At 43.6% G+C, this 57,671-nt stretch carries 56 protein-coding genes (2 of these 56 running past the window's edge); 30 read left to right on the top strand and 26 right to left on the bottom strand.

Features of this window, described 5'->3' with window-relative positions; all coding sequences use genetic code 11:
* The 5 genes from PNC201_RS13235 to PNC201_RS13255 all read left to right on the top strand — a co-directional run.
* Nucleotides 1-613: the 3' portion of a polyamine aminopropyltransferase gene (locus tag PNC201_RS13235; protein ID WP_233525254.1), read on the top strand. It extends 1,040 nt beyond the left edge of the window; 613 of the gene's 1,653 nt are visible here — the last part of the coding sequence; the start codon falls outside the window, past its left edge; its stop codon occupies nucleotides 611-613.
* Nucleotides 614-694: 81 nt separating this feature from the next.
* Entirely contained in the window at nucleotides 695-1,108 is a 414-nt protein-coding gene (locus PNC201_RS13240) for a DUF2170 family protein (protein WP_010606165.1), read from the top strand.
* Between the two features lie 15 nt (nucleotides 1,109-1,123).
* Nucleotides 1,124-1,813 (top strand): PspA/IM30 family protein, encoded by a 690-nt coding sequence (locus tag PNC201_RS13245; RefSeq protein WP_102057325.1) that lies wholly within the window; start codon nucleotides 1,124-1,126, stop codon nucleotides 1,811-1,813.
* A 65-nt stretch (nucleotides 1,814-1,878) separates the two neighbouring features.
* A complete protein-coding gene (locus tag PNC201_RS13250) occupies nucleotides 1,879-2,517 on the top strand; it encodes a DUF4178 domain-containing protein (RefSeq protein WP_010606163.1) in 639 nt (212 codons plus the stop codon).
* Entirely contained in the window at nucleotides 2,514-2,840 is a 327-nt protein-coding gene (locus tag PNC201_RS13255) for a hypothetical protein (protein WP_069018990.1), read from the top strand. The genes PNC201_RS13250 and PNC201_RS13255 overlap by 4 nt, the downstream gene beginning before the upstream one ends.
* Nucleotides 2,841-2,938: 98 nt before the next feature.
* Here PNC201_RS13255 and PNC201_RS13260 read toward each other — a convergent pair whose 3' ends face one another.
* The 5 genes from PNC201_RS13260 to PNC201_RS13280 form a co-directional block, all read right to left on the bottom strand.
* Nucleotides 2,939-3,418: an FKBP-type peptidyl-prolyl cis-trans isomerase gene (locus PNC201_RS13260; protein ID WP_010606161.1), complete on the bottom strand. Its 480-nt coding sequence runs from the start codon at nucleotides 3,416-3,418 to the stop codon at nucleotides 2,939-2,941.
* Nucleotides 3,405-5,834 carry a Lon protease family protein gene (locus PNC201_RS13265; RefSeq protein WP_102057326.1) on the bottom strand — a complete coding sequence of 810 codons (2,430 nt, stop codon included), beginning with the start codon at nucleotides 5,832-5,834 and terminating at the stop codon, nucleotides 3,405-3,407. Before PNC201_RS13265 ends, PNC201_RS13260 begins: the two co-directional genes overlap by 14 nt.
* A 71-nt stretch (nucleotides 5,835-5,905) precedes the next feature.
* Nucleotides 5,906-6,364: a zinc ribbon-containing protein gene (locus PNC201_RS13270; RefSeq protein WP_017216346.1), complete on the bottom strand. Its 459-nt coding sequence runs from the start codon at nucleotides 6,362-6,364 to the stop codon at nucleotides 5,906-5,908.
* A 134-nt stretch (nucleotides 6,365-6,498) separates the two neighbouring features.
* Nucleotides 6,499-8,634: a TonB-dependent receptor gene (locus PNC201_RS13275; protein WP_102057881.1), complete on the bottom strand. Its 2,136-nt coding sequence runs from the start codon at nucleotides 8,632-8,634 to the stop codon at nucleotides 6,499-6,501.
* A gap of 180 nt (nucleotides 8,635-8,814) precedes the next feature.
* Nucleotides 8,815-9,858, bottom strand: a complete 1,044-nt coding sequence (locus PNC201_RS13280; protein WP_233525255.1) for a PepSY-associated TM helix domain-containing protein — start codon at nucleotides 9,856-9,858, stop codon at nucleotides 8,815-8,817.
* A 281-nt stretch (nucleotides 9,859-10,139) separates the two neighbouring features.
* On the opposite strand from PNC201_RS13280, the gene leuS reads away from it, so the two are divergent.
* From leuS to PNC201_RS13365, 17 genes are all read left to right on the top strand, one after another.
* On the top strand, nucleotides 10,140-12,728 hold the full coding sequence (gene leuS, locus PNC201_RS13285; protein WP_102057328.1) for a leucine--tRNA ligase: 2,589 nt from the start codon (nucleotides 10,140-10,142) through the stop codon (nucleotides 12,726-12,728).
* Nucleotides 12,712-13,224 carry an LPS-assembly lipoprotein LptE gene (locus tag PNC201_RS13290; protein ID WP_102057329.1) on the top strand — a complete coding sequence of 171 codons (513 nt, stop codon included), beginning with the start codon at nucleotides 12,712-12,714 and terminating at the stop codon, nucleotides 13,222-13,224. The genes leuS and PNC201_RS13290 overlap by 17 nt, the downstream gene beginning before the upstream one ends.
* A complete protein-coding gene (holA, locus tag PNC201_RS13295) occupies nucleotides 13,224-14,267 on the top strand; it encodes a DNA polymerase III subunit delta (RefSeq protein ID WP_102057330.1) in 1,044 nt (347 codons plus the stop codon). The genes PNC201_RS13290 and holA overlap by 1 nt, the downstream gene beginning before the upstream one ends.
* Entirely contained in the window at nucleotides 14,264-14,899 is a 636-nt protein-coding gene (nadD, locus tag PNC201_RS13300) for a nicotinate-nucleotide adenylyltransferase (RefSeq protein WP_102057331.1), read from the top strand. The genes holA and nadD overlap by 4 nt, the downstream gene beginning before the upstream one ends.
* Before the next feature lie 52 nt (nucleotides 14,900-14,951).
* On the top strand, nucleotides 14,952-15,269 hold the full coding sequence (gene rsfS / locus PNC201_RS13305; protein WP_088532235.1) for a ribosome silencing factor: 318 nt from the start codon (nucleotides 14,952-14,954) through the stop codon (nucleotides 15,267-15,269).
* 1 nt (nucleotide 15,270) lies between these two features.
* On the top strand, nucleotides 15,271-15,741 hold the full coding sequence (gene rlmH, locus PNC201_RS13310; RefSeq protein ID WP_010372039.1) for a 23S rRNA (pseudouridine(1915)-N(3))-methyltransferase RlmH: 471 nt from the start codon (nucleotides 15,271-15,273) through the stop codon (nucleotides 15,739-15,741).
* A gap of 2 nt (nucleotides 15,742-15,743) precedes the next feature.
* Nucleotides 15,744-17,612, top strand: coding sequence for a penicillin-binding protein 2 (gene mrdA / locus PNC201_RS13315; protein WP_102057332.1), 1,869 nt, complete (start codon nucleotides 15,744-15,746; stop codon nucleotides 17,610-17,612).
* Nucleotides 17,609-18,715, top strand: coding sequence for a rod shape-determining protein RodA (gene rodA / locus PNC201_RS13320; protein ID WP_102057333.1), 1,107 nt, complete (start codon nucleotides 17,609-17,611; stop codon nucleotides 18,713-18,715). Before mrdA ends, rodA begins: the two co-directional genes overlap by 4 nt.
* Nucleotides 18,715-19,488: a septal ring lytic transglycosylase RlpA family protein gene (locus PNC201_RS13325; protein WP_010606150.1), complete on the top strand. Its 774-nt coding sequence runs from the start codon at nucleotides 18,715-18,717 to the stop codon at nucleotides 19,486-19,488. Before rodA ends, PNC201_RS13325 begins: the two co-directional genes overlap by 1 nt.
* Before the next feature lie 41 nt (nucleotides 19,489-19,529).
* Nucleotides 19,530-20,693, top strand: a complete 1,164-nt coding sequence (locus PNC201_RS13330) for a serine hydrolase (protein WP_102057334.1) — start codon at nucleotides 19,530-19,532, stop codon at nucleotides 20,691-20,693.
* Between the two features lie 419 nt (nucleotides 20,694-21,112).
* Nucleotides 21,113-21,694 (top strand): hypothetical protein, encoded by a 582-nt coding sequence (locus tag PNC201_RS13335; protein ID WP_102057335.1) that lies wholly within the window; start codon nucleotides 21,113-21,115, stop codon nucleotides 21,692-21,694.
* A 158-nt stretch (nucleotides 21,695-21,852) separates the two neighbouring features.
* Nucleotides 21,853-22,401, top strand: coding sequence for a hypothetical protein (locus PNC201_RS13340; RefSeq protein WP_102057336.1), 549 nt, complete (start codon nucleotides 21,853-21,855; stop codon nucleotides 22,399-22,401).
* Nucleotides 22,402-22,567: 166 nt separating this feature from the next.
* Nucleotides 22,568-22,846: a DUF493 family protein YbeD gene (gene ybeD, locus PNC201_RS13345; protein WP_010606146.1), complete on the top strand. Its 279-nt coding sequence runs from the start codon at nucleotides 22,568-22,570 to the stop codon at nucleotides 22,844-22,846.
* 18 nt (nucleotides 22,847-22,864) lie between these two features.
* Entirely contained in the window at nucleotides 22,865-23,518 is a 654-nt protein-coding gene (gene lipB, locus PNC201_RS13350) for a lipoyl(octanoyl) transferase LipB (RefSeq protein ID WP_102057337.1), read from the top strand.
* Entirely contained in the window at nucleotides 23,515-24,480 is a 966-nt protein-coding gene (gene lipA / locus PNC201_RS13355) for a lipoyl synthase (protein WP_102057338.1), read from the top strand. The genes lipB and lipA overlap by 4 nt, the downstream gene beginning before the upstream one ends.
* A gap of 180 nt (nucleotides 24,481-24,660) precedes the next feature.
* Nucleotides 24,661-25,737 (top strand): tetratricopeptide repeat protein, encoded by a 1,077-nt coding sequence (locus tag PNC201_RS13360; RefSeq protein WP_102057339.1) that lies wholly within the window; start codon nucleotides 24,661-24,663, stop codon nucleotides 25,735-25,737.
* Nucleotides 25,738-25,990: 253 nt separating this feature from the next.
* Nucleotides 25,991-27,193, top strand: coding sequence for an aromatic amino acid transport family protein (locus tag PNC201_RS13365; RefSeq protein ID WP_199539660.1), 1,203 nt, complete (start codon nucleotides 25,991-25,993; stop codon nucleotides 27,191-27,193).
* 60 nt (nucleotides 27,194-27,253) lie between these two features.
* Here the strand turns inward: PNC201_RS13365 and PNC201_RS13370 are convergent, their stop codons facing one another.
* The 3 genes from PNC201_RS13370 to pomA all read right to left on the bottom strand — a co-directional run bounded on the left by PNC201_RS13370 (nucleotide 27,254) and on the right by pomA (nucleotide 29,646).
* Entirely contained in the window at nucleotides 27,254-27,775 is a 522-nt protein-coding gene (locus PNC201_RS13370; protein WP_102057341.1) for a hypothetical protein, read from the bottom strand.
* A 171-nt stretch (nucleotides 27,776-27,946) separates the two neighbouring features.
* Entirely contained in the window at nucleotides 27,947-28,876 is a 930-nt protein-coding gene (locus PNC201_RS13380) for a flagellar motor protein MotB (RefSeq protein WP_010606141.1), read from the bottom strand.
* Between the two features lie 2 nt (nucleotides 28,877-28,878).
* The gene (gene pomA, locus PNC201_RS13385; RefSeq protein WP_010606140.1) at nucleotides 28,879-29,646 is read right to left on the bottom strand and encodes a flagellar motor protein PomA; all 768 of its coding nucleotides are present in this window, start codon (nucleotides 29,644-29,646) and stop codon (nucleotides 28,879-28,881) included.
* Nucleotides 29,647-29,880: 234 nt separating this feature from the next.
* Between pomA and xseB the strand changes: the two genes are divergently transcribed.
* The 3 genes from xseB (at nucleotide 29,881) to dxs (ending at nucleotide 33,046) form a co-directional block, all read left to right on the top strand.
* Complete coding sequence (xseB, locus tag PNC201_RS13390) at nucleotides 29,881-30,120, top strand: exodeoxyribonuclease VII small subunit (RefSeq protein WP_010606139.1); 240 nt, start codon at nucleotides 29,881-29,883, stop codon at nucleotides 30,118-30,120.
* Complete coding sequence (gene ispA, locus PNC201_RS13395; RefSeq protein WP_102057343.1) at nucleotides 30,120-31,019, top strand: (2E,6E)-farnesyl diphosphate synthase; 900 nt, start codon at nucleotides 30,120-30,122, stop codon at nucleotides 31,017-31,019. The genes xseB and ispA overlap by 1 nt, the downstream gene beginning before the upstream one ends.
* A gap of 164 nt (nucleotides 31,020-31,183) precedes the next feature.
* The gene (gene dxs, locus PNC201_RS13400; RefSeq protein WP_102057344.1) at nucleotides 31,184-33,046 is read left to right on the top strand and encodes a 1-deoxy-D-xylulose-5-phosphate synthase; all 1,863 of its coding nucleotides are present in this window, start codon (nucleotides 31,184-31,186) and stop codon (nucleotides 33,044-33,046) included.
* Between the two features lie 54 nt (nucleotides 33,047-33,100).
* Here dxs and PNC201_RS13405 read toward each other — a convergent pair whose 3' ends face one another.
* The 14 genes from PNC201_RS13405 to PNC201_RS13470 form a co-directional block, all read right to left on the bottom strand.
* Nucleotides 33,101-36,181 (bottom strand): ligand-binding sensor domain-containing diguanylate cyclase, encoded by a 3,081-nt coding sequence (locus PNC201_RS13405; RefSeq protein ID WP_010606136.1) that lies wholly within the window; start codon nucleotides 36,179-36,181, stop codon nucleotides 33,101-33,103.
* 24 nt (nucleotides 36,182-36,205) lie between these two features.
* Nucleotides 36,206-36,688 (bottom strand): phosphatidylglycerophosphatase A family protein, encoded by a 483-nt coding sequence (locus PNC201_RS13410; RefSeq protein WP_010606135.1) that lies wholly within the window; start codon nucleotides 36,686-36,688, stop codon nucleotides 36,206-36,208.
* An 8-nt stretch (nucleotides 36,689-36,696) separates the two neighbouring features.
* Nucleotides 36,697-37,659, bottom strand: coding sequence for a thiamine-phosphate kinase (gene thiL / locus PNC201_RS13415; protein WP_102057345.1), 963 nt, complete (start codon nucleotides 37,657-37,659; stop codon nucleotides 36,697-36,699).
* 43 nt (nucleotides 37,660-37,702) lie between these two features.
* Nucleotides 37,703-38,113 (bottom strand): transcription antitermination factor NusB, encoded by a 411-nt coding sequence (gene nusB, locus PNC201_RS13420; protein WP_010372094.1) that lies wholly within the window; start codon nucleotides 38,111-38,113, stop codon nucleotides 37,703-37,705.
* Nucleotides 38,114-38,124: 11 nt separating this feature from the next.
* Complete coding sequence (ribH, locus tag PNC201_RS13425; protein WP_010372096.1) at nucleotides 38,125-38,589, bottom strand: 6,7-dimethyl-8-ribityllumazine synthase; 465 nt, start codon at nucleotides 38,587-38,589, stop codon at nucleotides 38,125-38,127.
* Nucleotides 38,590-38,705: 116 nt separating this feature from the next.
* Nucleotides 38,706-39,818, bottom strand: coding sequence for a bifunctional 3,4-dihydroxy-2-butanone-4-phosphate synthase/GTP cyclohydrolase II (ribBA, locus tag PNC201_RS13430; protein WP_102057346.1), 1,113 nt, complete (start codon nucleotides 39,816-39,818; stop codon nucleotides 38,706-38,708).
* A gap of 28 nt (nucleotides 39,819-39,846) precedes the next feature.
* Nucleotides 39,847-40,503 (bottom strand): riboflavin synthase, encoded by a 657-nt coding sequence (locus PNC201_RS13435; RefSeq protein WP_010372102.1) that lies wholly within the window; start codon nucleotides 40,501-40,503, stop codon nucleotides 39,847-39,849.
* A gap of 1 nt (nucleotide 40,504) precedes the next feature.
* Nucleotides 40,505-41,617: a bifunctional diaminohydroxyphosphoribosylaminopyrimidine deaminase/5-amino-6-(5-phosphoribosylamino)uracil reductase RibD gene (ribD, locus tag PNC201_RS13440; RefSeq protein ID WP_102057347.1), complete on the bottom strand. Its 1,113-nt coding sequence runs from the start codon at nucleotides 41,615-41,617 to the stop codon at nucleotides 40,505-40,507.
* Nucleotides 41,614-42,063, bottom strand: coding sequence for a transcriptional regulator NrdR (gene nrdR, locus PNC201_RS13445; RefSeq protein ID WP_010372109.1), 450 nt, complete (start codon nucleotides 42,061-42,063; stop codon nucleotides 41,614-41,616). The genes ribD and nrdR overlap by 4 nt, the downstream gene beginning before the upstream one ends.
* A gap of 85 nt (nucleotides 42,064-42,148) precedes the next feature.
* On the bottom strand, nucleotides 42,149-43,405 hold the full coding sequence (gene glyA, locus PNC201_RS13450) for a serine hydroxymethyltransferase (protein ID WP_102057348.1): 1,257 nt from the start codon (nucleotides 43,403-43,405) through the stop codon (nucleotides 42,149-42,151).
* Nucleotides 43,406-43,662: 257 nt separating this feature from the next.
* Nucleotides 43,663-44,946 (bottom strand): threonine synthase, encoded by a 1,284-nt coding sequence (gene thrC / locus PNC201_RS13455; RefSeq protein ID WP_102057349.1) that lies wholly within the window; start codon nucleotides 44,944-44,946, stop codon nucleotides 43,663-43,665.
* Entirely contained in the window at nucleotides 44,946-45,884 is a 939-nt protein-coding gene (gene thrB, locus PNC201_RS13460) for a homoserine kinase (RefSeq protein ID WP_010606129.1), read from the bottom strand. The genes thrC and thrB overlap by 1 nt, the downstream gene beginning before the upstream one ends.
* A 5-nt stretch (nucleotides 45,885-45,889) precedes the next feature.
* Nucleotides 45,890-48,304, bottom strand: a complete 2,415-nt coding sequence (gene thrA / locus PNC201_RS13465; protein ID WP_102057350.1) for a bifunctional aspartate kinase/homoserine dehydrogenase I — start codon at nucleotides 48,302-48,304, stop codon at nucleotides 45,890-45,892.
* 240 nt (nucleotides 48,305-48,544) lie between these two features.
* Nucleotides 48,545-48,910, bottom strand: coding sequence for a response regulator (locus tag PNC201_RS13470; RefSeq protein WP_102057351.1), 366 nt, complete (start codon nucleotides 48,908-48,910; stop codon nucleotides 48,545-48,547).
* A gap of 198 nt (nucleotides 48,911-49,108) precedes the next feature.
* Between PNC201_RS13470 and PNC201_RS13475 the strand changes: the two genes are divergently transcribed.
* From PNC201_RS13475 to PNC201_RS13485, 3 genes are all read left to right on the top strand, one after another.
* A complete protein-coding gene (locus PNC201_RS13475) occupies nucleotides 49,109-50,869 on the top strand; it encodes a sensor histidine kinase (protein ID WP_010606127.1) in 1,761 nt (586 codons plus the stop codon).
* Nucleotides 50,870-51,026: 157 nt separating this feature from the next.
* Nucleotides 51,027-51,941 (top strand): recombination-associated protein RdgC, encoded by a 915-nt coding sequence (gene rdgC / locus PNC201_RS13480; protein ID WP_010606126.1) that lies wholly within the window; start codon nucleotides 51,027-51,029, stop codon nucleotides 51,939-51,941.
* Between the two features lie 347 nt (nucleotides 51,942-52,288).
* Nucleotides 52,289-53,182: an EamA family transporter gene (locus PNC201_RS13485; protein ID WP_102057352.1), complete on the top strand. Its 894-nt coding sequence runs from the start codon at nucleotides 52,289-52,291 to the stop codon at nucleotides 53,180-53,182.
* Nucleotides 53,183-53,258: 76 nt separating this feature from the next.
* Here PNC201_RS13485 and PNC201_RS13490 read toward each other — a convergent pair whose 3' ends face one another.
* On the bottom strand, nucleotides 53,259-54,098 hold the full coding sequence (locus PNC201_RS13490) for an HDOD domain-containing protein (RefSeq protein ID WP_010606124.1): 840 nt from the start codon (nucleotides 54,096-54,098) through the stop codon (nucleotides 53,259-53,261).
* A 403-nt stretch (nucleotides 54,099-54,501) separates the two neighbouring features.
* On the opposite strand from PNC201_RS13490, the gene PNC201_RS13495 reads away from it, so the two are divergent.
* On the top strand, nucleotides 54,502-56,202 hold the full coding sequence (locus PNC201_RS13495; RefSeq protein WP_102057353.1) for a dipeptidyl-peptidase 3 family protein: 1,701 nt from the start codon (nucleotides 54,502-54,504) through the stop codon (nucleotides 56,200-56,202).
* A gap of 63 nt (nucleotides 56,203-56,265) precedes the next feature.
* On the opposite strand, the gene PNC201_RS13500 is transcribed toward PNC201_RS13495, so the two are convergent.
* The 3 genes from PNC201_RS13500 to PNC201_RS13510 all read right to left on the bottom strand — a co-directional run bounded on the left by PNC201_RS13500 (nucleotide 56,266) and on the right by PNC201_RS13510 (nucleotide 57,494).
* Nucleotides 56,266-56,502, bottom strand: coding sequence for a hypothetical protein (locus PNC201_RS13500; RefSeq protein ID WP_102057354.1), 237 nt, complete (start codon nucleotides 56,500-56,502; stop codon nucleotides 56,266-56,268).
* Nucleotides 56,503-56,683: 181 nt separating this feature from the next.
* Nucleotides 56,684-56,965 carry a hypothetical protein gene (locus PNC201_RS13505; protein WP_102057355.1) on the bottom strand — a complete coding sequence of 94 codons (282 nt, stop codon included), beginning with the start codon at nucleotides 56,963-56,965 and terminating at the stop codon, nucleotides 56,684-56,686.
* A 136-nt stretch (nucleotides 56,966-57,101) separates the two neighbouring features.
* Nucleotides 57,102-57,494 (bottom strand): HIT domain-containing protein, encoded by a 393-nt coding sequence (locus PNC201_RS13510; RefSeq protein ID WP_010606120.1) that lies wholly within the window; start codon nucleotides 57,492-57,494, stop codon nucleotides 57,102-57,104.
* A gap of 112 nt (nucleotides 57,495-57,606) precedes the next feature.
* Between PNC201_RS13510 and PNC201_RS13515 the strand changes: the two genes are divergently transcribed.
* On the top strand, nucleotides 57,607-57,671 hold the start of the coding sequence (locus tag PNC201_RS13515; protein ID WP_102057356.1) for a S9 family peptidase. 2,167 nt of this gene lie beyond the right edge of the window; 65 of the gene's 2,232 nt are visible here — the first part of the coding sequence; it begins with the start codon at nucleotides 57,607-57,609; the stop codon falls past the right edge of the window.

A 57,671-nucleotide genomic window follows, 5' to 3' on the forward strand; every position in this document is an offset into this window, starting at 1 on the left:
GCCCTACCCAGCTAGACCACATATCACCAGTCAATTAACCCGCTTGAATGGCAACGCCTTAAACGATCCAAGAGCAACGGTTATCGTTGCAGATGCATTTTTAGAAGTAGAAAAAATGCTCGACCAAGGTAGACAATTTGACACCATCATTATCGACTTACCTGACCCTAATCACCCCGATTTGAATAAACTATATAGCGACTACTTTTATAATCATGTGCGTCAATTACTGGCACCCGATGGTGCACTCGCTATTCAGTCAACATCTCCCTATCACGCCAAAAAAGCGTTTATTAGCATAGCTAAAACGGTAAAGCATGCCGGGTTTACGCATGTTGAGCAATATCAGCAGAATATTCCCTCATTTGGCCAGTGGGGATGGACAATCGCAACGAGAACAGGACAACCAGCAAGTGCTAGGATCCGGTCGGTCGAGTCTTTGCCTGTTCCAAGTAACTGGATAAACAAAGAGTATTTACTCGCGACGTTCGCCTTCCCAAATCGCTTTTTTGACGGAGCAAAAGATATTGAAGTCAACCAGTTAGGAACGGGCAGACTATACGATTATTATCGCCAAGCATGGCAAACAGAAGATGAGTTGTATAAAAATTAGCGCACGGTCATTGACATATTATGTCTTACGTGCAACTCTTAACTCAGACATAATATGTCAAAACAAAAAAGGTAAATGAAGATGGAATTAAATGAACTATCAATCAAATTAGCATCATTTGAAACAGAAGGTGCTAACTTCGAATCATTCTTAATCGCCAATGAAGGCGAGCAAGATGTATTGCAAGTGATTGTTGACGGAAATGACGAATTACCAATTTTTGTGACTCAGACTGAAGAACAACTTGTATGCATTAGTTACCTATTTAAAGAGAATGAGGTAAAGCCTGAGTTGCTAAACGAGTTAAATGAAGCACTATTAAAACTGAATGTGCCGATCCCGCTGAGTGCGTTTGCTAAAATTGATGAGCAGTATGCGATATTTGGTGCTCTAGCCGTTTCCTCCTCAATTGATGAGATCACGCACGAACTGGTCACCCTCGCGGACAATGCAATCGAAGCATTGGAAGCCGTGACTGTGTATTTGAATGAATAATATTGGAGTTGTGAAATGAGTATTTTAAAGAAATTATTTACTGCTGTTCGTGGTGGCGCTAGAGAAGTTGGTGAGTCAATTGTTGACGCAAATGGCATTCGTATTTTTGAGCAAGAAATTGCTGACGCACAAAACGCATTAGCTAAAGCCAAAAAGAACTTAACAGAAGTAATGGCGAAAGAGATGCAGACAAAACGCAAATTAGCTGCACTTGACGAAAGCATTATCGAGCATGAAAACTATGCTGGACAAGCGCTGGAAAAAGGTAACGAAGCTTTAGCGGTAGAAATTGCAGAGAAAATCGGTGAATTTGAAGTTGAGCGCGCAGAGCACCAGCAAGTGCTAGACGGTTTTAGTAAACATGTGATCCTGTTAAAACAGCAAATTAAAGAAGCTGAAAAAACGATTAAAGAAAACCAGCGCCAACTAACAATGGTAAAAACCACAGACAGCGTTCAAAAAGCAACCATGGCAGTAAACAGTACGCTAAATACCAATACGTCATCTATGGTAAATGCACGTCAGTCGCTTGAGCGTATCAAGCAACGCCAGCAAGATAGGCAAGATCAACTGGCTGCGGCAAAAGAGCTTGAAGCCGCTGCAACGGGTGCAGATCTAAAAGCCAAAATGGCAGAAGCTGGAATTGGCTCTACGCAAAAGAGTAATGATATTCTTGAACGTATTAGAGCGAAACAAAGCAACTAATATTTGCCGAATAGAAAAAGGAGGCCTCGCCTCCTTTTTACCCTTTTTGATTATGTAGGTGCATTATGTTTGGCTTTTTTAAATCAAAAAAAACTCCTGAGCGACAACTTACTCATGCAAAAGATCTGCAAGTTGGAGACATGCTCACCATCATCGATTCGTTCGCTTACCCTAGCTGGCTCAAGGGACAAACCCTCAAAGTTGTTGGCGTACAAACTTACCAATTTGAACGCAGCGCTGCATATGAATTTGTTCTCGAAAGTGATTCAGGTAACATTACTTTTTTGCAAATTGAACAAAGTGACGGTGAGGAATACGCGAATTTCTCTATCAAAATCCAAAGAGAAGACGTCGATGCTATTTTTACGCTTGATGAATTTGCGCGTATTTTCGATGAAGAAGCACTGACCCACATCGACACCCACGCTACTCCGGAGATTTTCGAGCGATTTTTAGGTAAAAGCTATCAACAAAGTGAAGCGCCCTACGTTTGCTATTTTTACGATAGCGATTATCGCGGTCGCGCCTTGCCACGCTATCAAGATGAAAGTGGCGAAGTATGTGAAGTTATCGAGTTACTTAGTCCTGACGAAAAGTTCGCTATCAATATCGAGATCTGGGATGGGGGGGAAACTGACGTGTCACTAACCATGTGTCGCCCACTGAGCGATATTGTCGACCTATTTCCTGGAGCTAACTCGTGACCACAAGAGAAGACAAGTGGAAACGTCAAGAAGTGGCATTGAGGGCCACACAAATGGCCTTCGATTTAACCACGGAAGTACAAAAAAGTATTAAAAAGCAGGCGATAGACGAAGAGCTAACGCCATCCGATATGATCAGAAAGATCCTTGATTTAGAAGTTAAATCGAAGAAAACTCGGCAACGCTTATCCTTCAATCTAACCGATGAAGAAATCGCACTACTGGCGGAACGTTTTGGCGTTGACCCTAATGACAAACGGGCTGTAAAGCAACAGGTCGCCAATATGCTACTCAGTCGCTATACAGAAAATAAAGGAAAATAATTGGCTGTATTTATGTAGATTGTTGCTCCATTAACTGCGTATGGCGCTACGTTTATTCAAGCTATATGCCGTAGCGCCTTACACAACAATAACACTGATCACTCTACCGCGAGCAGCTCAACTTCAAACACTAATAACGAACCCGGTTCGATTTTACCTGCAGCACGGTCACCATAGCCTAAGTCTGGACCAATCCAAAAGCGGTATTTATCCCCTTCGCTCATCAACTGCACACCTTCGGTCCAACCCGGGATCACTTGATTAAGTCCAAAGCTGATGGGTTGGTCACGCAGTACCGAACTGTCGAATACGGAGCCATCAAGTAAAGTACCATGATAATGCACTTTAACTTTGCTCGTTGCATTTGGCTGTTTGCCACCGTCAGTTTGAGTGATTATTTCGTACTGAAGACCTGAGTCAGTTTTATGTACCTCTGTGCGCTTTTCGTTTTCTTTCAAAAAGTCAGCCGCTTGAATTCGATTAAACTGCGCAAGCTGCTTTTGTTTCTGACCACCACGAAAAAACACCACTGCAATCACCAGTGCAACAATAACGAGGATAATATTAGTTGTCGTCATGGTTTTCTTCTCCTTTGTCATCATCGCCGTTTACGACTTTCGCAATACGCTCAAGCTTCGCCATTGCAACTGCATTGATACTGTTTTCGGGATAGCCTTCATCACTTAGCTCTCCTGCAGGTCTATCCATTAACAAGCTAAGCGCTTCATCTACTGTGGCAACGGCATAGACATGGAATAAGCCTTTTTCAACAGCTGCAATCACTTGATCATCTAACACTAAGTTGACCTTGTTAGATTCAGGGACGATCACCCCTTGCTTACCTGTGAGGCCTCGCATTTTGCAGAGTTTAAAGAAGCCTTCGATTTTTTCGTTTACACCACCAATGGCTTGTACTTCACCGTGTTGGTTTATTGAGCCGGTGAGCGCTAAAGATTGATCCACGGGCAGTTGCGTCACAGCCGATAGCAGCGCACAAAGCTCTGCAAGTGATGCGCTATCACCGTCAATAAAACCATAATTTTGTTCAATGGCGATATTTGCACTGAGTGTCAGGCTAAAGTCTTGCGCATATTTGTTACCTAGGTAACCCGTAAGCAGCATCACGCCTTTTGAGTGAATTGACTTACCTAAGTCTACCTCACGTTCAACGTCAATCACCCCGTCAGCACCTGCGTATACCGTAGAGGTAATACGCGCAGGCGTACCAAAAGCGGTGTCACCAATATGCAGTACCGTCAGGCCATTTACCTTACCAATTGCGGTGCCTTCGGTTGCAATCAAGGTATGCCCTTCTTGAATATCGCTGAGCATGTTTTCGCTTAACTGTCCCGTACGATATTCTTTTCCAGCTATCGCCTCATCAATGTGATTAGCAGCAATTTGGTTTACGCCATCTTGCTTGGCATAAAAACTGGCTTCTGCCACCAGCTCCAAAACATCAGCAAAGCGCGCCGAAAGCTTACTGTGGTGCTCCGCTTGGCGATAGCTAAATTTAAGCATACGCGCCAGCGCCGCTGAGCTAAGCTCAATTTTCAAGGTATCATTACAGTATTCCATCACCTTAGTGATAAATTGATACTGCATTTTGTCCGAGCTTGGTAAATAGTAATCAAAATCGGCCAGCACTCTAAATAGTTCTGCAAACTCTTCATCGTATTCACCAATGGTGTAATACAGGTCTCGCGACCCCAAAAGAATAATTTTGACATCCAACGGAATTAGCTGCGGCTTTAAGGTAAAGCTGCTGCCCACCGAATTGTCTTGGTACGGTAGGTCATTTTTAATTTGGTGGGTTTTTAACGACAGTTTAAGGCCATCCCACACCTGAGCGTTAGCCATGACCTTTTCCGCATCCATGATCAGATAACCGCCATTGGCGCGGTGCAATGCACCGGCTTGAATAGAGCGATAGCTGGTGATCAAATTACCTTGAGAGGTTGCATATTCCACCTTACCAAAAATATTACCAAAGGTCGGATTTGGCTCATACACTACAGGCGCAGGGTCGTCCTCTTTAAACTCAACCAGAATATTGGGCGCAAAAAAGTCAGTGAGCATTCCCTTTGAGTCAAAGTCATCTTTGTTTTCGTCGCTGTTACTACTATCGTCGTCTAGCCAATCTAATACCGCATCGACAATTTCAACCTTGAGGTCTTTAAGATAACGCAGCACGCCAATATGTGCGGCATACTTATGCTCAAGTGCTTTTAATAGCGGTTTAGTCGCCATTTCAATGGTGGTTTTTTTAAGATTACGCAAGCGCTCTGAGGATTCGCGTTTCCATCTTGGCAGCTCAATAAGCGACTCAATGAGGGCATCTTCTAATGTTTCAATTGCGGTTAAAAAGTGTGCCTGAACATGCTCGTCTAGTGCCGAAAACTCCGTATCACTGAGCTGTTTACCATCGACCACAGGAGCAAAGCCAACTGTCCCTGTATCTTCTATCAGTGCAACACTCATATTCATAGCTTGTTGCTCAACAGCGGTGATCGCAGCATCGTATTTTTGTTCGAATTCTTTATCTAGCGACTTTTTCTTGCGTTGATAACCCGGATTGTCAAAAGCTGCAGGAAAAGTATCTAAGATCTCATCAATAAAGGCGTCAATATCGGCCTCAAGCTGCTTACTTTCGCCCGCCTGCATAAATAGCGCGATAGGCTCACGATGGTCGTCATAGTTATTAACGTACAACCATTCTTTGGGCGTTGGCTTAGTTTTACTGTGCGCCTCGAGCTTGTCTTTCACCATGGTAAAACGACCCAGCGCCGCTTCTCCCATGACATACACATTATAACCGGGAAGCTCCATCCCCAGGGCAAAGTCTAGGGCGGTTTGAGCGCGTTGCTGGCCAATAAATGGCAGCGCTTCTGGGTAAGGGTTTTGGATACAATTTTCTATGTGAGTCAACGAAACTGATGGTGCAAGCTGACTGGCCTGCAATGATTTTTCAGACGACAATTTAGATTTGGTCATTCTAACTTCTTTGTATTATTCGCATACGTTAGTCTACTCAGCTTGGTGCTTCCAAGCTGAGCGCCCACACTTTAGGGCGCTAATGCTTTTCTAGTATATTCCCCATGCCCGCACTCGCTGCAAGCTGGGATCTTGATGGCATAATAAACATCTAATTTATAGCCACAATTCTTACATACTAATTGTCCCAAAGCTATCCATTCACCTTCTTTATAAATGCCTTGGTGTTCAAAATCTTTTAAAAGTGCGGACCACTCAAGTTGAGTTCTATCTTCTAATTGGGATATTTCAAATAAGATGTTGGCTTTGAGCTCACTCCAAGCCGCTTCATCATAGAAGGATTTGTTTTCGAGAAGATGTTCCAAGTCACGTTTTAAATAGTAACTATAATCATCATAGGTTTGTTTGGTGTAGTCTTTCAGTGCGCTCTGCGCTTCCCAGAATCGCTTAGATAAATCGTCAATTTCATGTTCTTTGACGTCTTTGAGCCAATCGGAAAATTGATCCAGCCATTTTTGATAATCCGCCATTGCTACACTCCTGTTTCGCCAATAGATTAAGTGTAGACCAGATATACCATTCATTGTATTAGGGTTTGCTGAACTGGGTGCTCAGCAAACCCATTTGGCTTTAGATTATGAAGCCAAAAGTCATTGCTATTAGCTTAGAAGCGATACTTCACGCCAACGGTTGCTGTTGTACCAAGGCCTTTGATGTTATAGCCACCGTACGTATAGGCTTGTGCGCGAGCTGGGTAGTAGTCTGAATTAAATAAGTTCTCAATACCAACAAATGCTTGCCAGCTTTGGCCGAATTGATATTGACCACTAAAGTTAACCACGTTATAGCTGTCAATTGGACCTTGATCTCCAACATAGTTACCTTTATCGTTCCGCTCAAAGCGTTTACGGTCGCCGACATGTAACCAGCTTAACGTCATCGATAACGCATCAATTGGCTGCCAGTTTAGGTTTGCCGTAAGCTTTGGTGGGCTAATTTGTCTCGAGCCAAGGTACGTATCCGCTTTAGTATCTTTACCCTCAACATAGCTATATGTGGCAATGAGTTTTAGCGTGTCATTGATCTTGTAATCGACAAGTGCCTCATAACCCCAAATTTTTTGTGGTGCTCGAACAGGCTCATAAACTCCGGTTACTTCATTGAATTTATTCGTTGTGCCAAACTCAGATGTACTTCTATATGCCGCAAATTCAAATCGTAACGTCTCAAATTGAGAGTTAAAACCGATTTCGTAGTTATCAACAATCGATGCTTCTGTTTGAATTTGACCAATATCTTCTACTGTTGCACTGCGCAGCAGACGGCCAATATCCGAGATATCAGAGCCCTGCGAGTAACTGGCGAATGGGCTGAACTTTTCATTTGCGTTATATTTAATACCCACGTTGTAAGTTGTGGCGTCATAGTCAATGGTGTCACCTTTCACGTTAAGTGGCACAGAGCACTGATCCGCTGAGCGGCAAAGTTTTAGTGTTTGGTAATCAGCTACCGCAAGATCAATACTTTCTTGTCTCACTCCCGCTTTTAACACTAGGTCATCGGCAACAATCCACTTGGTCTGTAGGTAACCTGCGATGCTTTCCATGTCCATTTCCGGCACCCAAATACGACCATCGACAAGTGGCTGTGAGGTCACATCATTCAACGCATCAATACCATAAATGAAGGTAGCTTGGACATTGTCAAAATCAACCAAGGTATTAAATGTCGCACGCGCGCCCTTTTTTTCAGAGCGGATGATAGATTGACCGCCAGTGTATCCTTCATCAGGGTTTGCTAAGCTTGGAGAGAAGAAGAACACGTTCTCAATGTCTTGCATATACGCATCAAGCGTCATTTGTGTATTAGCAAAAACTTCTATATCGGTGTATTTCAAAGTAATGTTTTCATTACCTTCAGGACCTTGTGGCTTACCTTGTTTTTGCTGAGCTGGTGGCACGTGAATAGCGTAAGATTTTTCACCTAAATTGATGTTACCAAATACATCACCTAGGTCCGTTTTTTGCTGTGAACTGTAGAAGTTATAGCTAAATTGCAGTTGCTTGTCTTCATCAAAGTCATAGCCAAGCTTAGTAAAGTAGTTTTCTGTCACGGTATCCGACAGACCATACTGTAAACCTAGAATATCACCTTCAGCATCACGCTGAACACCGTTTTCTTCATAGCTTGCCGTGACTAAATAACTAAACTGGTCAACGCGGCCATTAATCGCGCCCGCAATTCGAGCACCTGCGCTCTCTGCAAGCTTTACTGCACTAAAGCGGCTAGATAGACTAATTTCACCTTCTGGTTTGCCATCGCTTTTAGCCTGCTTGGTGATGTAGTTAATGATCCCGCCTGAAGCACCATTACCATAAATTGAGGTTGCCCCTTTGATAACTTCTATACGAGCGATGGCACTTGGATCGAGTGTTTTTACACCCAAAGAACCATTTCGCAGTGGTGTAGACTGAGGTACACCGTCAATCATCACCAGAGGCGCACGTCCACGCAACGATTGCCCAGTATTACTTGAACTACCCGTATCCGGAGCAAGACCAGGAACAATTTGAGATAACAAACTTTGTAGTTCTGGATTTACTTTTAAATGATCTTCGATTTGTTTTTGATTAATAATCGTAATGGAGGCAGGCACTTCATCGATGCTTTCAAACACACGACTGCCCGAGACCACGATATGCTCCATATCTGCAGCTTGAAGATCTTTAACATTGGTATCGTCTGCAATGGCTGCTGCGCTAACAGCCAACGCTACCATACTGAGAGTAGTTTTTAACATGGTTATCCTTGCTGGATTTAGAATAATAATGATGTAAAAAGCGGCAATATAATATTGCCAAACTTCAGTAAAAACAAGGTGAATGTGAATAGTTTGCATTACCCTTTACTGCAAGACCATCCTACTTTACATCGATTTTTGCAATTATATCCACATAACAGTAACTTAGAGTGAAGTTAATTACCGCTTCCTACGATGACGTTGCAGCCAAAAATACAGGCCGGATACCGTGAAAAAAGTCGGAATTAAGGCAAGCATTAACCAAACAAATTGCACGATGGGACCGGCAAAGTCACCAATATGAAACTTGTACTTAAAGTTCCATATTTGCGTAGCGACTCCGGCTTTTGATGCATCATATTGCGCTACCACCTCACTGTTATAAGGATTTACCCAAACCCAGCTGTAGGCATGACTTTCACCAGGGTTTTGAACTCTATAAGCGACGCTGTCGGACGCTTTGTCAGGCATATAAATACGGAACAACTGACCGTCTGGGAAGATAGATTTTACGCGCTTTGTAGCGCTATTTAAATCGTAGGGTAAGCCGTGAAAATTAACCGCAATAGTAGGCGGTTTTGGTCTTGCTTCGACCTCATCAAAGCTCAACCACTCAACCACAGCCTTGGTTTGCGGCTGCCAGTTAAACGCCATACCACTGAAGGCAATGAGCAGTATAGGTAAAAGCAAATATACCCCCAGTACGGTGTGTAACTGATAAAGCAAAATCCTTAGCTTAGCTTTTGGTTTTATCACTAGCCGTTTCAAGCGATTTTTAGGCTTTACCCAAAGATAAAAGCCCAACACTAACTCAATAATGAGTACAAGTGCACAAATAGATACCCAATCTCTAAGCAGCTTTTTGTTGTCAGCATCTTCAAACAACAACCAACGGTGTAGCGCCATCGTAAAGCCATATATCGTAGAATAATACTCGTAGCGATGAAGGATCTCGCCACTGTAGGGGTTAACGCTAACATAATCACCGCTAGACAACTTCAGTTGCCACGCCAAATCCGGTTGCTGCTCAGGCATAAACAGTGAAACTTTTTCAGCGGTTGTAGATTCAATAAAGGTTACTATTTGCTCTACCCCAAGAGGCTCAGACTGTGGCTCAACTCGCCACAACTGAGGCTGAGTAAGATATTGAATATCTTTGGCATATATAAGCAGTGCCCCAGTTAAGCTTAAGCAAATAATAAATGCACCAGCCACTAGCGCCATTACTAGGTGAGCACGGCGTAACCACAATTTTATCAAGGGAATTCTCAAACTTCTTTCGATATTTAGCAATAGTAAGTGATAATAACTCTTACTTGCAACAGCACAAAATTTACCCTTTTACCGCTGCAGATCTTCGCGTAGTTTATCTCCACTTCGACACCACCTTTAATCCGCGGCAATCGACTAAAATAATTCCACTTTAGGTGCTGTGATTGCTGGCCAATTTCGGGTATGCTATCGAGCAATTTTCTATTAATTTTGCCAGATGTTTGGAAACCTAGATGCAAGAGCAATATAACCCGCAAGATATCGAAGCCAAAGTACAGTCGTACTGGGAAGAAAACAATACCTTCAAAGTTGTCGAAGACGAAAGTAAAGAGAAGTACTACTGTCTCTCAATGTTCCCATACCCAAGTGGTCGCCTCCACATGGGTCACGTACGTAACTACACCATTGGTGATGTGGTTTCTCGTTTCCAACGCCTACAAGGCAAAAACGTTATGCAACCTATGGGTTGGGATGCGTTTGGTCTTCCAGCTGAAAACGCGGCAATTAAAAATAATACCGCACCGGCGAAATGGACCTACGAAAATATCGACTACATGCGCAACCAGCTTAAGTTACTTGGTTTTGGTTACGACTGGGATCGTGAAATCGCGACTTGTCACCCTGAATATTATAAGTGGGAACAGTGGTTCTTCACTAAGCTTTACGAAAAAGGCTTAGTATACAAAAAGATGTCAACGGTAAACTGGGATCCAGTTGACCAAACGGTACTGGCAAATGAACAGGTAATTGACGGCCGTGGTTGGCGCTCTGGTGCCATTGTCGAGCAAAAAGAAATTCCACAATGGTTCATTAAGATCACCGATTATGCACAAGAGTTGCTGGATGACTTAGACAAGCTTGACCACTGGCCTGAGCAAGTTAAAACCATGCAGCGTAACTGGATTGGTCGCTCAGAAGGCGTTGAAATCGACTTTAAACGTGCCGACAACGACGAAAGCTTCACCGTATACACCACCCGCCCTGATACCTTTATGGGCGTGACTTATGTGGCAGTTGCGGCAGGTCATCCGATCGCTCAAGAAGCGGCGAAAAACAGCGAAGCGATCTCTCGCTTTGTTGAAGAGTGCAAGAACACCAAAGTTGCCGAAGCGGATATGGCAACGATGGAGAAAAAAGGCATCGCGACAGGCTTTACTGCTATCCACCCACTCACAGGACAAGAGGTGCCAATTTGGGTAGCTAACTTTGTACTGATGGATTACGGCTCAGGTGCCGTGATGGCAGTACCAGGTCACGACCAACGTGACTATGAGTTTGCAACCGCTTATGGCCTTGAGATCAAACAAGTTATTCAGCCTCTAGCCGGCGCAGAAGTAGAAGCCAATCTGGCTGAAGCAGCGTTTACCGAAAAAGGCACGCTTATCAACTCTGGCGAGTTCGATGGCCTAGACTTTGAAGGCGCCTTTAACGCCATCGCGACTAAATTAGAATCACTTGGCGTAGGTAAGCGCAAAGTAAACTTCCGTCTTCGCGATTGGGGTGTGAGCCGCCAGCGTTACTGGGGTTCGCCAATCCCAATGTTAAACAAAGAAGATGGTTCTGAGCTTGCGGCACCTGAAAACATGCTCCCTGTTCGTCTACCTGAAGACGTAGTCATGAATGGGGTAACTTCACCGATTAAAGCAGATCCTGAATGGGCAAAAGCAACAATAAATGGTGAAGCGGTATTCCACGAAACCGATACATTCGACACCTTTATGGAGTCATCTTGGTACTATGCACGTTACTGTAGTCCACGCTACGATGAAGGTATGCTTGAACCAGGTGCTGCAAACTACTGGCTACCAGTAAACCAATATATTGGTGGTATTGAGCACGCTATCTTGCACTTGTTGTACTCGCGCTTCTTCCACAAGTTGCTACGTGATTTCGGTTTAGTGAACTCTGATGAGCCATTTGAGCGCTTGCTTTGTCAAGGCATGGTACTTGCGGATACTTACTACCGCAAAGACGAGAAAGGCGGCGATATTTGGATCGCACCAACTGACGTATTAACTGAGACTGACGACAAAGGCCGCATCACTAAAGCGTGGCATAAAGAAGACGGCGAGCCGGTATTCTCTGCAGGCATGAGCAAAATGTCTAAGTCGAAGAACAATGGTATTGACCCGCAAACGGTTATCAAGCAATACGGCGCTGACACAGTTCGCTTATTCATGATGTTTACGGCTCCACCAGAACAAACGCTTGAATGGTCTGACTCAGGCGTTGAAGGTGCGCACCGTTTCCTTCGTCGTATTTGGAAATACGCAGTTGACGTAAAGCAAGCTGGTACTGCCGAGCTTGATTTAAGCAAACTAAATGCAGCGCAAAAGACGCTACGTCGCGACATCCACAAAGCCATTGCAAAGGTGACAGACGATATCGAACGTCGTCAAACGTTCAACACGGCAATTGCGGCGGTGATGGAGCTTTCAAATAAGCTTATCAAAGCGCCACTGAGCGATGAGCAAGACATTGCACTAGCAAACGAAGCGCTAGAAGCCATGGTGATCATGCTTGCGCCTATCACACCGCACATGTGTCACGAGCTATGGGCTGAGCTTGGCAAAGCTGGCGATATTCTTGATGCGGCATGGCCTATTGTCGACCAAAGCGCACTAGTTGAAGATGAAAAGCTTATCGTTGTACAAGTCAATGGCAAGCTGCGCTCTAAAATCACCGTGGCGGCAGATGCAACGCAAGAACAAGTTGAAGCGATTGCATTTAGTGAAGAAAACGTCACTAAATTTACTGACGGCAAGACCATCCGTAAGGTGATCTATGTTCCAGGTAAACTACTTAATGTGGTTGCAAACTAAGATGCATAGCCTATTTTGGCACACCAGCAAGCTAGCAGTTTTGCTAGCTTGCTTCTTCGTGGCGAGCTGCGGTTTTCACCTCAAGCAAGCCTCTTACCTTCCTGACGATCTAAAAGAAATCACCTTAAGCGGTGACGACAAGCGTTCAGCCCTGTTTGAACAGCTACAGTCTGATCTTCAGCGCGCTCAGGTATCCCTTACACCAAAAAATACCAAACAAGCTGCTGAATTGTACTTGTACAATGACTCACTTGAACGTCAAACTCTCAGTTTGTTCAAAAATGGTCAGGTTGCTCAGTATGAACTGGCGTATCGCGTGTCGTACCGGTTGAGTCGTCCGGGCCAAGAACCCGTTAAACAAATGTTCGAGCTGTATCGTAACTATCAGGACGACCCAGACAACGCGCTAGCAAAGGCAAAAGAGCTTGAGCTGATCCTAACCGAGATGCGCCGTCTTGCAAGCCAACGTATTATTCGAGAGTTGTCGCAACTGTAATGCGTTGTTATGCCAATCAACTCTCCAATCACCTAAGTAAAGGGCTTGCCCCTTTTTATCTGGTCTTTGGTGAAGAACCCTTTCAGCAAGGCGAATGTGTACTTGCCATACGAACCGCAGCCAAGCAGCAAGGCTTTGACGAAGTCATTAAATTTGCTCTACTTCCGGGGTTTGACTGGCAAGAGCTCAGTGCACAGTACAACAGTATGTCTTTGTTCAGTGCACGTACGCTCATCGAGTTCGACTTTAACGAGCAAAAAGTTCCTACCCAAGGTGTTGCGGTTTTAAAGTCTTTGGCCGAACAGGTCAATCCAGATGTCGTTGTTATTTTTAAAGGGCTGGGCGCGGGTCAAGACATTCAACGAACCGCTTGGTTCAAAGCATTAGAGCCTAAAGGCCTGTTCGTCCCTTGCTATGCGTTAACGGGCCGTCATCTTGAGCGCTGGTTTGATGATGAATGTAAGCGGCTGAAGCTGTCTGTGTCACCACAAGGCAAGCGCGCCCTCCTCGTCGCCACAGAAGGCAACTTGCTTGCAACGCATCAGGAGCTCGAAAAGCTCTCCTTACTATTTGGTAAAAACCCGGTTGATGAACAGCAATTGCTGAGCGGCTTATTAAATCAATCTAAGTTCGATATTTTTGATTTAAATACCGGATTGCTAAGTGGCAACCCTAAACAAATCATCAAAGTATTGAATAAGCTCGCCAGCGATAATGTAGAGCCCGCGAGTATTCTCTGGACCTTGCAAAACCAAGCACGCACCCTACTGGGTGTTAAAACCTTGTGGCAAACAGGCACTACGCTTGCGGATGCCTATAAAAAGCATAATGTCTGGAAAAATCAGCAAACCATTACGCAACAAGCGTTAGACAGATTAACGCTAGAGCAGATGAAACAGTTGCTCTGTATGATGGCGGACTTTGATACCGCATATAAAGAAGCAAGGCTCACTGCGCCATATCAAGCTCTAGCACACATCGCGCTAGCCTTTGCTACATCTATAGCAATGCCGTTACCAATTAGCCAGAGTGAGCATGTATGATTGCTTTGTTTGGTGGTACTTTCGATCCTCCGCATTTAGGCCATTTAAATATGGCGATGCGCTGCGTCGACGAGCTAAGTCTGGCTGAGTTAAAGCTTTTACCTTGTGCCATACCGGTTCATAAACAAAAGCCCAGCATCAGTGACGAGCATCGCCTAGCGATGCTTGCAAATTTGCTAGCAGGGCAACAAAAGCTGGTTATTGATAGACGTGAGCTTGACCGACAAGGACCTTCTTACAGCCTGCTAACACTGCAAGAGCTGCGTAACGAATATCAGGATCAGCCGATTTTATTTTTAATGGGTATGGACTCATTTAATAGCCTGCACACTTGGTATCAATGGCAAGAAATTACAAAGCTGTGTCATCTGGTAGTGTATCAACGCCCAAAAGAACATTGCTCACCAGATGCTAAAGTCTCGGCTTATTTAGCCAAAGCACGCACAGATAGCTCAAATAGACTCCAAACCACCAAGGCTGGACACTGCTATTTCCTTCACGGTGAGCAAAAAGACATTGCATCGAGTACAATAAGAGCTGCAATTGCACAGCATGACAAAGAATATTTGGAACATTGGCTGCCCGCTTCTGTCATAGATTATATAAATAGCCATGGCTTGTATGCTGATTAACCCCATAAAGCATGTTAAAATCGCCGATTATTTGAAATACAGAGACAAAAACTTGGATTCACAACAGTTATTAGATTTCGCGCTAGACAAAGTAGATGATATGAAAGCGCGTGATATTGTAAAGCTCGACGTTCGCGAAACTTCTTCAATCACCGATTACTTAGTGATCTGTACAGGCACCTCAAAACGCCATGTACAATCGATTGCCGATCATGTCGCAAAAGAAGCACGTCATGCTGGAGAAACACCTATTGGCCAAGAAGGTCAGGACATCGGAGAGTGGGTATTGGTTGATTTGGGTGACGTTGTTGTACACGTGATGCAAGACCAAACCCGCGACTTTTATGACTTAGAAAAGCTGTGGGGCTGATGTGAAGATCCAACTCATTGCCGTAGGTACCAAAATGCCGAAGTGGGTTGAAACTGGCTTCACTGAATATCAAAGACGCTTTCCCAAAGATATGCCACTGGAGTTAATTGAAATTAGCGCTGGCAAACGGGGGAAAAACGCAGATATTAAACGCATTTTGCAACAAGAAGGTGAAAAAACCTTAGCCGCTATTCCAAAAGGCAATCGGATCGTAACCTTAGAAGTGACTGGCAAGCCATGGGATACACACCAACTTGCGAGCAATATGGAAAAGTGGCAGTTGGACGGTCGCGATGTTAGCTTACTGATTGGCGGCCCTGAAGGGCTTGCACCAGAATGTATTGCTGCGGCTGAACAAAAGTGGTCATTATCAAACTTAACCCTACCCCACCCTTTGGTGCGTATAGTGGTTGCCGAGAGCTTGTATCGTGGCTGGAGTTTAAATAATAATCATCCTTACCACAGAGAATAATAATGATAAAAAAACGGCCGACGATTAGGGATCATTCTGCCGAGGCGAACCTCTTCGCGAGACGGGCCTTTGTCGGCTTTGTTTTTGTCGTTATTATTGTTGGGGTCTTGTTTCACAACGTCTACAAGCTTCAGGTAACCGAGCACGAGACCTATCGTACCCGCTCAAACGATAACCGTATAAAAGTCATACCGGTCGCCCCTAATCGTGGTCTGATTTACGACCGCAATGGTGTGTTGCTCGCCGAAAACCGCCCCGTTTACAACCTTGAAGTGATCCCAGAAGATGTCGAAGATCTCGAAGCATCATTAGCTTCTGTACGTCAACTCATCGAAATTTCTGAGCAAGAAGTAGAAGATTTCAAAAAGGAAATCAAGCATAACCGCCGCTTCAAAAGTCAAGTACTAAAGGGCCGCTTGAATGAAGAAGAAGTTGCAATTTTGTCGGTGAACCAACACCGCCTGCCTGGCTTTAGCGTTGAAGCTCGATTGTCCCGTTATTATCCTTATGGCGATACCCTCACTCATGCCCTTGGCTATGTCGCAAAGCTCAACAAAGAGGAACTCTTTGACTTAGAACTAGAAGGCAAAGACACTAACTATCGTGCCACCCATGATATCGGTAAGCTCGGTGTCGAGAAGTTTTATGAAGAACAGCTGCACGGCATTGTGGGCTCTCGCCGCGTCGAGGTGAATAATCGCGGCCGTATCATTCGCACATTAAGCATGGAAACGCCGCAACCAGGTAAAGACTTGGTACTAACGCTTGATATCGGCTTGCAACAAATCGTCCAGCATGTGCTAAAAGACACCCGAGGCGCGATCATCGTTATGGATCCACGCGATGGTGGAATTTTAGCGCTCTATTCTAACCCAAGTTACGACCCGAATCTGTTCGTTCACGGGATCAGCGGCAAAGACTACCGAGCCTTGCTCAACCCAGACAGACCGCTTATCAACCGTGCAACTCAAGGCCGTTATGCACCAGCTTCCACAGTGAAACCCCATCTCGCTGTGCTTGCGCTGGAAGAAGGTGTTGTCACCGAAACAACCAAAATTTGGGATCCTGGCTTTTTTCAAATTCCCAATGTAAAACATAAATGGCGTGACTGGCGTCCTTGGGGCCATGAGCATGTTGATGTGTATAAGGCTATTGAGCAGTCTTGCGACACCTACTTTTATGAAGCCGCATATAAACTCGGCATAACTAAAATTAGCGACTTTATGAACCAGTTTGGCTTTGGTGAGCTTTCGGGTATAGATATTCATGAAGAAACCTCAGCTATTCTGCCATCCGTTGAATGGAAAAGAGAACGTTTTAAAGAGTCGTGGTATCCGGGAGATACGATTTCTGTTGGGATAGGACAAGGCTACTGGACTGCTACTCCAATGCAAATAGCGAACTCGCTGAGCATTTTGGTCAATAAAGGCATACACCGCCAGCCGCACTTAGTACAAATTTCTAAGCAAGACACTGAAGTAGAACAATTATTTACGGAAGAAAAACCACCCGTTGTGTTGAAAAATCCTTATCACTGGGATATCGCATTAAAAGCCATGCACAACACAGTAAAAATAGGTACCGCGAAAAGCGCATTTAAGGGCGTGACCTATGACCACGCAGGTAAAACAGGCACCGCACAAGTTGTCAGCATTGCTCAGGGCGAAAGGTACGATGCCAAAAAGCTAAAAGAAAAACACAGAGACAATGGTATCTACGTAGGTTTTGCACCTTTTGATGACCCTCAAATTGTTATCACTGTGGTTGTCGAAAACCAAGGTGGTGGTAGTGCTATCGCAGCGCCAATGGCAAGACAAGTGATGGATTATTACTTTTCAGCCTACCCGCTTGAGAAGGAGCAACAGCAATGAGCCCGCTGAATAAGCCGCGTTCGCTATTTGAAAAAGTCCATATCGACCTACCATTATTTACAGCCTTGCTCACTATGATGATTGGTAGCCTTGCGATTGTTTATAGTGCTAGTGGACAAGATATGGGCATGATGATGCGCCACGGCACACGCATGTTTGGTGCATTAGTTGCCATGTTATTTATGGCACAATTCTCTCCAAATACACTTAAGCGTGTGGCAATTCCCGTTTACCTCTTAGGTCTTGGCATGCTCGTCGCCGTGCTGTTTTTTGGAGTCAGTAGTAAAGGGGCTCAGCGCTGGCTCGACTTAGGTGTTACCCGCTTTCAACCTTCTGAAATAATGAAGCTAGCAGTGCCCATGACGGTCGCTTGGTTTATTGGCCGCTCTCACTTACCTCCTAGTATTTTGAATTTAACAATCGGTTTTGTGATTGTGTTAGTACCGACCATCCTGATCAAAGAGCAACCCGACTTGGGTACTTCTATCTTAATCGCCAGCTCTGGTATTTTTGCGCTCTTTTTAGCTGGGTTAAGTTGGCGTTTAATCGGCTCTGGTTTATTACTTGCGGTCCCCGGTGGCTATGCGTTTTGGCATTACGGAATGCATGCCTATCAAAAGCAACGTGTTCTGACCTTTTTAGATCCAGAAAGCGACCCGCTGGGCTCTGGTTACCATATTATCCAATCGAAAATTGCGATAGGCTCCGGTGGCGTGGAGGGCAAAGGTTGGCTACATGGCACCCAATCTCAATTAGAGTTTTTACCCGAACGCCATACCGACTTTATCTTCTCGGTGTTGAGCGAAGAATTTGGCTTGTTGGGTGTCACCATTTTACTCAGCTTGTATCTTTTTATAATTGGTCGCGGATTGTATATCGCAGTGCAAGCACAAGACGCTTTCAGTAAGCTGCTTGCAGGAGCACTGACGTTGACCTTCTTCGTCTATGTCTTTGTAAATATCGGAATGGTTTCTGGTCTCTTGCCAGTAGTCGGTGTACCTCTGCCCCTAATTAGCTATGGTGGCACATCGATGGTGACCTTAATGGCCGGTTTTGGCATTATTATGGCAATCGCAACAGATAAGAGGATGTTGTTAAAATAATGACAGTTCGTATTACCCTAATTTCAAAACTGGTTTTAGTATTTGCCCTGTTAAGCGTGCTCAGCGCTTGTGGAAGTCGCTATCATATTCGCCATGATAAAGCGCCACTGCGCGAACCTACCGAACTGGAAATGCAAGATGCCATTGTCACCAATGAGAAAAAGAGCGTGAGTGCCAATCGCCCCTACACTGTTCTTGGTAAACGTTACACACCAATCTCAGACGAACATGGGTATCAACAACAAGGCATTGCCTCGTGGTACGGCCGTAAATTCCATGGCTACCACACCTCCAATGGTGAAATTTTTAATATGTTCGATATGACAGCGGCACATAAAACGCTGCCACTCCCTAGCTTTGCTAAAGTAACAAACTTAGACAACGGACGCTCTGCCATCGTTAGAATTAACGACCGAGGTCCATTCCACGACGATAGATTAATCGACCTGTCTTACGCTGCCGCCTACAAGCTAGGCTATCACCTTCAGGGTACAGCGCGCGTTAAGGTCGAAGCCATTACTCTATCGCGCGAGTCTCCAAGGCTAACCTATGTACAAGTTGCTGCTGGCAGTAAACTTGAGAACATACAGTTATTAGCAGGTCAGTTAAAACAAGAATTGGGGTTAGGTACACCCATCACGTTTGAAAACAACCTGTACAAGCTTAGAGTCGGCCCAATTACCGACGACAATCAAGCACAATCTTTACTAAAAACCTTACAACAAGGTCAATTTAGTCGTGCTTTCTTGCTTTACAGTGAGCAGGAACTTTAGAATAACCGCAATGAATGCCGATAAACAAAAAAGCGAGCATAATGACTTCTATCAAACCAAAAATCGTTAAAAAAGTCCTTGGACTGGTGTGCACTTTCTCTATTATGAGTGCCAGTGCACAAATTATTCCTTCACCGCCGCAAATCAATGCGAAAGGCTATTTCCTTGTAGATTTCACAACAGGAAAGGTGATTGCAGAGGGTGAAGCCGATACTAAGCTAGCGCCTGCAAGTTTAACCAAAATGATGACCAGTTATGTTATTGGTACTGAAATCGCGGCAGGTAACATTAGTCCATCTGATCAGGTCACCATTAGTGAAAAAGCATGGGCTAAGAATTTTCCCGGTTCGTCGGTGATGTTTATCGAAGTCGGTAAGCAGGTCAGTGTCGATGACTTAAACCACGGGATCATTATTCAATCTGGCAATGATGCTTGTGTTGCAATGGCCGAGCACATTGCTGGTAGCGAAAGTGCGTTTGCCGATCTGATGAATGCACATGCTGAAAAGCTAGGCATGACGAATAGTCACTTTATCAATAGCCATGGCCTAGACACCGATGAGCATTACACCACTCCAAGAGACATGGCGACTCTAGGTGCCGCACTTATTCGTGATGTACCTGACGAATACGCTTTATACAAGAAAAAGTCTTTTTCATACAATGGTATAAAGCAATATAACCGTAACTCACTACTTTGGGATGCAAGCCTTGAAGTGGACGGCATTAAAACCGGCCACACCTCAGATGCCGGCTACAGCCTTGTTACTTCAGCGGTTAAAGATGATATGCGTCTTGTTGCAGTCGTCATGGGTACTGAGAGTGAGCGAGCACGTAAAGTTGAAAGCAAAAAGTTGCTTAACTACGGCTTCCGTTTCTTTGAAACCATTACTCCTTACCAAGCCGGTGACGCTTTTGCCGATCAGCGCGTATGGATGGGTAACAAAGAAACCGTATCGCTTGGCATTATGGAAGACACGCCAATCACTATTCCACGTGGTCAAAGCAAGAACTTAAAGGCTAACTTTGAGTTAGATAAAACACTCGAAGCGCCGCTAGCAAAAGGTACTAAAGTTGGTACTTTGTTCTTACAGCTTGAAGGTGAAGACGTAGCACAATACCCGCTGGTTACGCTTGAAGAGATCCAAGAAGGTGGATTCTTTAGCAAGATCTACGACTACCTACGTTTACAGATCTCGCAGTAATTCCTTATCTGATAGGCCAGCCGAGACAAACTGGTTGGCTTATCTTTCCTATAAAGCTTATTTATTTCCCTTCACTTTCCTGACATTCATACTTTCTAATCTAAGACCCCTTTTCAACATACCACACGGCTGAAAACTCCCTTTAAGTTTACAATTTAAAAACAATTTGTGATAATCAATTTCGGGTACAAACTCGAATTATAAATAAAAGGATATTTAAGTGATGATGGCGACAATCGCGGTAATAATGATGAAGTGTAGAAACTCCTTTTGACTGTGGAAATAATGACAGCGGTCCCAGTAGCTCTTCGGAGATTTTTGTTCAGCAGAGTATCCTGACTTGTACCAGTGATGACTGTTATGAATGAGAAGAAGTAGAGAGATGTTAATCTAAGAGGTGATTCACAAAAGGCTTTCCTATGAACTACATAGATCATATATACCTAAAACCAGGCTTACCAGTAGCCAAGTTGACTATTGCAGTATTACTGCTTTTCTCTGCTATTTTATACAAGTCAAGCCTGCTTTTATATATTGGTTTTTATATGGCGCTAATTGTACCTGCTTGGGATTTATTATCCGTAGTGGCAAAAGAACAAGGAGCTTGTGCAAAAGTTACGCTCATAACTTACTGTAAACAGCACTGGATACAGTTGCTACTTATGCTAGCGTTTGCTTGTATAGGTATTGCCGGGCTGCACCTTGAATACCTACTACTTACACTTTTTAATATTGCATTCGCTATGTTATTAGCAGCCCATGTTATAAGAATTGTGTATAAAATAAGAAAGATGTCCGCTATTGACGCGATAAAGGAGAGGTTAAAAACCAAGTCGAGGTTTATCCTTTCTGTTAACCTGGTACTCATTGTTGTTATGTGCACCACACCTTTTCTATCTATACCCGTAGGAGCGTTGGCTGCTAATTATATGGTTATTTTTAGCTGCTACATGCAGTACTTAAACCATATCATTAGTGAGGATATTTTTGAAACTGATTAAACTAGTTTAGAGTTCTCGCACTAGCCTATTTAGATAAACAGCGCAAATATCGAATGTAATCATCTTTTCTTTATAAGGTTTCAACCTCTGACAAGCATTAAATTAATTTATATAAAACAAAACAATAGAATCAAATGGAAAAATAAAAGGATAAATTAATGACTTTCATTGAACAAATAAAGTCCACTCCATTTTATATCTACATTAGCACAATAGCTTATCTTGCCTGCCTTGCGTTAAGCTACCATTTAAAGATGCCAGAACTTTCATATATTGGATTTTATTTAATACTCTATTCCATGCTCTATGAGTTAAATTCTTTAATAAAAAATAGCGATACTAGCTTAGAATCAAGTCACAACTTTGGACACTTGAGATATTTATTTGCTTTCGTAGTAATATTGCTTGGTCTTATTGCTTTTCCACTTCGCCCTGTGTTCGTTACAGTAATCAATTTTATGGTGATTGCCGCTATCATCTATCAATTAATACTCGTTTTAAATACTAAGCTCTTACAATCTAAAGAAAATATTATTAATAGTTTTAAACGAAAAAAAACAGGAATTTTACTGCTACTATTCGTAATTACGGTATTGCAATTTTTCTTTGATGATCTAACCTTTGCTAACAATAGTCACTTTTTTCTTCTCATTCTCTCCTCAGAAGTTTTCGATGATTGTAAGGGTTTAATCTCTAACACTCACTAAGCTCTATACGGCTTAGCAAAAACGTCCTGCGTATGGACGTTTTTTTTTGTCTTAAAAATGATAGAATGCGGCCAATAAATGACGACCTTGGAAACTCAAGGCTTGAAAGAGTCCCTAAGTGACCAAATAAAGGCGTCAGCAAGTAGTTCGTTGTGAGGATACCGTCGTGGTAAAACCAGTTAAAAATACTAAGTTTGATGAATACTTAGAATTTCCTTGCCCATTTACATTCAAAATTATGGGCCTAGCAAATGTCAATTTGACGGATCAGATCCTAGCCAAACTGCAGGTTATTGCACCTGGTGATTATGCACCAAAGGTTAAACCAAGCAGTAAGGGCACCTATGAAGCCGTATCTCTAGTCGTTACAGTAACCAGCAAAGAGCATATCGAGCAGATTTATACCGAGATCGGTGGCATCGAAGACGTCCGCTACATCCTGTAGTTGGTAAGGACCCTAGTTATGGAATCTCGTAAGTTAATTGTGCGCCAACTTGGCCTTTGTCGTTACGAGCCAATTTGGCACAAAATGCAATATTTTACCGACGAGCGTGATGACACCACAGCGGATGAAATCTGGCTGGTGGAACATGAGCCTGTTTTTACGCAAGGTCAAGCTGGTAAAGAAGAGCATGTTTTGGCGCCAGGTGACATTCCCGTCGTAAAAGTGGATCGCGGCGGTCAAGTTACCTATCACGGTCCTGGGCAACAAATGCTTTATGTGCTGCTCAACTTACGACGATTGAAAATAGGGGTACGTGAGCTCGTCACTTGGCTAGAAGAAAGCATAATCGACTCCCTTAAAGAATATGGGATAAAGGCTTATGCTAAAGCCGATGCACCAGGTGTATACGTCAACGATAGCAAGATAGCATCTCTTGGACTTAGAGTCCGTCGTGGCTGCTCATTTCATGGGCTCGCACTCAACGTCAATATGGATCTTGGTCCATTTTTACGAATAAACCCTTGTGGTTACGCGGGCATGAATATGGTGCAAAGTAGCGAAATTAATGGACCTCAAACCGTCGCTGATGCGGGGGCCGGTCTGGTAAAACACATGCTAAAACGCATTAATGCTGAGCATGTCGAATACACTGAAGGGTTTGAAAACGTATGAGTAAACCAGTCAAAATGGAGCCTGGGGTAAAGCTCCGCGATGCTGAAAAAATGGCATTGATCCCAGTAAAAGTCATGCCAACAGAACGCGAAGAAATGCTGAGAAAGCCTGAGTGGTTAAAGATCCGTTTGCCAAAATCAAGTGAACGTATCGATGGCATTAAACAAGCAATGCGTAAGCACGGCTTACACTCTGTTTGTGAAGAGGCGTCATGCCCTAACCTTTCTGAGTGTTTTAATCACGGTACAGCAACCTTTATGATTTTAGGTGCAATTTGTACTCGCCGCTGTCCATTCTGCGATGTGGCTCATGGTCGTCCACTAAAACCTGACGCCCAAGAGCCTGAAAAGCTAGCGCTCACTATCAAAGACATGAAGTTAAGCTACGTTGTTATTACCTCTGTTGACCGTGATGACTTGCGCGACGGTGGTGCACAACACTTTGCCGACTGTATTCGCGAGATCCGTAAGCACAATCCAGGTATTACAATCGAAATTCTCGTACCTGATTTCCGTGGTCGTATGGATAGAGCGCTTGAAATCTTAAGCGAAACCCCACCGGATGTATTCAACCATAACCTTGAAACAGCACCAAGACTTTACAAGCTAGCGCGTCCGGGTGCCGATTATAAATGGTCACTTGAATTGCTACGCCGCTTTAAAGAAATGCACCCAGAAGTGAGAACTAAATCTGGCTTGATGGTCGGACTAGGCGAGGAAATCTCTGAAATTGAAGAAGTCTTAAGAGACTTGCGCGAGCATAACGTAGATATGCTTACAGTAGGCCAATACCTACAACCTTCAAAGCACCACTTACCGGTAAAGCGCTACGTGCCACCGGCAGAGTTTGATGGACTAAAAGAGTATGCCGACGAAATAGGCTTTAGCCACGCAGCTTGCGGACCATTTGTACGCTCTAGCTACCATGCAGATCAGCAAGCCGCCGGTAAAGAAGTAAAATAACTGCTGCTCCTGAACTTAAGTTCAAGTAAAACGTATATTGCTCCTAGCCGTAAGTAGGAGCAATATCCATGCAATTTCCACTCTCCCCCTACGCATTTTTGTAAATTCAATGTAAAATAGCCAAAGTTCAGTTACTTAACCTGAGAGAACTGCTCCCTAATTTTCGGACATAACTTTAATATGGAATACGGACCAATCAGCTTTTACGCTATTTTTATTGCCGTTGTGGTGCTTGGAGGCAGCTTAGGTGGGCTCTTACAAGCGATGCGTTCAACGTCGTCATATAAGTTTCGCAAACCTAAGTTTAAGAGTGCGAATAGCGCCGCCCCAGAGTATTGGGACTTAGGTGGATTCGGTGTCATTCTAGCCGGTGTGATCTCAGCATTTATGGCAATCGGTGTGCTCACCATGGCGGGCGCTGCAGACTTCAGCCCAGTCAGTAGGTATGCATTTAAATCATATCAAAATGGTGAGCACGACTCCCACCATCAAAACAATGACGAGATACTCATTCCCGTGGCAATGTTTTCATCTGCGCATAACGATAATGCCGTTGAGATCAACCGCATTATCAAAGTGGTTGTAGAGCACAATCTGAAACGGGAAAATGACTCAATTACCGGTTCTGATAAAGCATTTTGGACTTGGATTAAGATCTTTTCATTCTCTATTTTAAGCGGTTTTGGCGGTGTAGGACTCGTTTCTAGCGCCTACAAACGCTACGTTGGCGAAGATGAATTCAATGACATCCAACAAAAGGTTAAAGAAGAGTATGAAATAGCACGTAAGAATACCGTAGAGATCGCACTCCAACGTGCTAGGGAATTGATTGCAAACACACAATACGATGAAGCAATTAAGGTTTGTGATGACATTCTTACCAACATTCACCCAAACCATGCAAGAGCAATTGGCATAAAAGCCAGAGCACTCAGCCGAGATGGTAAGCTCGCAGAAGCCATCAAGCTGCTAGAAAGCGCACTTTCCATTTCAGATATGAGTGAGTCCGTCAGAGCTCGTATGCATTGGAATATAGCCTGTTATCAGACTCGTATGGATTTTAGCGAAGGCTTACCTGAGGAGCTAGATTGTATGGTCCGGACGCTGGGTGAGATCCGCAGCCATTTGGAACGTGCAATTGCGCTTGATGAGCATCTAAGGTTGAAGCTACCTGACGGTGAAAGTGACCTTATTGTGCTAAAGTCGCTCAGTGCGAGAGGTCAAGATTGGTTTGACAATTTAGTACGAGCACAATAGACTCTTAGGTAAGTTAGCTTGATACGGTGCATTTTCATGAGAGATGAAGACTTTATATAAAAGTTAAGGGTACAAGCACAAATTCACTGGATGGAAATACTGGTGATTAGAATAAGCCGCATATTGATATGCGGCTTATTTGTTTTTGACACATGAATTTTATACGCAAATTGGTATTAGCAGCAAAACGGTTTCAATTCCGTGCTATTCGTTATATCTTGCCTCACCAGATAATAATAATCAGGGGCAAAACGTGCTTAAGAATAAAACTTTGGGCAGCATGCTAATTGTAGCAGGTACTACAATTGGCGCAGGTATGCTCGCCCTCCCGATTGCATCCGCAGGACTCGGCTTTTCTACCGCTATCGCGTTATTAACAATCACATGGTTGCTAATGACCTATACCGCTTTACTTATGCTGGAAATACATCAGTACGCGGATCAAGACGCTACGCTAAATACACTGGCGAAAAACTTACTTGGTAAATCGGGCCAATATGTCGCTAACTTTTCTATGGTATTTTTATTCTATGCGCTGTGTGCAGCTTATATAGCGGGAGGTGGTGCACAACTTCAAAGCAAACTAGTTAGTGTATTGGGTGACGGGATCACTCCCCAACTCGGTTCAGTACTACTTGCTGTTATCATTGCAACCATAGTGACATTAGGTACAAGTACCGTCGATAAGCTTAACCAATTACTATTTACCATTAAAGTTATCGTGCTCGCGAGTTTATTTTTTATCCTGACTCCCTATGTTCATGGCCAACATCTTATCGATATGCCAGTGGAGCAAGGGCTTGTAATTGCGGCAATTCCTGTAATTTTCACTTCATTTGGGTTTCATGGCTCAATCCCGTCAATCGTCAAGTACGTTGGTGTAGATATTCGTCAATTACGTAAGGTGATGATGTTTGGTGCCTCCCTCCCCCTTATCATTTATGTGTTTTGGCAATTACTAAGCCAAGGTGTTATGGGGCAAGAGAGCTTAATGGCAAGTGAGGGACTGCCGGGTTTTGTAACCAGTATTTCTTCTATCGCACACAACGACAACGTACAATTATTTGTAACTGTGTTTGCAGATCTGGCTCTCGCGACTTCATTCTTAGGCGTGAGTCTCGGCTTATTCGACTTTTTTGCAGATGCCTTTAAGAAGCAAGATACTAAGAAAGACCGGATCAAAACGGCATTCATTACCTTTTTACCACCGCTTGGCTTTGCCCTCTTTTATCCAAAGGGCTTTATTATGGCACTGGGATATGCAGCGATTGCGCTCGTGGTGTTAGCGGTATTTCTACCAGTTGCTATGGTATGGAAACAGAGAAAAACCAGAGGTAATGATGGATATCAGGTTAAAGGAGGTACGCTTGGACTAGGACTTGCCGCTGTTTTCGGTGTGATGATCATCACCTCTCAGCTAATGCAAATGGCTGGCCTTATTCCTAGTTTGGGGTGAGCAAAGCAACTGCAAATTAACCTGAACCTTGGATAAGGCATTAATTATCCGAGGTTTAGGTTAGCTAGTCGTTTCTGCTAATCTATTTTCCCTAGCCAGTCTCGCTTCTTTTCTATCTTGCATTAGTTTCCAAAAGGTAAAGACTGGCACAAATGCTAAACACAGAGTAGCCACATTAACCATAGGAATAATTGTAGGATACAGGTAAGTTGAATAGGACAGATCCATAAAATGTCTGTCGACAAGTCTAAAAAACTGTAATAGCGGAGCTGGAATAATGATTATTTGAGCAAGAATACTTTGCCATAGATACATCTTATCTTTAACAGCCCAGTAAGCAATAATTGCCATGAAGACAATGTCTGAAAGGGCCCAATATATGTATCGAAACACCTTAACATCATCGAATTGCATAACCCAATCGTAGGTTAGCCATCCTAATATATAAAACATTGCAACCAAAGACGAATATCGCAGTGCTTGTTTATCTCGCACCACGATGCACATTACTACCGCTAAAAAAGAAACCCAAATACTGTATTCCTGAAAAAACAGTCTAATGGGTTCCCATTCAGGCCACATATACCTTAACGTCCTGCGTCTGGTTTCTGCTCTTCATCACCGTTATCACCACCACCACCATTGTTTCCAGGCAATCTATAATTTTTAACGTCCATCATTTTATCCTTATCGAGAGTTTGTAGAGCAGCTAGAACTTTAGCGAATTCCCTGTAATTTGGCAACAAACTGTAACTAATTTTTCCTAACTTCAATAGGGTCTGATTCTTTCGCTTTACCCTGTAAAATCGAGATTTCGACACGCCGGTTTCGGCGCCTATCTGCATCGCTGTCATTAGGTACTAAAGGTCTAGTGTCTGCATGACCAACTACGACCATTCTGTTCTTATCAAAGCCACGGACGCGCTCCATTACAGTCGCAACGGCTACCGCTCTAGTTGCCGATAAATCCCAGTTATTCGAATAAAGTTCGTTAGTCACTCTAAAGTCATCAGTGTGACCCGACACTGTAATTTCACCAGGTACATCTTTGAGCAGCTCTGCAATTTCGGCAATCACAGGTTCAAATTTAGGTTGTAGAAACGCACTTCCCGCAGGAAAAGAACCATTTTCTTGGATGCGAATAATAATTTGCTGCCCTAATGACTCGAGTTCAATTGCACCATCCATAATTTGCTTTTCTAGCTGCTGTGCAATCTTTTTAACGAGCTCGTTTACTTGCTCTTGGTCCGCAGAAGCAATTGCTTGCGTTGACGCCATTTCCTGTGCAGTACTGGCAGACTCACCACCACGCTTATTACCTCGTTGCTCCTGTCTGCCACCCGCCGAAGCCTCGTCACCAGCTTGGAACTCTAGCATTTGCTGCGTCATTTCTACGGTTTGCTGTTGAATCGTTTCAATCGGTGTTGGTTCTGGCTTTCCTGGAGTAAATTCCATCGCAATCACGCTGGTACCCTTAGGAATATCTTTTACTTCAATTTTATTTTGCACACCAAAAGCAAACTTCATCGATCCTGCAATTTGCTTAAACTTCAGTACATCCATTTCGGAGAATGCCAATAGCAGTACGAAGAAGCACATTAACAACGACATGAGATCAGCAAACGTTCCCATCCAGGCAGGAAGACCTGGGGGGGGACATTTACATTCTTTCTCATCTGACATGATTATTCCTCAGCCTCAGCGCCACGTTTAGATTCTGGCAGATAGTTTTTCAAGATACCTTCAATGACTTTTGGATTTTGGCCATCTTGAATGCCTAAGATTGCATCTAAGATAAGGCGCTGGTTTCGCTCTTCTTCGTCTTTACGAAGTTCAAGCTTAACCTGAATTGGGATTGCAACCACGTTAGCCAAAAACGCACCGTATAAAGTTGTCAAAAGTGCAACAGCCATAGCAGGTCCAATTGCTTTTGGATCATCCATGTTAGATAACATCGCTACTAGGCCGATGAGCGTTCCAATCATCCCCATAGCAGGAGCGATATCGGCGAGGGACTTAAATAAGCCAGCGCCTAACTCGTGTCTTGAGGACGTTAGGGCAATATCTTTTTGCAATGTGGCACGCACAACATCAGCATCATGCCCATCGACTAACATATCGACACCTTTACGCATAAACTGGTTGGGGATTTCGGCTTCTTCTAACGCTAAAAAACCACCTTTGCGAGCTGAATCAGCAAGCTCAACGGCTTTTTCAATCAGCTCTTCCGGAGTTTCAATCTTGAACATGAAGGCCTTCCCGGCCACTTTTCCAATTCCGAAAAACTGTCCAAGCGTAAAGTTAGACAATACGATAAAAATTGAACCACCAAATACGATAACGACGGAAGGCGTGTTATAGAACATAGCGATCTGGCCATCACTACTTAGTACCATGGACATTACAATTAAACCTATGGCACCCAGGATCCCTATTACCGTTGCTAAATCCACATGTCCTCCGGGGGAAGTTATTTGTGATAAATCACGCAGTTATTGTTGTTTGAGTTATCGGCAAGTTTTTCTACAACTTAACACTATTATATTAAAAAGTGTTTAAAATGCGAGTTTATAGCAGATCTTGTAATGCTGATACTCGGTCAGATCAAAAAGTCACTGGTTTTTTTGACCTTGGCGCGCAATCACCCTAAAATTGCCACACTTTTACTTTACGGGTCAGCGTGACATATGGCAGTAAAAAAACCAGACAACTTGAGCTTTGAAGAAGCCATGCAAGAACTGGAGCAAATCGTTGCAGACATGGAAAACGGTAGCTTACCTTTAGATCAAGCACTTAAACAGTTTGAACGCGGGATAAAACTCGCAAAAGCTTCAAATCAGAAACTTCAGCAAGCTGAACAACAAGTCGCTATTTTAATGGGCGAGGATGAACAAGCACAATTACAGCCATTTGATAACGAAGCCTAATGTCGAAAAAATTACAAGAAAAGCTCCAGTTTGCTAAAACTCGTGTAGAAAACACCGTTTTACACTATTTTGATAGTGTGCTTGAAACTGAAGAGAATATAAAAGCGGCTACACGCTATAGTATAGAAAACGGCGGCAAACGCTTGCGACCGTTTTTAGTGTATTGTACTGGTGAATTATTTGGTGCTGCTCCAGAAGATTTAGACAAAGCTGCAGCCGCAATAGAGTGTGTGCATAGCTACTCTTTGGTGCACGACGATTTACCTGCTATGGATGATGATGATCTCAGACGCGGCCGTCCAACTTGCCACATCCAATTCGATGAGGCGACCGCGATTTTAGCTGGTGACGCTCTGCAAACGCTGGCATTTGAACTGCTAAGTGAACATCCATTCGCGGTAAGCCACCATGCCCAAATAAAAATGATTTCAGTGCTAGCCAAGGCATCGGGTCTACAAGGTATGATAGGCGGTCAAGCACTCGATATAGCAGCAACCAATCGTTTAATTACGATAGATGAGCTCGAACGTATTCATAAGCTAAAAACAGGTGCACTACTAAGCTGTGCAGTAGAACTTGGGATCTTATGTAGCGATCCGGAACGTGTTTCAGAGCAAGCACGTGATGCGATACGTACTTATGGACGTGCAATTGGCCTTGCATTTCAAGTCAGAGATGACATTCTTGATGTAGAAGGTGACACATTTGTGCTTGGTAAACCTCAAGGCTCTGATTTAGAACATAATAAATCTACCTATCCAGCATTATTGGGGTTAGAACAAGCAAAAGAAAAAGCTGAACACTTGATAGATGAAGCTTTAGAAGCGCTTACACGTATCAACGGTAATACAGAAATACTTGCAGATTTAGCAAAATACATCATAGATCGAGAATATTAAGCTGACGTATAAAATAGCTACGCCAAGCTAAGAAAATATTCACAAGAACTTTGTAAACGCTGGCTAACATAATATTATGACAAGTTAGTGAAGAATTTTAATAATTATGAAGTGGACCACGTGAGTAATTGCGCTGAGATTCACTTAGGACTCTGATAAATACCATGAAACTTGATAGTAGCAAGTATCCCTTACTCGCGTTAATTGACGAGCCAAGTCAACTCCGTCAATTACCCCAGCACAAGTTAACCGCCTTTAGTGATGAGCTTCGCGAGTATTTGCTGAACTCAGTCTCTCAAAGCAGCGGTCACTTTGCATCTGGTTTAGGCACTGTAGAGCTTACTGTAGCTTTACACTATGTGTATAACACACCAAGCGATAGGCTCGTTTGGGATGTAGGTCATCAAGCCTATCCGCACAAACTACTTACAGGTAGAAGAGATAGGATGCATACGATCCGCCAGAAAGATGGCCTGCATCCTTTCCCTTATAGAGAAGAAAGCGAATACGATACGTTTAGTGTTGGCCACTCAAGCACTTCTATATCAGCGGCACTTGGTATGGCTATCGCGGCTGAAAAAGAAGGGATTGGACGTAAGACCGTCGCCGTTATTGGTGATGGTGCAATGACCGCGGGCATGGCGTTTGAAGCCATGAATCACGCAGGCGACATCAATCCAGATATGTTAGTGATCCTAAACGACAACGAAATGTCTATCTCTGAAAACGTTGGCGCACTCACCAATCATTTCGCGAAGATCCTCTCTGGTAGCTTTTACACCAATATTCGAGAAGGCAGCAAAAAACTGCTGTCTGGTGTGCCGCCGGTTAAAGAGCTTGCAGGCCGTATGGAAGAGCATTTAAAGGGGATGATAATCCCTGGTACTTTCTTTGAAGAGCTAGGCTTTAACTATATTGGCCCAATTGACGGACATAACGTAGATACTTTGGTAGATACGCTGCGTAATATGCGTAACCTAAAAGGCCCTCAACTATTACACGTTAAAACCCAAAAAGGGAAAGGTTATAAACCTGCAGAAGCAGATCCTATTGGTTATCATGCCGTGCCTAAGTTCGATCCAAGCGTCCATAGCTTACCCAAATCAAAACCTAGTGCACCAACCTTTTCAAAGGTGTTTGGAGATTGGCTTTGCGATATGGCTGCACAAGATAATAAGCTCATGGCAATCACACCAGCAATGCGTGAAGGCTCGGGCATGGTACGCTTTTCTAAAGAGTACCCTGCTCAATATTTTGATGTTGCCATTGCTGAGCAACATGCTGTGACACTGGCAGCGGGTTTTGCTTGTGAAGACCTCAACCCAGTGGTTGCAATCTATTCTAGCTTCTTACAACGCGCATACGACCAACTCATTCATGATGTCGCACTACAAAATCTGCCAGTGTTGTTCGCTATTGACCGTGCCGGTGTCGTTGGTGCGGATGGTGAGACGCACCAAGGCGCATACGACTTAAGTTTCTTGCGCTGTATCCCGAATATGGTGATCATGGCACCAAGCGACCTTAATGAGTGCCGCCAAATGCTCTACACAGGTCATCGCCTAGATAGGCCAGCAGCAGTGAGATACCCCAGAGGTAGTGCGGGAAGCGCCGAGATTGATACGGAAATGACCGCAATAGAAGTTGGTAAGGGCAAGGTAGTAAGAGAAGGTGAAAAGCTGGCTATTTTAAGCTTTGGTACATTGCTTGAAAACGCTCAAGCCGTAGCCGAAGAGCTAAATGCCACACTTGTAGATATGCGTTTTGTCAAACCCTTAGACTGCGCCCTTATCGAAGAGTTGGTTGTAACTCACGAGCGCTTCGTCACACTTGAAGATAATGCTATTGCCGGTGGCGCAGGCTCCGCAGTAAGCGAGTATTTAATTGCTCAAGGCCATCAAAAACCAATTAAACTTCTTGGTCTACCTGACGAGTTTATTAAGCATGGTTCACAAACTGAGATCCATGCCGAGCTGGGCTTAAACAGCGAAGGCATCAGTCAACAAATTAAGGCTTGGCTTGCGTGAGTCTGCATTCAACCTAAAAAAGGCTTCCATTTGGAAGCCTTTTTGCTATGAGTTTTACCTCATCCATACACTGATTTCAGCAAGCCCGTTACTTTGTAATAACTGTAATTGAGACTCTATATTCGCACTTTGTTCAAACTCAAAAGCATCTAACTGATCATCAAAAGTAATTGTTGCAGCACCATCCCCACCGCGTTGTTTAACTTGATGCAGCGCAATATCAGCCAAATTCACTGATGATTCCCAACCAATCACTTTGCCACCGAGTAGTGGTAGAGGGTAATAAGACCACCCCATAGAAACTGTCAGCTTAGTGGTTTTTCCATTAGGAAGTCGATAGTCCGTCTCAGCAATGGCTTTACATAAATCACTAACATACTCTTCAATGTCATCTCGACTGAAATCACGCAATAACAATAAGAATTCATCCCCACTCCATCTAACAACATAGTCTGAACCTTGAGTACGGGTATTTAAAAGTGTCGCTAACTGTTGTAAGCAACTGTCGCCACCAATAGGACCATAAGAATCGTTAATCTTACTAAAGTCATCGATATTCATGATCATGAGCACTAGGCTCTTATTTTGGGCTTGTAGTGATTGAGCATTGCGCTGGTAGTGCTCAACATCTTTAGGAAGTTGATCAAACAAAAAGCGACGACTTCGCAAGCCTGTCAGCTCATCGGAATGACTAACCAGCTTAAGTTGTGTATTAACTTGATTTAGCTTTTCATTTGCCTTTCTAAGCTCCGTTGTACGCTCTGCAACTAACGCCTCTAATGCGGCCTGCTTTCTTCTTTCTTGTGCTCTAAACACCCAAAAAATCAGATAGAACATAAAGATAAATGCACAAGTAATAAACAATCTAAAGTAAATCGTTTCGTCGAAGCGCCGAGGTAGTACAATTGATAAGCTTAGCACTTTAGCCTTTTCCCAATCTTGTCCTTGACGCTTAGCTTCTAACACAAAGGTAAAGTTGCCTGGAGGCAAATTGGTGTAAATGGCTTCACGCCGTGATTGTGCATCCCGCCATTGTGTATCATGGCCATTTAGTTTGTATCTAAACTCAATGCTATGAGGCGCATAAAAATCAATGGCTGTATAATTGATAGTTAAATCGCGTTCCGATGTTTCAAGCTGGATCACTTGATTTAATGATTCTGTACTAAATACTCTATCGTGGGTAGACAATGACTCTAGCCTTGGCAATAAATCCCCACCGCCAAAAAGCTGGACATTTTTAGGGATCTCAACAACGCCTTGTAAGCTGGGGTAAAAAATAGCTGACTCAGTTTCAACCACGGCATCATGCCCAAGGCCTGAACAACATTGGCTTGGTCTGCCATCAAGCTGCCTATCGAATGGGCTTATTACTTGTTCAACTTGCAAACTCTCTATAACGTGACCAAATTGCGCAACGGGCATGCGATATACCCCTTTCATTGTGCTCACCCAGATGAGCTGATTGCTCTTGTCATAATGCAAAGAAAATATCGATCCGTAAGGCAATCCATTTGAAGCATCAAGCTGATACCAATCACCATCTGAGGTACGATAGAATAATCCGTCATTGAGTGAACCCACCAAAGTCGTTACGGTATCTAAGTGTAATATGCTGGTGATATAAGCTGTATCTAACGAAGTTTGCGAGCCTATTTTTTCGATGCCTTTATCATTGTAGCGATACGCACCTTTGTTAGTACCGATAAAACCATATCTCGGAAAATCCTCAACAAAAGTAACAAATTGACTACCAAGAAAAGCGTTGTAGGCAAATGGCGTTATCCCCTTGTAATCAAGACGATACAAACCTCTCCCTGTACCAAACCACATTCCCCCTCGGTTTGAAGGGCTTAATGAAAAGACTGGATTCTGTCTGAGCTCTCGCTCAGTTAATTTTTGTAGTGTGCCATTTTCGTAGATAAGTGCACCACGGTCTGTCCCAAGAATGAGTTTTTCGCCAATAAACTCCAAGTCGTGTATCACGGAACGATTTAACTGCGCACTAGTTAGCACGGGTTGATAACTATCATTCAATCCCATAATGCCAAGCCCCTCACGACTAGCGACCCATAACTGACCAGAGGGCCCCTGTGTGATGGCTGAAATTGCTTGGTTTACTCTAGGACCAATATGATGCCGCTCCACTTTTCCTGAGTGGGCCAGCCACAAGCCTTCATTTAAACTGGCAAGCCAGATATTATTATCTTTGTCCATAAAGATATCTGCAAACCAGATACTTTGATCCAACTGAATTGGCTCGACAGCTTGCCAAACACCGTTATTCTGTCGATATAACAGCCGACCATAAGTAGAGACCCATAGCCCGCCTTCCTTATCATTTAGAAACTTATATACGGCATTGTTACCCGCATCTTGATAACGGCGTAGTACTTCGTCAATATCTAGAAAATACGCACCCAACTCTGATGCTAAGAACAACTTACCATCGACCCAAGCTAAGTCATGTATAATGGTTTGCGCTAACTGCTCAGGTAGTGAAACCTTACTCGCCAGCTCAAGCCTAACGCCATCACCGTTGCGATTGCTTGATTCACTGATTTTAAGTAGGTGACGTTCATTCACTAGCCAAATACCATCAGGCACCAACGCCATTTTAGTCACGGAACCTACAATTTGATTGATTTGGGTAACATCTAACGTACTTTGTTCGATGTTATTGGCGGCTAACGTCAGCTTTTTCGCAGAAACATAATACAGACCATTCGCAGCAATCCAGATCCCGCCATCTTCATCTTGCAAGATATCTCGTACAGGCCCCTGCAGATCGAAACGCCGAGCTTCTAAGGTTTGGGGATTGAGTCTTAACAATCCTCGACGCGTGCCAACCCAGAGCATGCCAAATCGATCCACCACCAATTTATTAATGGCATTGCTATTTAAGAATTCGGTATTTTGGGTGTTGAAGTTTTGGAATTGATGACCATCAAACCGACTTAAGCCAAACTGAGTTCCGAGCCAAATGTAGCCTTGATTGTCTTGAACGACACTCTTAACGCTTTGTGACGGTAACCCACTTTGGATATTCCACTGTTTAACTACGTAATCATCTATCGCCGCAAAACTCGTAATTGGTAGCAGCAAAGTGAAAATGAAAAACAATAGCCTTGTCATCTCGATTCCATCACATCAGCACAGTTAGACTAAAATGCCAGTTTTAAACAAAGCTTGCACGCAAATCAATGAAAAAATGCCAGCTAATACATCATCTAGCATAATCCCCGAGCCACCATGCAAACGTTTATCGAGCCATCTTATCGGACCCGGTTTCAAAATATCGAAAAAGCGGAACAAAATAAAGCCAACGATTAATGACTGCCAGCTAAGCGCCGCCCCTATCATGGTAATATAAAAACCTGCCACTTCATCCCAGACAATGGCTGGGTGGTCATGAACATTAACATCGTCTGCTGTTTTACCACACACCCAGATCCCAAATAACGTCATGACAATCGCAACCAGACATTGCAGCCAAATTGGTGCGCCTTGGGTTGCAAAAATAAACGGTAATGCGGCGAAGGTGCCAAAAGTACCAGGTGCTTTTTTCGCTAAACCAAGACCAAACCCGAGTGCAAAGAATTGATGCGGCTTCTTTAAATTAAATACATACTGCTTAGCCAAACCAACTCCTAGCTAAAATGCTCAAAACCAAACCCTGTGAGCTGGTAAGGTTGACCTTTTTTGAGCAATTGAATTTCGCCATTATTAGCCGTAATTTGGCCAATACAAACTGGCTCAACACCATATTGCTTCAATCTGGTTTCCACGGCATTTTTGTTATTATCATTGACCGTGAAGAGTAACTCGTAGTCATCGCCAAAACCGAGCGCGAGCCGCATGCGTGCATCTTCATCAAGGCTTGAGCGCAGCGCATCAGACTGAGGAACTTTATCGGCGTTTATCTTAGCGCCAACTAACGAGCTACGTAAAATATGCTTAAGATCCGCGAGTAGACCGTCTGAGATATCAATTGCAGAGGTAGCAAGACCCCTAAGAACTTGGCCCGCAGCAACCCTTGGTGCTGGGTAGTTAAACTTTTCAAGCGCCGCTTTGTAATGTTTTGGCTCAAGTGTCCAGCCCTGTTTTCGCGCTTCAATAGCAAGCCCTGCGTCACCAAGTGGACCTGTTACATAAATCCAATCACCCACCCGCGCTCCTGAGCGCTTGAGTGCTTTACCAGTTGGTACAATACCTTTTGCACATACAGTGATAGTCAATGGACCTTGCGTTGTATCGCCACCTATTACTTGTACGTTATAGTACTCAGCAATTTCATGCATGCCCTCAGTGAAGGCTTCTAACCACTCCAAGTCAGCCTTAGGTAGCGTTAAACCAAGTGACACCCAAGTAGGTTCTGCACCCATAGCAGCTAAGTCGCTAAGATTCACAGCGATAACCCGATGGCCTAGTGCTCGAGGTGGAATATCTTCAAAAAAGTGCACACCCGCAACTAGCGTATCCGTAGTTACCGCAAGTTGATTGCCAGCAGGAACTGAAACCAAGGCGCAGTCATCACCGATCCCAAGCTCTACATCTCGGCGAGTAATGCCACGGCCTTTAAAGTAGTGATTGATTAGCTCAAATTCTTTCATACACAAAAAAGCCGGCCAAGGCCGGCTATTCCTATAGTAAAGCTTATTTGCGAATAAACTTAACCGCTTTGTCTAGTACACCGTTAACGAATTTGTGGCTCTCTTCAGCGCCAAACATTTTCGCTAACTCAATACCTTCGTTGATAGCCACTTTGTATGGCACATCTTCACGGAATTTAAGCTCATAAGCACTAACACGTAACACGGCAAGCTCAACCATATCCAATTCTTCAAGTGGACGAGCTAAATGCGGACGAATTGCTTCGTCTAGCTGCTTTTGGTTAACAACAACACCACGCGCTAAGTCTTTGAAGTATTCTACATCGACTTTCGTTACGTCGTTTTCGATCAGCATTTGCTGTTCGATATCGGCAATTGGGTTACCACTTAGCTGCCAAGAATAAATAGCTTGTAAAGCAAGTACACGTGCTTTGCGTCTAGCTGCTGGTTTCACTGAGATTCCTCTTAAATTTGCTCTAGCACGTTCACCATTTCTAGAGCTCCAAGGGCGGCTTCTCCCCCTTTGTTGCCCATTTTAGTGCCCGCGCGCTCGATAGCTTGCTCAATGCTTTCAGTAGTAAGTACACCAAAAGCGACAGGGATATCATAATCTAATGAAACGCTAGCTAAGCCTTTGTTAGACTCGTTAGCAACTAAATCGAAGTGTGGTGTACCACCACGAATAATCACACCTAGCGCAATAATCGCGTCGTGCTCTTTTTTCATCGCAACGCGTTTTGCTGCTAGTGGTAGTTCAACCGCTCCGGGTACATATACAACCGTGATGTCTTCATCGCTAACACCACCGGTACGTTTTAATTCATCTACAGCGCCTTCAAGTAAGCTGCTACCGATAAAATCGTTAAAACGTGAAATGACAATGGCAAATTTTTTGCCAGGAGCGTATTTATTACCTTCGATTACTTTCATTAGATGTTCCTAATCTGTATGAGCAATTGCCAAATTGAGGCGCATGATAGCACAGTAATGTGGCAATCGCCTACTATCTGAATATAGGCGATTGCGATCAATTTGGCATTTTGGAATTATTTTGGTTCGACGTATTCAACCACTTCTAAGTGGAAACCAGACAGTGCATGATATTTTTTAGGTAGACTCATTAGGCGCATTTTCTGAATGCCTAAATCAGCCAAAATTTGCGACCCCACACCTACGGTACGCGAAGTACCTTGGAATTTACGGTAGTTCACCTGTTCACCCGCATCTTCCGCAGCAAATGCCTTAACCAGCGCTTCCATCTCTTCGCTGCGTTCTTGCTTACCAAGAATGACTAATACGCCTTCGTTGTCGGCGATGTGCTTCATGGCACTTTCCAGTGTCCAGCTTCTATCCGCGCTGCGATCTGAATGGAGGATATCGTTAAACGTGCTTTGCAGATGCACACGTACTAAATTGGCTTCTTCCGATTTGATCTCGCCTTTTACCATCGCATAGTGAAGTTGATTATCAATGGTGTCTTTGTACGTCACTAGGTTAAACTCACCAAACTCAGTAGGCAGTTTACACTCTGCTACTTTTTCGATAGTGGTTTCGTTTAAGTTACGATACTCAATTAAATCAGCAATGGTGCCGATTTTAATATCGTGTTCTTTTGCGAATACTTCTAGTTGTGGGCGACGTGCCATAGTGCCGTCTGGATTTAGAATTTCAACAATCACAGATGCAGGTTCCAACCCCGCCAAACGTGCTAAATCACATCCCGCTTCAGTATGACCTGCACGCGTTAAAACGCCGCCTGGTTGCGCCATAATTGGGAAGATATGACCAGGTTGCACAATATCTTCAGGCACTGCACCTTTGGCAACTGCAGCTTGCACTGTACGAGCACGATCTGCCGCTGAAATCCCCGTCGTTACGCCTTTCGCAGCTTCAATAGACAAAGTAAAGTTGGTAGAGAACTGAGCGCCATTGGTTTTCACCATTAGTGGCAAGTTCAGCTGCTCACAGCGCTCCTGTGTCATGGTCAAACAGATTAACCCGCGACCATATGTTGCCATGAAATTAATTGCATCTGGTGTAATGTGCTCTGCTGCAATGATCAGATCACCTTCATTTTCTCGGTCTTCATCGTCCATCAAAATAACCATTTTACCGGCTTTAATGTCCGCGATGATTTCCTCAGCACTATTTAAACTCATAGTTTTCCCATTTTTACTTTGTCTGTGGCTACTTTATAAAGCCAGCTTTCGCCAATAGACTGGTTGTGAGAGTGGACTCGCTGGCAGCGCTTGGCTCACCCTGAATTAGTCTTTCGAGGTAGCGGGCGATTTGGTCAACCTCTAGGTTTAGTTTTGACCCGACTTGAAAACCTGCAATCGTCGTTTCTTGCGCCGTGTGTGGCACTATGGTCAATTTAAAGCGGTTTTGTTCCACGGCATTGACCGTCAAACTGATACCATCAATGGCAACCGAACCTTTATACGGAATATACTTCATTAGCGATGACGGCGCGGCTAACCAATAGTCAGTCGCTCTGGCATTAGCGGTTATCTCAACCACTTCAGCAATACCATCCACATGGCCTGACACCAAATGACCGCCTAGGCGTGAAATCGGCTGCAGTGCCTTTTCAAGATTTACCTTTTGGCCTTGTTGGTACTCGGCAAAACGCGTCAAACTTAAGGTTTCGTTAGAAACATCGGCTTTGAAGCCATCATGAAACTTCTCAGTTACGGTCAGGCAAACCCCGTTCGTGGCAATACTATCACCCAAGTTTACATCGCTCATATCAAGAGATGTCGTGGTCACACGAACAATTAAATCGCCGCCCTTGAGCTGCAATTGAGTTAATGTTCCTGTTGCTTCGATAATACCTGTAAACATTTTACTTCTCTTTAGTCGCGATAAGTTTGAGATCAGGCCCCACTTGGCAAACGTCGCCAAACACTAACTCAGGTATTTGCGACATGGCACTCAGTGGTGTGGTGTTAAACAGCCCTTTTCCAGCGCCAATTATTTTCGGTGCCAAATAGATGATATATTCATCGATTAGCCCTTGTTCATGCATTACCCCCGCAAGGGTGGCACCGGCCTCTAGCCAAACATAATTACAGTGCTTTTCAGCCAACTTGTTGAGCACGGCTTTTAGGTCGAGCTTACCGTTGATTTCAGGCACGACAATTTGCTCTACGAAATGAGGCCATTGCACTGAATTATCAATAGTACGGCGGAAAATAATCACTGGAGATGCAATTGTAAATAGCGCAAGATCTGGTGTCAGACGATTTTGTGAGTCAATAATCGCACGTATCGGCTGGCGTAGCTCAGATTGAGGATAATCGGTGTCTTGCAAAAACTCCTCACGAACATTGAGTCTGGCGTTGTCTACCATAACCGTATCGGCTCCGGTCAAGACCACGCAACTTTGCGCGCGGTGACGCTGTACGTCTAAGCGTGCTGCAGCTGAGGTTATCCACTTGCTCTGGCCATTGTTTAATGCGGTTTTCCCATCAACAGAAGCGGCAAGCTTACAAGTCACGAACGGCAACCCATACTCCATTCGCTTCAAGAATCCGGTATTCAGTGCCCTTGCTTGTGGCTCTAACAAACCAAAAGCCGTTGCAATTCCCGCGGCCTCTAACATTGCCAATCCGCGCCCTGCAACTTGTGGGTTGGGATCAACCATGGCTGCGACCACTCTGCTGACGCCTGCGTCAATCAGACCTTTAGCACACGGCGGCGTTCTGCCATAGTGACTACATGGCTCAAGCGTTACATAGGCAGTTGCACCAGCGGCTTTAGCTCCAGCTTGCTTAAGCGCATGCACTTCAGCATGGCCTTCACCTGCTTTTAAGTGCGCGCCTTCGCCGACGATTTCACCGTCTTTTACGATCACACAGCCGACGTTTGGATTAGGTGTTGTGGTGTATTTACCGCGCTTTGCAAGCGTGATGGCACGGCTCATGAAATCATGGTCTTGCGATGTGAACTGGCTCAATCCCCCAACCTCGCAATTTCTTCACCAAACTCACGAATATCTTCGAAAGAGCGATATACCGAAGCAAATCGCACATAAGCCACTTTATCGAGCTTTTTGAGGGCTTCCATAATACATTCGCCAATCATGTCGCTTGGTACTTCGCGTTCACCAGTACCACGAATTTGAGATTTAATTTGGTGTACTACTTCTTCAATTTGTTCAGTGCTGACGGGACGCTTTTCCAGCGCTCGGTGCATGCCATTGAGTAACTTATCTTCATTGAAAGGCTCTCTGGTACCATCTTGCTTTATCACGCGCGGCATTAAGAGCTCTGCGCCCTCGAAGGTAGTAAAGCGTTCGTGGCATAAAATACACTCACGACGGCGACGGACTTGGTGGCCGGAAGCAACCAAACGTGAATCTATCACTTTGGTATCTTTGGCTGTACAAAATGGACAATGCATAGACGCTCTCGTTGACTCAAAAACAAAAAAGGCCGCTTGAATGCGGCCTTAATCATAACAAAAAACTGCTTTTTTGTGAGCGAAATTATGCGTAAACAGGTAATTTAGCGCAAATTGCTTTTACTTTTTCTTTCACTTGTGCCTGTACAGACTCATCATTGATGTTGTCTAGTACGTCACAGATCCAGCCAGCAAGCTCTTTCGACTCAGCTTCTTTGAAGCCACGACGAGTGATTGCAGGAGAACCGATACGCAGACCAGAAGTAACGAACGGTGAACGTGGATCGTTTGGTACAGAGTTTTTGTTTACTGTGATGTTTGCACGGCCAAGCGCAGCATCTGCATCTTTACCTGTGATGTCTTTATCAATCAGGTCAAGTAGGAACAGGTGGTTTTCAGTTTTGCCAGAAACCACTTTGTAACCACGCTCCTGAAGTACCGCAACCATAGCTTGTGCATTTTTAACCACTTGCTCTTGGTATGACTTGAACTCTGGCTGTAGTGCTTCTTTGAACGCAACCGCTTTTGCAGCGATAACGTGACATAGAGGACCACCTTGGCCACCAGGGAATACGGCAGAGTTTAGCTTTTTGTAGATTTCTTCATCATCACAAGCAGAGATGATAAGACCACCACGAGGACCCGCTAGCGTTTTGTGCGTTGTTGTTGTTACAACGTGTGCATGAGGCACAGGGCTTGGATAAATACCAGCGGCAACTAAACCTGCAACATGCGCCATATCAACAAGTAGGTAAGCACCTACTTTGTCAGCGATTTCACGGAACTTAGCCCAATCAACGATACCTGAGTACGCTGAGAAACCACCGATGATCATTTTTGGTTTGTGCTCAAGTGCTAACGCTTCAACTTGTGCGTAATCGATCTCACCAGTCTCTTCATTTAGGCCGTATTGAATTGCGTTGTACGTTTTACCAGAAAAGTTTACGTGTGAACCGTGCGTTAAGTGACCACCGTGAGCAAGGCTCATACCAAGTACAGTGTCATGTGGCTGAAGTAGCGCTTGGAATACCGCTGAGTTTGCTTGTGAACCAGCGTGAGGCTGAACGTTTGCATAAGTAGAACCAAATAGCTCGTTTGCACGATCAATGGCTAGTTGCTCAACCACGTCAACGTGCTCACAACCGCCATAGTAACGCTTACCAGGGTAACCTTCAGCATACTTGTTTGTTAGCTGAGAACCCTGCGCTTCAAGTACACGTGGGCTACAGTAGTTCTCAGAAGCGATAAGCTCGATGTGCTCTTCTTGACGTGAAGTTTCTGCTTCAATCGCTGCAAATAGTTCTGGGTCAAAATCTGCAATATTCATGTTACGTTCTAACATGGTTTCTCCTAGGTAAACGTAAGGGTATTTTTAAAGACAATCTAGCATCACAAGATAACCAGTTTGCCTATGAAATCAGCATGGACATATTTAAGCAGGGATTGAATTTATTTCACACCCCTATCGCGATGATATTTTTTTATTTAAACATTAATATTTTAAATAAGACAACCTAAGTTGTATTTGAAAAGCTAATATAGTCTTAAAATTGACCTTATCTGAGTGGGCGTTCTACCCACTCAGATAGGCACTCTGATTTAGTTGAGTTTTGCTAACATTGCTGCCTTCAAAGCATCATAATCTGCACTAAGCGGCTCTGCCAAACATGGTTTTTGCAATGCATCGGCCAACGGTTTCGGCATATCAAGCTGCTGATTTAAAACACCTTCTACAGATTCCTTAAACTTCGCAGGATGCGCAGTGGCAAGGAAAATTCCGGTTTCATCCGCTTGAGAGTCCAGTGCTAATCCCTCGTAGGCTATCGCAGTGTGCGGCTCAGCCAAGTAACCTTTATCATGTAATTCTTGCATTACTGTCTGAGTTCGCGCTTCCGTCACCGAACGTGAATAAAAGTCATGTTTGTTAAAATCCCCTCTTTCTAGCATGATTTCAACACGAGGCCAGTTATTAGGTTTACTCACGTCCATCGCATTAGAGAGTGACTCCAAAGTGTCGTTTGGTTGCCACTCACCCGAGGCTATGTAACGGGGCACAGTATCATTTTGGTTTGTCGTGGCACTTAACTTGGCAATAGGTAATCCAATCGCTGCCGCAATCATTGCTGCACAGACATTACCGAAGTTACCACTTGGCACTGAAACATGCACTTTATCACGCTGAGATTTAGGTAATTGTGCTAGCGCTTCAAAGTAATAACACACTTGCGCCACTAAACGGCTGATGTTGATGGAGTTTGCCGAATTAAGACCAAGCTTTTGCTTTACTTCGTCATCAAGGAATGCTGACTTTACCATCGCTTGGCAGTCATCAAAGCTGCCATCTACAGCATAACAATGAATGTTTTTCCCAAGTGTTGTAAACAGCTTTTGTTGGGCAAGCGAAATTTTGCCATGAGGATAAAGGATCACAACATCGACATTTTCCTTTTCGTAAAATGCATGGGCAACGGCGGCGCCCGTGTCACCACTTGTTGCGGTGAGGATAGTCACGCGCTCACCTTGATTAAACATACTAATGCATTCCGCCATAAAGCGGCCGCCAAAGTCTTTAAACGCCAATGTTGGCCCATGAAAAAGCTCTAAACAATGCTGATTTTTAGCAACTTCGACTAATTTAGCAGGGAAATTAAAGGCGCGCTTTACCATCGCATCGAGGGTATCTTGTGGTAGTTCATCACCAATAAGGTGATGTAATACCTTGGCACTACGCTCTGCAAAAGGTAATTCAAGTAGTGCATCAACATCTGCAATACGCTCAAATGTAGGAGGAAAAAAAACTCCTTGGTTACGACCTAAACCAATTTTTACCGCTTCAACAAATGAAACAACCTGCTGCTCGTCTTTTAAATTCACTAATTTCATTACTTTTGATCCTTTAATTCTCTTGTGCCAAGCGCATCTAATCGGCAAATATGGCTAAAACCCGCTTCGTTAATGTAATTTTGTTGCAACCATTGCTGCACTGCATTTGCCTGTTGCTCAGACTTACAAATAGCAAATAGTGTGGGCCCTGCCCCTGAAATACTCACCAGCTCGGCACCTAGGGCTGGTAGCGCGTCTTTTGCTTCGTTAAAGCCAGCAATGAGTGGCGCTCTCGCTTCCTCGGCAATGCTGTCTTTCATCATCGACAGTGCTTTGTCAAATTGACCTGACTGCATCAATAAACAAAAGCCCGACAGTCGCTGGGCAAACTCCACCGTATCATGCAAAGAAAACTGCTGTGGTAGTGCTTGCCTTGCTTTCGCTGTATTCAAGGCAAAGCCAGGATATGCAATAACATAAAACCAGCTTTCATCATGCGCAACGCTGATTGCTTTACTTGGAATGCAGTCTGCTGTCAGTTGTAGCCCACCAAGGTAGCAGGGCGTGATGTTGTCGTAGTGACGACCACCACTGACCTTAGCTTCAAAGTCGGCCATTAATTCAATAAGCGCCTCTTGGCTTAATTGCGTATTGGCAAAATCATTGAGTGCAGCAAAAGCGGCAACCACAGAGCAAGCGCTAGAGCCTAGACCTGAACCAACAGGAAGGCCTTTATACAAGGTCATGGCAACCGCCGGCATGTTGGGTGCCACATGCTGTTTGAAGTGCTGTAAACACTGAAACGCTAAATTGTCTTTAGGATCAGCGGAGAGCTTTTCAGCATATGGACCAATACAGTTGAACGTATCACGCTCTGCGGCTTCAACGCTGACCTGATCACCCAGTAAACTGCCATCAATAGGCTGGAGTGCGGCGCCAAGGGCATCAAAGCCAACACAAAAATTACCCATTGACGCTGGTGCATAAAATGTTTTCATAGCTCCTACCTCGACAGCGTTTTTAGGATATCAGCAAATACGCCTGCAGAGGTTACCTCTGCGCCCGCGCCATAACCTCTGATCACAAAAGGCTTTGGTTGATAATATTGGCTCAAAATAGCCAGTGCGTTTTCACCGTCACGAATATCGTACAAAGCGTGCTCTTTATCTACCGCTTCAATGCCAACGCGGCATTTACCGTCAACAATTGAACCGACATAGCGTAGCACTTGGCCTTGTGCTTTGGCCGCCGCAATACGCGCTGCGAAAGCATCATCTAATTGCGGTAATTGCGCCATAAATTCATCAACACTGGCACCCTCAGCAAACCCTTCAGGTAATACTGATTCAACTTCAATATCACTGAGTTCCAACGGCAGTCCCGATTCACGGGCAATGATAAGCAGCTTACGTGCGACATCCGTACCAGATAAGTCATCGCGCGGATCTGGCTCTGTAAAACCGCTTTGTTTGGCTTTCTCTGTCGCTTCCGATAGCGATAAACCATCCGACAATACGCCAAAAATATACGATAGCGAGCCAGACAAAATACCACTGAATGAAAGCAATTCATCTCCTGCGCCAAACAGCAATTTAAGGTTGTCTAATACAGGGAGTCCGGCGCCAACGTTGGTTTCATATAGAAAGTGACGGCGCTTAGCTAGTGCAGCCTGCTGCAGTGACTGATAATACTCATAGCTGCCAGTATTGGCTTTTTTATTAGCCGCAACGACATGAAAGCCCGCGTTAAGAAAGTCTAAATAGCCATCGGCAACGAATTGAGCCGCACTACAATCGACAATCACAGGGTTAATTAAATGATTTTGTCTAACAAACTGGCTAACCTGTTGTAAATCAAAGCCCGACTCCGCTTTCTCAAGCGCCAATTCCCAGTTATCAAACGGTACGCCTTCTGGGTCTAAGTAACACTTACTTGAGTTTGCAATGCCATAGAGGTTCAAACGGATATTGCGTTTTTCAAGCCATGCTTGCTGCTTATGAAACTGCTTCATTAATTCTTGACCCACTAGACCGCAGCCAATCAAGAAAACATCAATGGATGGCACGTGCGTGAAGAAGTTTTCGTGACACACTTTTACTGCATCTTGGCAAAGTTCACCGTCAACCACCGCCGAAATAGAACTCTCCGTTGAGTCCTGCGCGATGGCAACAATATTCACCTGAGCCTGTGCAAGTGACGCAAAGAATTTGGCCGCAAGACCTTTGTGCGCTTTCATGTTGTCGCCAACCAAAGTAACGATAGCAAGGTTACGTTGCACTTCAATTGGGTCGATTAATCCTGCTTGCGTTTCAAGCTCAAATGCCTGTTCAAGCGCAACCAGCGCAAGTGTTAAGTCTTGCTCATGGACACAGAAACTGATGCTGAATTCACAAGAAGATTGCGTAATAAGTACAATGGATACGTTATCTGCTGCCAGTGCAGAAAAGACCCGAGCAGCCATGCCAACCTTGCCTTTCATCCCAGGTCCTGCAACGGTCAACATGGCCAGTTTATCAAGACTCGAAAGCGCTTTTACTGGAGCCTCGCCACCGCCTTGAGCACAAATCAGTGAACCCGGCACTTCTGGGTCATGCGTATTTTTAATTTCACAAGGCACATCTGCTTTGGCGCAAGGTAAAATGGTTTTTGGGTGCAGCACTTTGGCGCCAAAATAAGATAGCTCCATGGCTTCTTTATAAGATAGCACGTCGACCTTAGTCGCTTTCTTTATCAGACGAGGATCTGCACTGTAGACGCCATCAACGTCAGTCCAGATTTGACAGATTTCAGCTTCAAGACACGCAGCTGCGACAGCTGCAGAGTAGTCAGAACCGTTGCGACCAAGCGTTGTCAGCTCGCCCGCTTCATTGCTTCCCGTAAATCCTGCCATGATATAAAAACGCGACGCTTGGGCACGCACTAACTCTGCAAAACATACTTTACTTAGCTTAAGGTCAACTTCAGCATCGAGATACCCGCCCTGCGTTTTTACACAAGCGTCAGCACTAAGCGCGACTGAATCTGATTGCAGCATGGTGTCCATCAGCGCAACGCTAATGCGTTCGCCAAAACTAATGACATAGGCTCTTGCTTGATCTGGACAATGTCCCAGTAACTTGGCCCCATCTAATTTATTCTTAAGTAATTCAAAGTCAGGCCAGCCTACAACACCACCGTACACCGCTTGTACTTCATCGTATAAGCTTTGGCTGCGGGAAGTAAATGACTGCCACTGGGAGTCAAACGCTTCTCCTCGTCCAGCCAAATCAGCAAGCTCAACGAGCTGATCTGTCATGCCACCGGGAGCCGACAGCACGATAAGCGCTTGTTGTTGGCCATGGTCTTTAACTAGCTCGCTGACTCTTTGTAAACAGGCAAAATCTTTGAGGGAAGACCCTCCAAACTTTAGTACTCGCATCATTTTTCCTCATTCCAAAAACAAAAAAGGCCTGTGTTCTTAGTGAACACAGGCCTTTTTCAAACTCGCACTGACCTATGCCACTATCCCGTTAGGATGGTGGTTGTAATAATGGTCGTAGTGATAATATTCGTTTTCATAATTTTAGAGTGCCTGAAGTTTAGCCGCGCTGTCAATACGAAAGAGCAAAATAGATTATGCAAATTTTTAATAGTGACATTTGTAATTTGCATAGATAAGTTATCGGATACCAAACTGGTGCAGTAATCCTAATAACTGCTCTGCTTTAACCGGTTTTTCTAAAAACCCTAACGCCCCCAAATTTGCTACTCTTTCTTTCATCTTGGTCTGAACATCTGCCGAAATAACCACCACGAAACATTCAATTCGGTGTGCTTTTATTGCCTCTAACACAGCAATCCCATCAAGTATTGGCATGGTTAAATCCAAGCACAATAAATCTATTTGCTGGGTTTTCAGTAAATCAATCGCCTGCTGGCCATTCTGTGCTTGGTGCAAGGTCAGGTCTAATTTGCTTTGTAAGTTTTTAATGACTTGTTTACGGGCGACAGCCGAATCATCGCAAACTAAGACGGAATAACTCATAAAGTGGTCAGTCTTGTACTATCGTTAATAAAACGGTCACTGGATATCGCTATCTTATAACACATTAAACTTTCCTAGGTAAGGCGCTAAAAAGCATAATTAATGAAGATAATTATTTATTTTTAACCATTTATTGGCTAACTTTAAAAACAGATTATACAAAGGCGATGAACTTACCGTAGGAGCTCAGCTTAATTCATGCTGCAAAAAAGCCTCTCAAAAAAATTGCTCACCAATGTGCTGTCGGTTTACTTCCTTCTAACCTTTGTCGTCACATGTGGTCAAATCGTTGCCGAATACGTCAATACTAAAGACTATATTCGCAATGAACTTACTATGCTGCAAAAAACCTTTAGCCGCAGTTTGACCCGTGCCATATGGGAACTCAATACGAAGCAGACCGTTACTACGGCTGAGGGGCTACTTGCGATCCCCATGATCGAAGGAATTATTGTACGAGATGACAGCGGCGAAATTATTTCACAGCTTGGCCGCTCACTAGATATTCACGAGCTGTATAGCCAACAGCTTGTTCAAGAAGAAGCAATAATCGAAGATACGCCATCCGGTTTGTTTGGTTATACGTTTCCATTGATTTTTGAATTCTCGGGACGCGCAACACAAGTCGGCGACGTAACATTATTTTCTAGCCGAGAGGTGGTCTTTAGTCGCATCATGATCTCTATCTACTTTTTGATAGGTAATGCGATGATCAAGACAACATTCTTGATTATTCTATTTTTAATTGCCTTCAGAAAGCTACTTACCGAACCATTAAGCGATCTCACCGAACAAATTGAAGACTTTGAGGTCGACAACGTTGATGGCCATAAAATAGATATCGGCGCAAAAGAGCGTAATGAACTAAAGATCATGGAAGAGGCATTCAATAAGCTAATTGATAAGGTCTCTGAATATCGTAAAAAGCTCGATCAAACTCAAAAAGAGCTTTTGATCAGCAATGAAAAACTTGATCAACATAACATTCAGCTGGAACAAGAAGTCGCACGTAAGACCTCAAACCTGAGCCAAGCGATGATGGATCTTCAGCAACAAAAATATGAATTAGAAAAGCAGAAGTTAACGCTCACAGAAGAGATTGATTTAAGAAAACAAACAGAAGAAGAACTATTAACGAAACAAAAAGAACTTGAGAAATACGTAGATGAGCTGAACATGGCACAAGAGCGCTTAGTCGGCTCTGAAAAAATGGCGGCACTTGGTGGTCTCGTTGCCGGTATTACGCACGATATTAATACCCCCGTTGGTATTGGCGTGACTGCGACGTCGTTCTTACAGGAGCGTTTAGATCAGCTTGAGGCGGCTTACAACGGAAAAACCTTATCACCAAAAGCGTTAGAAGAATTCATTAGCGAAGCAAAGCAAAGTGCTAGCCTACTTACAACCAATTTAGACCGCGCATCTGAGCTTGTCGCAAGCTTTAAACAAATTGCAGTCGATCAGGCCAGTGAGGCGGTTCGTACCATTAACCTGAAGCAATACCTTGGTGAAGTGATCCGCTCATTACATCCAAAATTGAAGAAAACTCATCATCAAGTGAATATTGAGTGCCCTGAAGACATGACGCTAAATTTACCAGCTGGGGCAATTAGCCAAATATTCACTAATCTGATCATGAACTCTTTGATCCACGGTTTTGAAAATCAAGACCAAGGACAAATAGATATTAAGATTAAAGAAGACAATGGTATGGTAAATATCGTCTACAAAGACAACGGCAAGGGCGTAAGTAAAGCCCAACTAGACCGGTTGTTTGACCCCTTCTTTACGACCAAACGCGATCAAGGTGGCAGTGGGCTCGGTACCCATATTACCTTAAACCTCGTAAAACAAACCTTGAATGGGGATATCGAAGTAAATAGTGAAGAAGGCAAAGGCCTCACCTACTACATCAGTTTCCCAAAAGACTTACAAAAACCAATGGCGATGTTTAGCTAACCAAGTTTAGAGCACAACAACCATCCAATACGCCATACTGCAAAGTGGCGTATTGGCGCAAGATATCTCCCCCACCACCAAACATCATCTAGTGGAATACAAGCTGTGACCTTTTTGCTATGATGACCGCAATTTTATTCCAGACGGGCATATTTCTATGTGGTTCAGTAACTTAATCTGCTACAAATTCAAACAAGATGTAACTTACGCACAAGAAGATTTCGAAAAAGCACTCGAGCAGGATATTTTTCGTCCTTGTGGTAGCCAAGACATGACCACTTTTGGCTGGACAAAAGCCTTCGGTAAACATGGTCAGATGCTTTCACATTTTTCTCAAGACAGTATCTTAGTTTGTGCTAAGCGTGAAGAAAAGGTGCTTCCTGCAGCCGTAGTCAATGAAATGGTCGCCGAAAAAATTGAGCAAATAGAGCAACAAGAAAATCGTCCAGTAAAGAAAAAAGAAAAAGACGATATCAAGGAAAATATCCTAGCCACTTTATTGCCTCAAGCGTTTAAAAAATCGAGCCTACAATTTGCTTTTATCGACCAAAAATCAGGTTGGGTGATTGTAAATAGTGCCAGCTTCAATAAAGCGGAAGAACTACTTGCACTACTGCGTAAGTCTCTGGGCACGCTTCCTGTTGTACCTGCGTTTGCAAACTATGATTTAGACTTACAGCTAACACACTGGCTCACCGAGTTTAGTGCACCTGAAGGCTTTGCAATAGGCACCGACGCTGAGTTGCAAGAGCCAGACGACAACGGCGCTCAAGTCAAGTTAAAACAACATGACCTTTCATCAGACGAAATCAAAACGCACCTAGAAAACGGTAAACGTGTGACTAAACTCGCGTTAGATTGGCGTGAGCGCGTGAAATTCGTTTTACAAAACGATGGTACATTAAAACGTTTAAGCTATGCAGAAGCACTTAAAGACCAAAATGCAGATATCCCAAAAGAAGATCTAGCCGTTAAACTTGATGCTGACTTTATTTTGGTATCGGAAGAAATCAAAGAGTTGTTAGAAGATCTAACCAAAGGTCTTGGTGACGACGAAGGCCTAGAGTCTTAATTTTACCATCTATAGTCTGTTGAGCTTTGGGTACGAAAAATTGATAGCGGATATGGCTATCAATTTTTCTTTATCCAGCTCAATACGCTATCTTCACAAGGTCACTTTGCGCCAATAGCAAGCAGATTGCACGCACTCAAGTACGAGCGTATAGTTACTGACTCGCGAGTTTATTTGCACTAACCAACGTATTTGTCGCGCTTTATTTACTCTTCAATGGCATGATAGCAATTCGGCTTTGGCAGTAACGCTTTGCTAACCTGAATTTCAGGCATCGAAGACAATTTACGCCAGTAGTCCGATACCCGAAAACGGTAACTCGTACAATTAAACGGAGTTTGACTCGCGTGAATGTAAAAAGCATTTCATTGGCTTTAATAGTAGTGATAATTTGGGGGCTTAACTTTTCGGTCATTAAATTTGGCCTAGCAGAGTTACCTCCTATTTTATTCTCAGGCTTGCGTTTTTTGGTAGTCGCGATCCCAGCAGTATTCTTCATTCCTTTTCCTAACACGTCGGTATGGAACGTACTCGGGGTTGGGCTATTTTTAGGTGTGCTTAAGTTTAGCTTGCTGTTTATTGCGATGGAATCAAATGCATCAGCCGGCATTGCTTCTTTGCTGCTACAAGCCCAAGTCATTTTCACGATTTTGCTAAGTGTTTTGTTGTTAAAGGAAACCATGGATCGCTTTCAAGTGGTAGGGATTAGCATTGCAACGTTTGGCTTTAGTTTGTTTTTTATCAACTCCTCTGGGTCAACGACAATGTTGGGCGCGGTACTCATTCTATTCGCGGCATTATTTTGGTCGTTTTCAAACCTCATTATGAAGCGCCTGCAAGACGTGAATTTACTCCATTTTATTGTTTGGGTAAGCCTAGTGCCGCCGTTGCCACTTTTTACACTGTCTTATTTTATTGAAACTGACGCCCCATTGACCTTACTACTAAACACTACAACACAGTCTTGGTTATCCATTGCCTATGTGGGTTATATCTCGACACTGATTGCATTCGCAATATGGGGGTGGCTACTTAAAAATCACAAGGCCGCAGCAGTGACGCCTTTTGCTTTATTAATCCCTATTGTCGGCATTGTAGGTTCAGCCTTATTACTTAATGAGCGATTGATGCTAATTGAAGCCATCGGGGGTGGTTTTATTTTATGTGGCTTAACGATTTCAGTTACAGCTGCTCGGATAAGTAAAATATTTAGAAAGCCCCAGACCGAGGCTATCCCCTAAACGGTAAAGACCTCAACAGAGGTCTTTATATTCACGGCAAACGAAGGCGCTGAAACTGCGCATTAAGTTACAAGGATTAGGCAAACATTGTTTTAACGTCTTCGAGTACATGCAAATAAGTGTCATCAGCAAACATATTCACCTCTCTTATTACCCCCTTTTCTTCATATTGCTTTAGCGCTGCAGACTTATCCGACACCTGCAAAATACCTTCTACAATCGCACCAACACGAATAAAGTCGACATAACAAACATGTTCAGGTCGATAATTAGGATTTGCCCAGCTTTCTGCAACTTCAACAAACTCATCGGTGAATTCCCACTCTCGCATTATTGCCCCCCCAATTTTGCCGCCTAATTTCTGGATTGCATGAGCCAAAAAGCTTGGATTGGCAAACACTTCAGGGTGACGTTCGGCCTCCGTCAAAATCGGTAAAACACCGATATTAAACACCAAAGAAGCCAGCGTGATTGTATCTTTGTTAAGCGACGTGTGCTTATTGACGCGAAGATAAAAATCCATCGTTGTTATCGCTTGGCAAGCAACTTTTAGCGTTTTCTGCCAAGCTTTGTCCATGTAAGTTTTAATAAGCTTGTTATTAGAAACAAATAGCTGCTCCATCGCCATTGCAGTCGCTATATTCTTGATTTGTCTGAGACCGATACGAGTTACTGCTTGGTTTAAGGTGTTTACCTTCACCGAACGGCCCATAAATGCGCTGTTGGCAACTTTGATCATACGTGCTGCAAGGGCTGGGTCGTGAGAAATAACATCTGCCATCTGCATCAAGTTAATTTCAGGGTCATCTGCCGCTTGCCTAACCCGCACTGCAATTTCAGGTAATGTCGGCAATACCAAGGTATCGTTATTAATTCTGTCAGTTAGAATCGTGAGCAAAGCATTTTCTGTAGACATGAAACCAAATCCCTTAATAACTGAATAAAAGACCCGACTACAAGCGTAAGCTTATGGCAAAAGTAAGCACTTGCTTGCTGGAGGTCACACTGCTGATTTTTAGTATCTATGACGTAAGTATTGTCTAACTTTCGGATAAAGTTAAGAAAATCTAAAAAAATAATATTTTATTTATATACCCTCGATAATTAGCAAGTTAGAATTCATAGCATATGGTGCTTTGTGGCAAACTTTGCCGCAAAAATACTGAAGATGACCCATAGCTGGACACAAATGATGACCTTTCACGTTAACAGCGGCTTGCGTATCACACGCCAACCAAAGTTAACTAAGTATTGTGATACAAAATCGTGTAAGGTGATCGCCACATAAATAAATAGAATACAGACAACAAGGGAGCATTATGAAACACTCAATGATTTCGGTTGCAATCGCACTTGCAACAGGTCTCACCCTAACTGGCTGCTCTGAGCCATCAACCTCTTCTGAGAAACCTAGTGCACAAACTGAGCAAGGACAAGTTGATACTAAACAATCAGGCTATAAGCTAGTTAATGCATCTCAAGACCGGCTAGATATTTATACCCCAGTAACACTCGAAACAGACTTGAGTCACTTAAACGATAACCAGAAAAAGATGCTAGCTTTACTCATCGATGCTTCGGTTATTATGGATGATTTATTTTGGCAGCAAGCGTTCGGCGAAGACAAAGCAACATTCCTAAGCAAAATCTCAGACGAAAAAGTACGCCAATTCGCGGACATTAACTATGGGCCTTGGGATCGTTTAAATGGCGACCAAGTTTTTCTTTCTGGCTTTGAAGAAAAAGCACTGGGTGCAGAATTTTACCCAAGCGACATTACCAAAGACGAGCTAAATAACGCCGAAGTAAAAGATAAAACAGGATTGTATTCTGTTATCCGCCGCGATGAAAACGGCAAGCTATACAGCACTTCTTACTCATCCGCGTATAAAGCTGAATTGGATAAAGCCGCAGAGCTTTTACGCCAAGCAAGTAAACTGGCACAAGACAAAGAGTTTGCAAACTACTTAAACTTGCGTGCAGATGCGTTAGTCAATAATAGCTACCAAGCGTCTGATTTTGCTTGGATGGACATGAAGAATAACCCGATTGATGTGGTGATCGGCCCAATTGAAACCTATGAAGACCAGCTATTTGGCTATCGCGCCGCTTTTGAGTCTTACGTTCTGGTTAAAGACTTAGCGTGGAGTGAGCGTCTCGCTAAATTTGCCGCCTTCTTACCTGAGCTACAAACCGGCTTGCCTGTTGATGATAAATACAAGCAAGAAGTACCAGGCTCTGATGCCGACCTAAACGCATATGACGTCATTTATTATGCAGGCCATTCAAACGCGGGTAGTAAAACCATTGCGATTAACCTGCCAAATGACGAAGAAGTGCAACTCCAAAAAGGTACACGTCGCCTACAGCTTAAAAACGCCATGCGCGCAAAATTCGATAAGATCTTAGTACCAATTGCTGACCAACTTATCGTCCCTGAGCAACGTAAGCACATCACCTTTGATGCTTTCTTTGCTAATACCATGTTCCATGAGGTGGCCCATGGTCTAGGCATTAAAAATACCATTACAGGTAAAGGCACCGTGCGCCAATCACTGCAAGAACACGCCAGTGCACTTGAAGAAGGTAAAGCCGATATCCTAGGTCTATACATGGTCGAGCAATTGCTTAAAAAAGGCGAGATCACCGAAGGTACGCTTGAGGATTACTACATCACCTTTATGGCTGGTATCTTCCGCTCAGTACGTTTTGGTGCATCCAGTGCACATGGTAAAGCGAACATGATCCGCTTTAACTTCTTTAAAGAAGAAGGCGCATTTTCTAAGAACACGGATGGTCTATATCAAGTGAATATGGAAAAGATGGGCGCAGCGATGGAGAAACTGTCTAACCTTATCCTAACGCTACAAGGTGACGGCGACTATCAAAAAGTAGATCAACTGATCGCCACACACGGCGATATCAAAGCGGAACTGCAAAAAGATCTAGATAAGCTTTCCAAAGCGAACATTCCTGTTGATGTTACCTTTAAGCAAGGTAAGCAGGTGCTAGGACTGTAACTTCAGTATCATCAAAAACAAAAGGCGCTTCATATGAAACGCCTTTTAATCCAATATTCACGCTTAAGCTTTTTCTTTACAGGTAAAGCTTGTCGTTGATACCGATTTAACATTACCCTTGCCACACTCTACAACAGCCATCTCAGCATGTTTTTCTACTAATTGAACATTGTTAGAAGAGGTACAGCCGATTAGAGTCAAAGGTAATACAAGCAAAACAAGTTTCATAATTTCATCCTTTAAATTACCCAAAAAAGGTAATTCCATATTATCAAAAAATTCTCGCCAAACAAAACTCATTATAATTGAAACTTGAAAACACCATCCAATTACGAAACAACAGTATCAACATCTTACTTTTACTTTGCCTCTCATAAAAGAGCCATCAAACTATAAAAAATAAGCTAATTCAGATACTAACAAACGAATATTCCTGTTGATGTTACCTTTAAGCAAGATAACAGTTGCTCGGTAATTAACCCTAGATACAATAATCTTTGATTTCTCTTTGGTGTTTTTTGATGGCTTTTGTGGTTTTGTCAGATTTAGCAATCGCTAAATTTACTTTCGCATCATCGCATTTGTCTTGTAGCTCTTTGCGCATTAAATAGTTTTGATCTTGCTGTTGCTGCGCCAACCCTTCCACACCACTATATTCAGTTCTGGACTCTGGTTCACGATCTTTTTGATAAGGCTCTGGCACAGTCGCCTTACAGGCGGATAATAATGATACTGCCAAAATAACCACTAAACTTTTATTCATATCGCGTACTCATTGATTTAAAACGGCAAAAGTCAATTTCAGTTATAACAGTTCCAGATATAAACACAAAACACGTAGAACTTAAAAGTTTGTAAAGCGCTTGATGTGTTTACAGTCTCATTGCCTTTTTGAGGCTTTAAGCAAAACTCGCCTTTAGCTGCTCAATTTCCTCATCACTGTAGGGTTTTGCTGGATAGAGCCCCCAAACCGGTTTTGGCCATGCAATATCAGTTTTAAATCGTGCGATGTGGTGCACATGTAGTTGTGGCACCATATTACCAAGCGCAGCCACGTTTAATTTATCTGGGGTAAAGGTGTCTTGTAACAGCTGACTAAGTTTGGCCGATTCTTGCCAAAATTGAACTTGCTGCGACTCAGGTAAATCAATAATTTCTTTCGCGCCCACAACCCTAGGGACTAAGATAAACCAAGGGTACTGAACATCATTCATTAACAACACGCTACACAGCGGCCACTCGGTAATTAAGATACAGTCTCGTTGTAATTCTTTAGCTAATTCAAATGACATAGTGAAATTCTATAAATCCTATTTACACGGCACTCTATCCGAATTTGTTGCTATTGCAAAGCGGCTTCATTACCATCCAATCAGACTTTAAAAATATAACAAGGTGGCTACCGTGCACTCTCGCATTAAACACTACACCATCGCTCTTCCATTAGCACTTGCCTCTGTCACCGCTAG

The sequence above is a fragment of the Pseudoalteromonas sp. NC201 genome (genome assembly GCF_002850255.1).
Classification (GTDB): domain Bacteria; phylum Pseudomonadota; class Gammaproteobacteria; order Enterobacterales; family Alteromonadaceae; genus Pseudoalteromonas.

Excerpts from the sequence above, each read along its gene's own strand:
- thrA (WP_102057350.1), bottom strand. The coding sequence starts at position 48,304 with ATGCGAGTACTAAAGTTTGGAGGGTCTTCCCTCAAAGATTTTGCCTGT.
- PNC201_RS13470 (WP_102057351.1), bottom strand. The coding sequence starts at position 48,910 with ATGAGTTATTCCGTCTTAGTTTGCGATGATTCGGCTGTCGCCCGTAAA.
- PNC201_RS13290 (WP_102057329.1), top strand. The coding sequence starts at position 12,712 with ATGTGGTTGCAAACTAAGATGCATAGCCTATTTTGGCACACCAGCAAG.
- dxs (WP_102057344.1), top strand. The coding sequence starts at position 31,184 with ATGAAACTTGATAGTAGCAAGTATCCCTTACTCGCGTTAATTGACGAG.
- PNC201_RS13510 (WP_010606120.1), bottom strand. The coding sequence starts at position 57,494 with ATGTCATTTGAATTAGCTAAAGAATTACAACGAGACTGTATCTTAATT.
- PNC201_RS13505 (WP_102057355.1), bottom strand. The coding sequence starts at position 56,965 with ATGAATAAAAGTTTAGTGGTTATTTTGGCAGTATCATTATTATCCGCC.
- PNC201_RS13245 (WP_102057325.1), top strand. The coding sequence starts at position 1,124 with ATGAGTATTTTAAAGAAATTATTTACTGCTGTTCGTGGTGGCGCTAGA.
- PNC201_RS13435 (WP_010372102.1), bottom strand. The coding sequence starts at position 40,503 with ATGTTTACAGGTATTATCGAAGCAACAGGAACATTAACTCAATTGCAG.
- thrB (WP_010606129.1), bottom strand. The coding sequence starts at position 45,884 with ATGAAAACATTTTATGCACCAGCGTCAATGGGTAATTTTTGTGTTGGC.
- PNC201_RS13370 (WP_102057341.1), bottom strand. The coding sequence starts at position 27,775 with ATGTGGCCTGAATGGGAACCCATTAGACTGTTTTTTCAGGAATACAGT.
- ispA (WP_102057343.1), top strand. The coding sequence starts at position 30,120 with ATGTCGAAAAAATTACAAGAAAAGCTCCAGTTTGCTAAAACTCGTGTA.
- ribH (WP_010372096.1), bottom strand. The coding sequence starts at position 38,589 with ATGAAAGTAATCGAAGGTAATAAATACGCTCCTGGCAAAAAATTTGCC.
- PNC201_RS13475 (WP_010606127.1), top strand. The coding sequence starts at position 49,109 with ATGCTGCAAAAAAGCCTCTCAAAAAAATTGCTCACCAATGTGCTGTCG.
- PNC201_RS13250 (WP_010606163.1), top strand. The coding sequence starts at position 1,879 with ATGTTTGGCTTTTTTAAATCAAAAAAAACTCCTGAGCGACAACTTACT.
- PNC201_RS13265 (WP_102057326.1), bottom strand. The coding sequence starts at position 5,834 with ATGACCAAATCTAAATTGTCGTCTGAAAAATCATTGCAGGCCAGTCAG.
- leuS (WP_102057328.1), top strand. The coding sequence starts at position 10,140 with ATGCAAGAGCAATATAACCCGCAAGATATCGAAGCCAAAGTACAGTCG.
- rdgC (WP_010606126.1), top strand. The coding sequence starts at position 51,027 with ATGTGGTTCAGTAACTTAATCTGCTACAAATTCAAACAAGATGTAACT.
- PNC201_RS13260 (WP_010606161.1), bottom strand. The coding sequence starts at position 3,418 with ATGACGACAACTAATATTATCCTCGTTATTGTTGCACTGGTGATTGCA.
- PNC201_RS13340 (WP_102057336.1), top strand. The coding sequence starts at position 21,853 with ATGACTTTCATTGAACAAATAAAGTCCACTCCATTTTATATCTACATT.
- PNC201_RS13330 (WP_102057334.1), top strand. The coding sequence starts at position 19,530 with ATGACTTCTATCAAACCAAAAATCGTTAAAAAAGTCCTTGGACTGGTG.
- lipA (WP_102057338.1), top strand. The coding sequence starts at position 23,515 with ATGAGTAAACCAGTCAAAATGGAGCCTGGGGTAAAGCTCCGCGATGCT.
- xseB (WP_010606139.1), top strand. The coding sequence starts at position 29,881 with ATGGCAGTAAAAAAACCAGACAACTTGAGCTTTGAAGAAGCCATGCAA.
- holA (WP_102057330.1), top strand. The coding sequence starts at position 13,224 with ATGCGTTGTTATGCCAATCAACTCTCCAATCACCTAAGTAAAGGGCTT.
- thiL (WP_102057345.1), bottom strand. The coding sequence starts at position 37,659 with ATGAAAGAATTTGAGCTAATCAATCACTACTTTAAAGGCCGTGGCATT.
- PNC201_RS13380 (WP_010606141.1), bottom strand. The coding sequence starts at position 28,876 with ATGTCAGATGAGAAAGAATGTAAATGTCCCCCCCCAGGTCTTCCTGCC.
- ribBA (WP_102057346.1), bottom strand. The coding sequence starts at position 39,818 with ATGAGTTTAAATAGTGCTGAGGAAATCATCGCGGACATTAAAGCCGGT.
- PNC201_RS13270 (WP_017216346.1), bottom strand. The coding sequence starts at position 6,364 with ATGGCGGATTATCAAAAATGGCTGGATCAATTTTCCGATTGGCTCAAA.
- PNC201_RS13360 (WP_102057339.1), top strand. The coding sequence starts at position 24,661 with ATGGAATACGGACCAATCAGCTTTTACGCTATTTTTATTGCCGTTGTG.
- PNC201_RS13335 (WP_102057335.1), top strand. The coding sequence starts at position 21,113 with ATGAACTACATAGATCATATATACCTAAAACCAGGCTTACCAGTAGCC.
- PNC201_RS13325 (WP_010606150.1), top strand. The coding sequence starts at position 18,715 with ATGACAGTTCGTATTACCCTAATTTCAAAACTGGTTTTAGTATTTGCC.
- PNC201_RS13500 (WP_102057354.1), bottom strand. The coding sequence starts at position 56,502 with ATGAGTTTTGTTTGGCGAGAATTTTTTGATAATATGGAATTACCTTTT.
- glyA (WP_102057348.1), bottom strand. The coding sequence starts at position 43,405 with ATGTTAGAACGTAACATGAATATTGCAGATTTTGACCCAGAACTATTT.
- thrC (WP_102057349.1), bottom strand. The coding sequence starts at position 44,946 with ATGAAATTAGTGAATTTAAAAGACGAGCAGCAGGTTGTTTCATTTGTT.
- PNC201_RS13240 (WP_010606165.1), top strand. The coding sequence starts at position 695 with ATGGAATTAAATGAACTATCAATCAAATTAGCATCATTTGAAACAGAA.
- lipB (WP_102057337.1), top strand. The coding sequence starts at position 22,865 with ATGGAATCTCGTAAGTTAATTGTGCGCCAACTTGGCCTTTGTCGTTAC.
- PNC201_RS13495 (WP_102057353.1), top strand. The coding sequence starts at position 54,502 with ATGAAACACTCAATGATTTCGGTTGCAATCGCACTTGCAACAGGTCTC.
- nrdR (WP_010372109.1), bottom strand. The coding sequence starts at position 42,063 with ATGCATTGTCCATTTTGTACAGCCAAAGATACCAAAGTGATAGATTCA.
- mrdA (WP_102057332.1), top strand. The coding sequence starts at position 15,744 with ATGATAAAAAAACGGCCGACGATTAGGGATCATTCTGCCGAGGCGAAC.
- PNC201_RS13405 (WP_010606136.1), bottom strand. The coding sequence starts at position 36,181 with ATGACAAGGCTATTGTTTTTCATTTTCACTTTGCTGCTACCAATTACG.
- nadD (WP_102057331.1), top strand. The coding sequence starts at position 14,264 with ATGATTGCTTTGTTTGGTGGTACTTTCGATCCTCCGCATTTAGGCCAT.
- PNC201_RS13275 (WP_102057881.1), bottom strand. The coding sequence starts at position 8,634 with ATGTTAAAAACTACTCTCAGTATGGTAGCGTTGGCTGTTAGCGCAGCA.
- PNC201_RS13490 (WP_010606124.1), bottom strand. The coding sequence starts at position 54,098 with ATGTCTACAGAAAATGCTTTGCTCACGATTCTAACTGACAGAATTAAT.
- rodA (WP_102057333.1), top strand. The coding sequence starts at position 17,609 with ATGAGCCCGCTGAATAAGCCGCGTTCGCTATTTGAAAAAGTCCATATC.
- PNC201_RS13280 (WP_233525255.1), bottom strand. The coding sequence starts at position 9,858 with ATGGCGCTAGTGGCTGGTGCATTTATTATTTGCTTAAGCTTAACTGGG.